The organism is Sphingobium sp. ZW T5_29 (genome assembly GCF_044987515.1).
In the GTDB taxonomy this organism is placed as follows: Bacteria; Pseudomonadota; Alphaproteobacteria; order Sphingomonadales; family Sphingomonadaceae; genus Sphingobium.
Map to the genome: position 1 here is coordinate 172,405 of NZ_JBJDRM010000002.1, position 55,143 is coordinate 227,547.

A 55,143-nucleotide genomic window follows, 5' to 3' on the forward strand; every position below is an offset into this window, starting at 1 on the left:
CTGTCGGCATAGTGGGTGAAATATTCAAGGTCGCTGTCGATATAGCGAGCCTTCAGGCTTAACCTGACATTGTCCGAGAAGGCGTGGGTGATGGAACCGCCACCCTGAAGCGACCGCCCATTATAGCGGTCCCAGCCCGGCTTTCCGACGAAAGTGTAACGGTCGAGCTGCTCGCCTGCGACGGTATTGGGCCGGAACGTGCCGACGATCGGCAGGAACTGGGAGGTCGAACCGGTGTCGTCCTCCTGATAGAGGCCGGTCAGCACGATGTCCGTATCGGGCGTGGGCTGCCAGCGGATCGACGGCGCGAACATGACGCGGTCATCGGGGACATGGTCGACAAAGGTGTCGGCATCGCGGACGCGGGCGACGGCGCGGATCGCGAGATTGTCCGCCAGCGCGATGTTGACGTCGCCCATCGCTTCCTTGCGATCAAAGCTGCCATAGACGAGCTTCAGTTCGCCGCCCGTTTTGAATTCAGGCGTCTTTGAAACGAGGTTGACGAGGCCGCCAATCGAACCCTGTCCGTAGAGCACGGATGCGGGGCCGCGCACGATTTCCACGCGGGAAAAATTATAAGGGTCGGACGTGATGCTGGCATAATAGCTGAATATGTCGCGCATCCCGTCGCGGAACTGCAGCGCGTCGATGCCGCGAATGTTGAAGCCGTCCACGCGCGTGTCGCGACCGTAGGGATTGGCAAGGACACTGGCGCCATATTTGACCGTGTCGCTGATGCTGATCGCGCCCTGCGAGATGAACTGGTCGGACGTGATGACCGTGATCGGCTGGGGCGTTTCGATCAGCGGGGTTTCGGTCTTCGTGCCCGCATATTGGGACGCGGTGACCACGATGGCGTCGCTGGATTCAGATGCCGGCGCCGAATCGGCGGCGCCGTCATTGGCGAGGGCAGGCTGGATCGACAACAGTCCAGCCACGCTGGCCAGAGCGAAATTCTTCATCTTGATCCCCTTTGTGCAATCCGCGGGGCCGATACATGGATTGCAAGATATTCTCAATAGCAATGTTCTTGCCCGGTGCGTGTTTGGGCGTTAACGGTGGCGCATGTGCAGGAAGCCGGGCGGAGAAGGGCGTGTCTGAAGGGTTGCGTAAAGGGATTCGCGTGTTCCTGGCTGGGCCGGGCGGGATCATCGTATCGCTCGTCGTCGTGGGTGGAATGCCGCTCTGGCTGCCGCGTGGAGCTGCGGGGGTCGACAATCTGGTGTTGCCGCTGGTCCTCATTCCGCTGATATGGGCGGCGCTGTTCTTCCATGCCTGCCTTGACCGCAGGCTCGCGCGCGTGGCGGTCGTCGCTGTCACGCTGTTTCTCGCTCATGGGGGGCTGATGGCGCAAAAGCTGCTGGAAACTCAACCCGCCGCAACGGAGAGTGGACGATGATCCATTTGAAAAAGGACCAGACCAAGCTGATGGTCGCTGTCCATGGATGGGCGGGCATCGTGCTGGGCCTGCTCCTCTATGCGGTGGTGTTTACCGGAATGGCCGCGGTCTTCGCCGAGGAAATCGGGATATGGTCCGCCGGCCATGTCGAAAGCCGGTCAGCATTCGAACGGCCGATCGACGACAGCGTCCGACGCCTGGCCGCCCAGACGCCCGCCAAATATTATGAGGGGGTCGATCTGTTCGAGATCGGCGATCATAATCTGGGCGCTTTCTTTCACCGGCACGAGACCGATCCCGACGGGACATTCGTCAGCCGCGGCGTCTATTATCAGCTCAACGACAAGGGTGAGATTGCCAACAAGCAGTTCGGGACGGGCGAAGAAGTATTTGGCCCCAGAAATGACGACGCGCTCAGCCATTTTCTGGTCGACACCCATGTGCGCCTTCACGTGCCTGATCCCTGGGGCTTGCTGCTGACCGGGATCGTCGGCCTCGCCATGCTGGTCGCGGCCATTTCCGGCCTGCTGATCCACCGGCATCTGCTCAAGGACATTTTCACCTTGCGTCGGAACGCCCACCCCGTTCTGGCGGATCGCGACCGGCATAGCGTCGCGGGTTCATGGAGCCTGCCATTCGCGTTCATCCTGGCGTTCACGGGCAGCTTCTTTTCCTTCTTTGGCACGATCGGCGTGCCACTTGTCGCGATGGCGGCCTTTGGCGGCGATGTGCAGGCGCTCAACGACACGGTGTTCGGCAATCCCGGTCGCCCTGACCCCCGCCCGGCGGTCATCGGCAATCTCGACCGGATTACCGCCGACGCCATCGCCCGTAGCAGGCAAGTTCCAACCTTCGTTTCGATCGAGAATTTCGGGCGCGCCGATGCAAAGGTAACGAGCTTCCATCCAGCGCGAGAGGGCGACATCGAACCTGCGACCTTGCTCTATGACGGAACAAAGGCGCAATTCATCCAGACCAAGCCGTCGATCGGAACGCAACCGTCCACCGGCGGCACGCTGGCGGCGATCATGGCGCCGCTGCATTTCGGTAATTTCGCAGGCATGGTGTCAAAGGCGGTCTGGTTCGCGCTGGGTTTTGCCATGTGCTACGTCACGATCACCGGCATGCGGCTGTGGCTGGCGCGGCGTAACGAAAGCGTCCGATCGCTCGAATGGCTGAGCCGGACCGTGACCATCGTTGCATTCGGCCTGCCACTCGCACTGTGCGCGGCGGCGGCTGCATTTTTCATGACCATGCCGATGGGTTCAGCCGCATATTGGACGCCTGCGACCTTCCTGATGGCGTCGGCTGTCGTGATCGTCGCCGGGTTTTCGCTTCGATCCACCATGCTCACGCCCCTGCTCGAACTGACCACAGGACTAATCATGGTGGCGCTTCCAGCCTTGCGATTGCTCATGGGTGGGCCTGGCTGGCCTGGCGTGATCGAAGCGGGCCAGCCAATCATCGCGGCTGTTGACCTTGCCTTTCTGGTCGGAGGGATCTGCATGATCCGACAGGGCGCCAAAGCCCGTCCGGTCGGTACTGCTGCGGCGTCATCCCCGGTCGTGGCAACCGCATGATCGCCTGGACATTGATCGCCACGGGCCTGTCCCTGTTCTGCATCCTTGCGCTTTGCGTCGGCGATCCCAAGCGGGTTCGCTCAGGCGGCCTGGGGGGACAGACCGCATCTGTGCGCAAGCGCCGCGCCCTCACTCTTGTCGCATTGCTTCCGGGCATAGCGCTGGCCTGGTCGGGCGACGCACCGGCGTTCCTGGTCTGGCTAGGGGCCTGCGCGGTCACTGGCTGGTTCAGCACCATGTGGCTCAGCAGACCTAGAGCATGATCCGATCATACTGAATCGGACATGCTCTATTTGCCTTTGATTTTCCACATTTTCCGAGTCAGCAGATGATGCCATCTGCTTAGAAATGCTTTAGAGCGCGCTGCGTTCAATCGGACGCAGGTCGCGCGCTCTAGTTTTTTGTTATTGCATCGTTTTTAAGCGCAAAACGGTGCCCAATTTTGCGTACGATGCTCTGGCCCGAAGCATCGGTAAGCCCTGGTCGCTGTGCGGCTGCGCTGCCTTTTTTGAAGGGTGAACAATGGGGAGCCGGCAAAGCTGCTCCCCATTCTTCCTTAACGGCCGTAGTTCACAGACAGCGTCACACCATAATAGCGAGGACGCGTGTAGATGCTTTCCAGGAAGCCCAAAGAGGAGACATCGAGCGCGTAGGTGCGATATTTCTCACCCGTGATATTCTTGGCGAACGCCGTCAGGGTGAAATCGCTGAACTTGTAGCTCAGGCTTCCGTCCAGCGTCTGATAGGCTTTTTCCCGTTCGACCGGGGCGCAGACGACGCTGAAGCAAAAGCCGCTCGTGAATGTGCCATCCAGTCGCGCCGTCAAATCGCCGCCTGCCACCGGCAGCGTGTAACTGATGCTGGCGTTGCCCGACCATCTCGGCGCCTGCGGCAAGCGGCTGTCGGTGGTCGTTCCGTCCGGCAGACCGATATCCTTGACCTTGCTCTTCAGATAGGAAACGCCGCCGGAGATGTTGAGGCCCTCGACCGGCACCGCGGTGATTTCCAGTTCGCCGCCATATACCCAGGCATCATGATTGCTGATCGTCTGGACCAGGTCGATCAGTGAAAAGGCCTGATAATTCTGGTAGTCATAATAGAAGGCCGAGGCGTTGATCCGCAGGCGGTTGTCCAGGAACTTGGACTTGATGCCCGCTTCATAATCCCACAATACTTCCGGCCCGTGCGGCAGGCGGCTGACCACCACCGGCGCGGATACCGGGGCCGAGAAATTGCCCGACTTCGTGCCGCGCGTCACACCGGCGAACAGCATGAAATTTTCCGAAGGCGAGTAATCGAACTGCACTTTGCCGGAATAAAGATTGTAGCGCTTGCGGGCTTCGCTGGGATTGGTGGAGGGATTGAACGTAACCAGCTGGTTGTCCACCACGCCGCCGCTGACCGATGTGAAGTCAAGCCGATAATCGTCCGTCTTCTTGTCGCGGGTATAACGTGCGCCGACCGTGAACTTCAGCTTGTCGGTCAAATCATAGGTGCCCTGAGCGAAGATGGACGGCGATTTGGTGCGGATATGATAGTCGGAATCGCCGGTGGAGAAATAATCGAGGGCAATCAGATTATATTCGGCGTGCGATTGGTAGTGGCCATCGATGTCGATATAGTTGACGCCAGCGACCCAGCGGAGGTCGCCGCTGTTACCCTCGGCGCGTAGTTCCTGCGAAAACTGGCGCAGTTTCGTCCGGGGTGCGAAGACGCAGCCATTAAGCGGCGTACCGTCGCAATCTTCCTGATAGAATTTGCTCATCCGCTGATAGTCGGTGATGGAAATGATCGTCACATCTCCGACGGACCAGTCGATCCGTCCGGTATAAGCCTGAATCGTCCGATTGAATATCGAGGGAACATTGTTGTTATTTTCATACAGGCCGTAGCTTGCGGGCTTTACATAGCCATTCGGATCTACGCCGGGACCGGTGCCCCAGAAATCGTTAGTTGGATCCTGCGCAACGCCACGACCGTGATCCGCCGGAACGGCGGGCGTGTAGGTGTATGTGCCGCCGGCGATCGAATTATCGTCCTTCGATCGCATGGCGCGCAGCTGGATTTTCAGATCCGGTGTCGGCTTCCAGAGCAGTTGGACGCGACCGGCGAACTGATTGGTTTCACCGGCATCGCCGATGGCAGGATTGTTGCTTTTGACAAATCCGTCCCGCTGGACCCGATCTATCGCGAAACGAACCGCAAGGGTGTCGGTGACCGGCCCGCCAGCGCCGACCTCGATCGAATAGCCGCCGTCGCTGAACCAGGTGGTCGATGCGTCCAGCGAGAAGCTGTTGGTGGGCTTGCGCGAGATAAACTGGATGGCGCCGCCCGTGGCGTTGCGACCGAACAGCGTGCCCTGCGGGCCGCGCAGCACTTCGACCCGTTCAATATCGAACAATGGGAAGCCCGCGGTCGCCATGGAGCTGAGATAGGAATCGTCCTGATAGACCGCGACCGGCGGCTCCAGTTGATCGGAATAGTCGTTCTGCGAAACGCCGCGAAGATTGTAGACCGTCGTTGACGGGCTGTAGGCGTTATATTTGAGCGCGGGCACCAGCTTGGCGATGTCCGTGCTGTCGACGATGGCCCGTGCCGCCAGATCAGCGCCGGAGAGCGCCGTGACCGAAACTGGCACCTTCTGCAGATTTTCCTCACGCCGCTGGGCCGTGACCACGATTTCCTGAATGCCCTGGGGCGGAGCAGATTCTGCCGACGGCCCGTTGGCATCCTGGCTCGCGGCGATGGCCGGCATTGCCGTCAAGGCCGCAAGCACTCCCAGACTGGCCCCGCCATGTCTGATTAAACGGATTCTGAACTGTGACATACCCCGTCTCCCTTTCTGTTGATTGGTCAAAAATCACCGGACGCTGCGCGACTCTTCTGCATTTAATATGAATGCATGTTTGTATTTAATTCCAATTTTGTCAATATGTGATTGTTGGTATCCCGCTTTCGATCTTCTCCTACGGTTGCAGGTGACGGGGGAGAACGGCTAAATGTTTGACAATGTCGCTCGAATCGGATTAACACGAACACACATTCATGCTAAAGGCTTTAGCCATGTTCGGACAACATGTCGTCCCGGACGGCGGCAGAGAAGGTGAGGCGCACTTGCCCTGTGTCGGCGTTGAGTGGGTGCGACCCATGTGCCGCTGATGGAATTTGGCGTCGTGGGTTTCATGAGGTGGCCGTAAATTTGCGGCGCTTTCTATCCGGGCGTGACCGTGTCGTTCTGAACTGATCGAGAGGACTGAACTGATGTCGCTGAATTTCTTCTCAACTATAGCGAACCGGGAGTGGCGCGAGGGCAAGGTCGAGGCCGTTATCGAGCCTGCGACCGGCGAGCAGATCGCAGAGATGGTCGATGTGGGCGAGCAGGGGGTGGAAGCAGCTGTCGGCGCGGCCAAGGACGCGCGGCGGGGCTGGGCTGCGACGACGCCGAAGGATCGTGCGGCGATGCTGCTGCGGCTTGCCGACGCGCTGGAGGCCAATGCCGACAAATTTGCCGAACTGGAGTCCCGCGACGTCGGAAAGCCGTTGGCGGACGCGCGGGCGGAAATGTTTTCGGCCGCTGACAAATATCGCTTCTTCGCTGGTGCGGGCCGTGCGCTTACCGCGCCTGTATGTGACGAGTACAAGCCAGGCATCACCAGCATGGTGCGCCGTGAGCCGCTGGGCATTGTCGCGGCTATCGCGCCGTGGAACTATCCCATGGGCCTTACCAGCTGGAAACTGGGTCCAGCGCTGATGGCAGGCAACACTGTCGTGCTGAAGCCAACCAACGAAACGCCGCTGACCTCGCTTCTCCTTGGCCAGATCGCTGCGGAGATATTTCCCGCAGGCGTCCTCAACGTTGTCACGGGCGGCGGCAGCACTGTGGGCCGGGCTTTGGTGCGGCATCCCGACGTCGCAATGGTGTCGCTGACCGGCGGCACCAGCACCGGCAAGACGATCATGCGCGACGCCGCCGACATGGTGAAGAAGGTGCATCTGGAACTGGGCGGGAAAGCGCCGGTCCTGGTTTTTGACGACGCCGATCTCGACAAGCTGGTTGCGACGATGCGCGGTGCCGCCTTCCGCAACTCCGGTCAGGACTGCACCGCGGCGACCCGCCTCTATGTATCAAAGAAGCTCGTCGGCGAAGTGACCGAGCGGCTGGTGCAGATGGCTCAAGGCCTGGTGGTCGGCAATGGCTTCCTCGACCCTTCCGTGCAAATGGGACCCGTCGTGTCTCTTCGCCATCGCGACGGCATTGCAAGGCAGGTGGAAAAGGCGGTTGGAGAGGGCGCCCGCATCGCCACGGGGGGTGAAGGCAGCGGCGCTTTCTATACGCCCACCATCATCACCGGCGCTGACCAGCGGTCGGCTATCATTCAGGAAGAACTATTTGGTCCAGTGCTGGTCATCGGCACTTTCGAGGACGAGGATGACGCCATCGCCAAGGCCAATGACGTCGCCTATGGTCTGGCCGCCTCCGTCTGGACGCGGGACATCAATCGCGCCGTGCGGTGCGCGGCGTTGATCGAAGCCGGGTCGGTGTGGATCAACGACCACGGCCCGACGGCGGCGGAAATGCCCTTTGGCGGGTTCAAGCTGTCGGGGATCGGCCGTGATCTTTCGATACACGCGATTGAGGAGCATACTGCGCTCAAGCATGTGGCCATCAGCCATGGGTATCAGCTGTGAACACGCTGACTGGCATGAAGCTGAGCTTCGCGCCGGAGATCGGGGCGACGCTTCAGGAACAGGTCGCTGGCATCCTGTCGGGTTGGACGCTTCCCGATCTGGCTGACGACTATCTGGTCAGCGCGATGAGCGGTGGCGGCAGTAATGTGAACCTGATGCTGGAGGGTTCGCGCCATACGCTTGCCCTGCGTGTCTGCGCGCCCGATCCGGGCCGCTGGGGTGTCGACCGGGCGGCGTCCATCCAGGCACAGAGCGATGCGGCGCGGGCGGATCTCGCGCCGAAGATCTTCGCTTCGACTTTGCCGGAGGGTCATTTCCTCTGCCCGTTCCTGCCCGGGGGCGTCATGACGCCGACGCGGATGCGGGAAGAAGGATTGCTGCCCGCCGTGGTGGAAACGCTTCGCAAATTGCATGCCCAGCCCACCTCTGGCCGTGACTTCTCTCCGTTCGAGGATGCGGCGCATTTCGTAAAGCTGGGCGATGCGGAAGGCGCGGTTCGGCCCGGCGAATTTCCCGGCATGTATGAGCGGGTCAGGGAGATCGCGCAGCTTTTTGCCGAGATTGATGCGCCGCGCGCATTCTGTCACAGCGACCTGGTGCCGCAGAATTTCATTGTCGGCGACCGGCTGCGTCTGATCGACTGGGATTATGCCGGGGTCGGCTGGATCGCGTTTGAAATGGCCAGCTTCGCTTGCCAGGCCGGGCTGACCGACGATGAAACCGAAACGATGCTGCGGCTGTATGACCCGGAGGTCGACGACAGTCAGCGCGCCCGTGTCGCCCTGATGCGGGCGGTCGCCGGCGTCCGGGAAGCGGCCTGGGCCACCATGGCCGAGCCGATCCTGTCTGCGCATACGACACCGCTCGATGGCTGGACCTATCAGGGCTATGCCAGCACCAACCTGTCCGAAGCCCGCAAGGTCTGGGCCGGGGCGGGCTTTGCCGAGATGCTGCAGGCTGCGGCACATGTGCGAGAGGGGGCGCTCTTTTGATGCCTCCGTTCGACACGCTCTGGCACGCCCTGCGCCACTGGGCTGGCAAGACGCCGGATCGTATCGCCCTGCGCGAGGGCGACGGGGCGCTTAGCTATCAGCATCTCGCCGCACAGGCCGAAGGCTATGCCCGTTTCCTCCGCTCAACGGGCGTGGACAGCGGGGATCGGGTGATCATCGTCGGCCTCAATGTCATCGAATGGGTCGTCGCCTATCTCGCTGTCATGCGTCTGGGCGCCATCGTCGTGCCCGCGAACAACCGCATCAGCGCGATCCAGATGGCGGAACTGGCCCGGTTGCTCGACGCGCGGCTGGCTATTTCCGATGAGCGGCATCAGCCTCTGTTTGCGCAGGCGGGCGTGAAACTGCTCTCACTGGAGGCAGTAGCATCCCTGTCGGCACAAGAAGAACTTCCCGATTTCGCATCGCCCCAAGCACCGGCACTCATCAGCTTCACGTCGGGAACCACGGGGGAGCCCAAGGGGGCTTTGTTGAGCACGGCTGCCCTGTGCAAGGCGTCGGAAGTATTCCGCAAATTCTTCCGCGCGACCAGCGCCGACACGACTGTCGTGATTGCGCCGATGTTTCACAATACCGGTTTCATCGACCAGTTCGGGCAGATGTTGCTGGCGGGGGGCGAAACCATGCTGGTGAAGGAATTTCACCGGAAAGAGGCCATCGCCGCCTTCAAGGCCGCCCCTGCAACTTTCGTGACCGCCGTGCCCAGCGTGTTGCGCATGCTGATGATACTTGATGATGCCGATGCCGTGTTCGGCCCGGCCCGCACAGTTCTGTTCGGTGGTTCGCCGATGCCCGCCGCATGGTCGCGGGAGATGCTGGAACGATGGCCGCATCTGGAACTGGTTCATGGCTATGGGCTGACGGAGTTTGGCTGCGCATGCAGCTTCCTGCCGCCCGAAATGATCGTCGATTTCGGGGAATCCGTTGGTTTCCCCGCCCCGGACGCAGAACTGCGCCTTGTCGGCGAAGACGGTCAGGATGTTCCCCAGGGCGAGATTGGAGAGGTCTGGGTCGCTGGCCCAACCCGCATGACCGAATATTGGGGGCGTCCCGAAGCAACGGCGCAGAAGCTGTCAGGCAAATGGTTGCGGACGGGCGATTATGGCCGGATGGACGCAGCCGGGCGATTGTTCCTGGACGGACGCCGTGACGACATCATCAATCGCGGCGGAGAAAAGATCCTTCCTTCTCATCTGGAGTCGCTGCTCGCCGAACGTCCAGAGATTGGATATTCCGTGGTGATCGGCGTGCCCGATCCCATTTTGCAGCAGGTCCCCGTCGCGGCGCTGGAGATCAGGCCGGGTCATGAATTTGACGAAGGCGCCGCACGGACTTTTCTGGCTTCGCGATTGCCCGCTTATGCCATGCCCGCCCATTTCATCCTTTTCGATCCTTTCCCCCGCATTGCGTCGGGAAAGGTGGACCGCCGGAATGTGCGCGAGGCTGTCATTCGAATGCTGAACGACCGAAGCCCAAATTTGGGAGATACTCATGAAACGTGAATTTGATGTGGTCGTGATCGGGGCAGGCGGCCGTCAGGCGCAGGCCATGCTTGCGGCTGCCGCGCGCGGCGCCGATGTCACGCGCTGGCTGGCGCTTGACCGCGCCTGGCGTCCCGAAGCGCGGGCGGCGACCGAAGCGCTGGGCATGCAGACGTGCGAGCAGGACCCGCTGACCGATGCAGCCACGCTGGATGCCCTGATGCGTTCGACGGCGATCGTGGCAAATCTGGCGGGCCCCTATTACCGCACCGGTTTTACCGTCCTTGACGCAGCGATCGCAGCCGGAACCGATTATCTCGACATATGCGACGATGCCGACATCACCGTACCCATCCTGTCGCGCAACGAAGCGGCGAAGGCGGCGGGCGTCACGGCCATTATCGGCCTGGGTTCGACGCCGGGTGTGTCGAACATCCTCATTCGCCTGGCGGTGGATCATCTGGGCGACGCGGACGATGTCGAAATAGCCTGGGTGGTCGATGCCAAGGACATGACGGAAGCGGCGACCAAGCATTTCTGGCATTGCTTCAACCTTGTCGACTTCGACGGCACTGTTCATCCCGTTTCCCTGCCCGGAGAGCTTCATTCGCGGGTCGTCGATTTTCCCGGCACCGTCGGGCGCCAGACGGTGGTGAAGCTGGCGCATCCTGAACCGCTTACCATACCCCGTTTTCTGCCGGTCAAGCGGGCGGTCAACTATGGGGCGATTGCGCCGGTCGATGCTCAGGGTGTGGCTGCGGCGCTTGCCGCCGTGGCGGACGAGCAGCAGCCCGGCAGCACGGGCGAACGCACCGACATGCTGGTCAAGGCGTTCCAGCAGTTCCTGGTCCGATTCAAGGACGGCGAGAGGATCGGCAGCGGGTTGCAGATCGACGTTCATACGAACGGCAATGGCCTGCGCTACGCGTCGGGCGCGGATACAAGCATGGAGGACGCAACCGGCGTCCCCGCAGCAGCCGGGGTGCTGATGCTGGCGGAAGGCGATACGCCGCGTGGCGGCGTGTTCGCGCCCGAGGTGCTGTCTCCCGAAAAATTCTTCGCCGCTCTTCGCCGTGTCAGCCTGGGCGGCGGCGGGCTGGGCGTATTTCGTCTCGAAAATGGTCGGCAGGGTGAAAGGCTGCGTATTCGCGATCTCCTCGCCGGAAAACGGGAGGCCGCATGAGCGACGATATGACAGGCAAGGTCGCGCTGGTCACGGGCGCAGGCCGGGGACTGGGTCAGGGTATCGCCGAAACCCTTACCAAACGCGGCGCCGCAGTCGCGTTGAGCGGACGCAACCTGGGCGATCTTCAAGCCACCGCCGTGAAGATCGAAAGTCTGGGCGGCAAGGCGAGCATCCATACGGGTGACGTTTCGTCGACCGGCGATGTCGAAAATGTGGTGTCGGGTGTCATGAGGACGCATGGCCGGATCGACATCCTGGTCAATAATGCGGGCATCGCCGATGAAGCGGCCTTTCTTGATATTGACGAAGCGGGATGGCGCCGGGTGATCGACGTCAACCTGAATGGCGTTTTCTTCATGACCCAAAGGGTTGCGCGGCGGATGCGCGGACAGGGCTCAGGCGGATCGATCGTCAACATCGGGTCGATCGAAGCCCATGCGGCGGACGGCCCCTTCGCCAGCTATGTGGCGGCCAAGTTCGGCCTGCGCGGCATGACGATGAGCGCGGCCATCGAACTCGCCGAATATGGCATTCGCGTCAATTCGGTCAGCCCCGGCTGGGTGCACACGAAAATGGTGGAAGAAGCGCTCCGCCCCGCAATGCTTCAACATATGCTGAAGGATTTCAAACGCGTGCCGATGAAGCGGATGGTGACGGTCGATGAAGTGGCGGGCGCCGTGGCGTTCCTTGCCAGCGATTCCGCGTCGGGCATAACCGGGACCGACCTGGTGGTCGATGGCGGCACGCTCGCCGATATTCATGTCCACCGTTCGCTTCCCAATGATGAGGATAGCCAGTGACCCGTCCCAGAATCGCCATTATCGGAGCCGGGACCGCCGGCTGCGGAGCCGCCCTTCGTGCCGCAGAGCTTGGCGCGGACGTCATCGTTCTGGAGCGGGACGCACCTGCCAGCGGGTCTTCCGGTCGTTCTGCGGGTGTTTATAATTATCAGACGCTCAATCCGCTCGACATCGAAATCCGCATCCGCGCCAAGGAACTGTTCCTGCGGCTGGAGCGGGAACGCGACCTGCCGCTTGCCAAGATCGGCAATGTGCGCGTCGCTTATAATGACGAGCAGATGGATCGGCTGGCCGCGGCGTTGAAGGTCCAGCGCGAACTGGGCGGCATGGATTCCCGGCTGATCGATCGCGCGGGGCTTCAGGAACTGGTCCCCGACATGCGTGTCGACGACCTTGCTGGCGGACTGTTCGGTCCCACCGATGGGCATCTGGATGGCTATCTTCTCTGCACCACGCTTCTTGAGGAGGCGAAGGAGAAAGGCGCGCGTGTCAGCGTGCAGACGGACGTTCTTTCTCATTCGAAATCGGGCGGCGTACATCGGCTGGAAACCAGCAAGGGCCTGATAGAGGCCGACATCGTCATCAATGCGGCGGGGGCCTGGGCTGGCAATGTGGGCAGGATTTTGGGCCATGCAGTGCCGATAAAGCCGCAGGTGCACGAAGTATTTCTGGTCAAATTGAACCGCGATCTGGGTTATACGGTTCCGATGGTCAATCTCTACATGCCCGGACAGGAAGGGGAGGGGCTTTATTTCCGGCAGGATGGCCCTGACAGCCTTATCGCGGGGCTTCACACCTATGAAGCCATTGATGGGCTGGACGTCGATCCCGACAGTTTCAGTCCCCCGTCAGGTGATGATCATCTGATTACTGTGGCAACATTGCTGACTGAACGCATGGGCATGGACGATTTCGGTTTTTCCAACGGCTGGTTCGGCCTGTATCCCATCAGCATGGATGACCGTTTTCAGGTCGGGCCGTTCGAAGCCGACCCCTCCGTCCTGGTCGTCGGCGGGCTGGGCGGGGTCGGCGTGACGTCCGGTTCGATACTGGGCATGTGCGCAGCCGAATGGGCGCTTTCCGGCAAGCCAACCACCGTTCCCGGCGTCGAGGCGCTTCGGCCCGATCGCCCCAGTCTCAGCAGCTTTCGATGAGTGAGGATATTATGGACGTTCTGTTGACGAACGACGACGGATATCAGTCGGCCGGCATGGCGGCCATGCGGGACGCGATGATCGAAGCTGGCCTGAACGTGTTGTCGGTCGCGCCCGATGGCCCGCGCAGCGGCACGTCGCGATCCGCATCCTTCCGCAAGCCGGTCGTGATGACGCGCGATGGGGGGGATGAACGCAATCCGATCTATCGCGTGGATGGCACGCCCGTCGATTGCGTCCGGGCCGCTATCCTGTCCGGTCTCGCCCGCGATGTCCGTCTGGTGGTGTCCGGCATCAACGAAGGCGCCAACCTTGGCGACGATGCGACCTATTCTTCCACCTTCGGTTCTGCTGCGGAGGGAGCGCTGCTTGGCCTGCCCGCGTTGTCGATCTCACAACAGTCGCGCGACGGGCGGTTCCGGCTGGTCGATCTCACCGATTATGACTATCGCTGGTGCAGCGAAGTGGGCGCCGAACTGGCCGCGTGGATGATCGCCAGCCCGCCGCCGCCGCGCAGCATCCTGAACGTCAACGCGCCGGGCGTTCTGAAGGACCGCCGCCTGAAGATAACGGCGCTCGACCATCGTGTCTGGGACCCCGTTCATTATGAAGCGGTCGAGACGGAATCCGGCCATGGCTGGTACACCTTCCTGACGAATGTGGATCGCGATCCTGTTTTCACGATGCGACCCGGTTCCGACGCCAGCGCCGTCGCGGCGGGTCATGTTTCGGTTACGCCAGTCAGCTTCGATTTCGGCGACGTCCGCGCGGCGGGCCGTCTGCGCCGGTGGATCAGGCAGTCGGTAGAGACGATCAACCCCCGGCTGGGCGCCAGCGATGGCGAATGCGGGAGCGGATGCTGTGGATGAACGGCCCGTCGCGCTGGTCACCGGTGGCGGTGGTGAACTGGGCAAGGCGATCTGCCTCCGCTTGCTAAAGGCGGGCTATCAGCTCGCCCTGTTCGAGCGGGACGAGGCAATAGCTGAGACACTGCGGCAGGAAATGCCGGACGACTTCCTCGTCCTCGCGGCGGATCAGACCGATCGTTCCGCAATAGACCAGGCGATGGAGAATGTGCGCGCGCATTTTGGCCGTCTGGACGTGGCGGTCGCCAATGCGGGCTATGCCAAGTTCACCGGATTTCTGGAGATGGATCCCCAAATCTGGGACCGGCACGTCGCCATCAATCTGAGCGGCACCTTTCATGTCTGTCAGTCGGCGGCACGTCTGATTGCAGAAGGTCGGCGGGGCGGATCGATCACCGTCATATCTTCCTCGCTCGGGCTTCGCCACGCGGACCAGATCGGCGCTTATTGCGTGACCAAATCGGCTTTGCTGATGCTGGTCCAGACCATGGCGGCTGAACTGGGCATTCACCGTATCAGGGCAAATGCCATCCTGCCGGGCGTCATTGAGACGGCCATGACCCAATGGATGGTCGAAAAACCGGGCGTCCGCCGCGATCTGTTGCAGAATACGCCGATCGGTCGGCTTGGCATGACGGATGATGTTGCGGAGGCCGTCGCATTCCTCTGTTCCGATCAGGCGGGGTTCATCACGGGCGCCAATCTGTCGGTGGATGGCGGACAGTCCATATATGGACAACCCGCCTGGACCCGCCAGGATCGTTCGACGCCGTTCGAACCGGTCTGGACCGCTGGCCTGGGCGACGAAGCGTAAGCGACGAGTGCCCGGACGTGCGCGCTACACGGTTGGCTGACGGTCGCGCCAATCGACCGGAGCGATCGCCATGAAGACGGTCGCCTCTTCTCCCTCATAATGTAGTTCGGTGCCGCTGCCGACCCATAGCATGTCGCCCGGTCCAAGCTCATGGATCGCGTCAGCGGTGCGCAGGCGGAACTTGCCCGATATGCACAGGATGATTTCGTCATAGCGGACGGTCCATGGGACCGATCGCCCATCGAACCGGGCGAAATACGCGCCCATCGTCCGACTGGAATCCGGTCCGATCAGCCGCGCGATTTCGGCGGAACCGGGGCCTTCGCCATAATCGGACATGGGTGTTTCATGCAGGCGGAAAAGGCGGATGTCGGCGGTCATGGAAGCGCCCCTTCAAGTGCGTGCAGCTTCGTATCCGATGCGGCTGTCGCGGCCTCCGCCGCAGCCCTGTCTTCCTCCTCGAAGCGTAGGGCGCGGGGCACCGATAGCCACCGCGCGACAAGGATGCCGCAAATTGCGCCAACCAGCTTGCCAAACATCAGCGGCACGATAAGCGAGGGCTGGAAATTCGCGATGAAGGCCAGGGAGTCGCCCAATATCCACGATCCGCACACGGCATAGGCGATCGTCATCACCTTGTTGCGAGCGTCCATTTCGGGGATCAGCCTGAACAGCGTGAGTGGATTGGCGGTCGTCGCGATCAGGCCGCCGCTTCCCACTTCGCTGAAGCCGGTCAGCCTTCCCAGCCTTTCAATGGCCCTGCCACAATAGCGGCGCAGCGCATAAACCATCGGGAATGCGCCAGCCAGCATGATGCCGATATAACCGGCGATCTCCAGCCCCCGGATGGGATTGGCGGCGTCGGCCAGCAACGGATCGAAGGGCCACTTGCCGAACAGATAGCTGAAGACACCCGTGAAATACTGGATGACGCACGCGCAGAATACCAGCTTGATGGCGGCGTCGGCCAGCCGTCCGAACCCCATGAAGCCTCGCACCATGATGTCAGGAATGAAGCGAAGGCCAGCCACTATGGCGCCGACGATGATGGTCAATGGAAACAGGTCATGCAGGATCTGGCCAAAGGTCATGGCCAGCCGGAATGTCGCGGCGCCCTCTGTCGAAACCGTCGGCCTGATGAAGGGCTGGGTGAAAGCGACGATGCTCAGTCCGACGAACAGCGCGATCGGGATGGTGATGAGCCCGGCCATCATGCCCAGCGCCAGATATCGATGGTCCCTTTTGGGCAGCATCGCCAGCGCGACCGGGATCGTGAACACCACATGCGGACCCAACAGGAAGCCATTGAATGACGCGATGATCCAGTTCTCCCGGCTTGAAGCCAGGGCATCGGCCATTTGATAGCCGCCCATGTCCACCGAAACCAGCGTCGTCGCGGCCATCGCCCTGTCCGCGCCCATGAAGGAAAAGAGGGGAACGATCGCGTGGGTGATGGCTGCGGACAATATGGGAGCGGCGGCGAGGACCGCACCTACGGGCAGGAACAGCACGCCGGTCGTGCGGATGCCCTCCATGAACTCCCACCCGATCCCGCTGCTGTCATCGCGGACGGCAGCGATGGCGCCCCACGCCGCGAACAGCATCACGACGCCGATTACATATTGCCCCAACCCGACCATATCGAGTGCCCTTGCACGCTTTAGAACGAACGATCATTCATACTAAGCTATGGGGTGCATCCGTCAAGCGCTCTCTGGCCAGCCAATCTTCAGCATGTTTCGCGCCAGTTCGGACATGCGCCGGGCGACCTTTTCAGGACTGTCGGAACCGCTGGGGCGATACCAAAGCAAGACGTTGTCGCACATCGTCCCGATGCCCAGAGCACAGATGCGCGCATCCAGCCCGGTATCTGACCGTTCCGCCAGAATATCGCGCACGATTTCTGTCAGTATGTCAAGATAGCGGCGCATATGCGACCTGATTTCCTGTTTCGCGCCAGGGCTGCCGATCCTGTCCAGAATCGCGGAATCTATCAGCCTGTCATTGGCCTTGGCGAAAGCGGCGTTGGAAATCTGGTAAAGCACATGGCGGCGGATGAGTTCGTTAAGCCGCTCCACTGGCCCCAGATGCTCTTCATCCTTATCGACGACTTCCGTGTTGAACATGTCGAGCGCCGCGAGCACCGCGGAAATCAGCAATTCATCCTTGGATTTGAAGTGGTTGTAAAAGGCCGGTGGCTTCAGCCCTACTTCTGCGGTCACATCGCGCAGGGATACGGCTTCATAGCCGCGTGAGCCGAACAATTCGACGGCAGCTTTGAGCAGTTCTTCCCGCTTCCCCGATTTTCGGCGAGTCCGCTTGGGTCGCGGGCGGCGCGCGGGATGTGCTGCGCCGTCCGTCTCAAGGGGTGTTTCGCCAAGCTCATGCCCTGATTGTCCGACCTCAAATTGGCTCACTGATTGTCCCTGATGCTCGGATCCAAATGGGCCCATATACTAAACACAAACGACCTTTCATATTATTCCATATCCCATGATGGACCCCTTCGTTCAAATGAAAAGATATTTTCCAAGGGTCTCACATGATGCCCTCTGGATCTAGGAGGCAGAAATCAACGGCGGACAGGACGGATCAGTCCTCCTCTATGGCGTCCATCATCATCTTCAGAGCGATCCTGAGTGTGGCGATCCTGACTGGACCCCGACCGATGTCGCCGAAATGCATTTCACGATGTTCGATCGCGCCGTCGCCGCGGGCGCAGGCCAGATGCACCAACCCCGCTTCCCCGCCTTCGGGCGCCGTCCCCGCATAGCCCGTCACGGCCAGCGCCACGTCGGCATGGGACCCATGCAGGGCTCCTTGCGCCATGGCGATGGCAACTTCGCGGCTCACGGCGCCGCAGGCGTCGATCTGTTTGCGGGCGATGCCCAGAAGCTCGCATTTGGCTTCTTCACTATAAACGACAAAGCCCCGCTCGAAGGCGTGGCTGGCGCCTTCAACATCGGTGAGGAGCGATGCCAGCAATCCGCCGGTACAGCTCTCCGCAGTCGCCAGTTTCAGATTCCGCGCACAGCAGGCCTTGAGTAGTTGTTCGGCAACCTGCTCGACATCATTGGGCAGCGCGGGAGACAGGGTTTGGGCGGGACCTGCCATGTCGATCAGCGTCGCGCGCCCTTGTCGGGCCGCGCCTTGTCGCCGCGCATTTCCGGTCGGCGGCTGCGCCTGTCCCGGCGCTCGAAAAACATATGAGAATGCGCAGCCATGACGGTTCTCCGATGAACGCAGGTTGTCAACGAGGCTGGCTCGCGAGTGTTCCGAACGGGCATGTCGTCCGTGAGCGCCATTCATGTTGGTCGCCCCTTGCTGTGATCGGTCGCAAAATCCGTCCATTTCACGGCTTCGATGGAACGGTCGGGCCCGCCGTTATTTCTGCCCATGAGCCGTGACAGGAGAATATCCATGGGCGACGTGCGTGACAGCATGGGGCGCGACGATGCGCCTCTGACGACAGCGAAAACGGAAGCAGCGGCGGGAGAAAGCATCCCCGGCGCGAAGGGGCGCAGCCTCAGCGGCAAGACGGTGACGATCAACCGACCGCGCCAGCAGCTCTATGATTATTGGCGGGACTTCACGAAGCTGCCAGCCTTCATGGATAATGTAGTAGCGATCGATTGCCTGGACGCGCAGCGCTCCCGATGGACGGTGAGGGCGCCCGGCGGCGGGACTGTCGAGTGGACATCGTTCATCACTGAAGATGTGCCGGGCAGGACCATCGCCTGGACATCGGAAGAGGGCGCGGACGTGCCCAACAGTGGCCGCGTGGATTTCAGCGATGCGCCCGGAGGCCGGGGCAGCTGGGTCACGGCGACGATCCTCTATGATCCGCCAGCCGGGGTCATCGGCAAGGTCATCGCCAAGATGTTCCAGCGCGAGCCGGCCATTCAGGCGCGTCGGGACCTGCGACGTTTCAAGCAGTTGATGGAAACGGGAGAGATCGCGACAGGCGCATACACGCGCCAGCAGCATGACGAGGAGACAGACTGATGCGTGCGCTGACCTGGCACGGCAAGCATGATGTCCGCGTGGAGACGGTGGACGACCCGGAGATCATCAATCCGCGTGACGCCATCATCCGCATCACGTCGACGGCGATCTGCGGGTCCGACCTGCATCTTTACGATGGCTTCATCCCCACGATGAAGGCGGGGGACATATTGGGCCATGAATTCATGGGCGAGGTGGTCGAAACCGGGCCGGGATCAACGCTGAAGAAAGGGCAGCGCGTGGTCGTGCCCTTCACAATTGCGTGCGGGGCATGTTTCCATTGTTCGAAACATCAATATTCGGCCTGCGACAACGGCCTTCCGGCGGATAATCAGGACATCGCGCAAACGCTTTATGGTCATCCCATGTCGGGGCTGTTCGGCTATAGCCACATGACCGGCGGCTATGCTGGCGGCCAGGCGGAATTTGTGCGCGTCCCCTTTTCCGACATAGGCCCGATCGTCGTTCCCGACGGCGTGGACGATGACAAGGTGCTGTTCCTGTCCGACATATTGCCGACGGGCTGGCAGGCTGCCGAATATGCCGGGATCGAGCCGGGTGACACGGTCGCCGTCTGGGGCTGTGGCCCGGTAGGTCTGTTCTGCGTTCAATCCGCATTCCTGATGGGTGCGGACCGGGTCATCGCGATCGATCACTTCCCCCACCGCCTGGACCTGGCGAAAAGATTTGGTGCCGAAACTATCAATTATGAGGAAAGCAAAACCTATGAGGCGCTGATGGAAATGACGGGCGGCGTTGGGCCTGACGCCTGTATCGACGCGGTGGGGCTGGAAGCGCATGGCCTTTTCGCCGACAATGTGTGGGACCAGATCAAGGTATCGACTTTCCTGGGCACCGACAGGGCCCATTCGATCCGCCAGGCCATCCTTGCGTGCCGCAAGGGCGGGCGCGTTTCCATGCCAGCGGTCTATGGCGGCTTTGTCGACAAATTTCCGCTGGGCGCGTTCATGGAGAAGGGGCTGACGCTCAGGACGGGTCAGACCCATGTGCAGCATTATATGCCTGCGCTTCTGAATGCGATCATGGAAGGCAAGATCGACACGACCTTCCTCATCAGCCACCGCCTGCCGCTGGAGCAGGCGGCAGATGGTTACAAGATGTTTCACGACAAGCAGAATGAAGTGACCAAGGTGGTGCTGAAGCCCGGCATGGCCGCGGCGTCGGCTGCCTGAGGAGCGAAGTATGGCGGACAAGTTTGCAATCATTGCGGGCGCAGCGCGCGGTCGGACTGGCGTTCGCAGACCAGATCGGAGGAAAAACCATGACTGACAAGACTGATCCTCGCGAGGATTCGAAAACACCGCGCGGGCCGCTGGGCGATACGCTGCCTGGCCACGAAAAGGCCGATCCCCGGACCGGCGGCGCCCAGCCCCAGGAAGAGGTCGAGGACAGGCCGAATGTCGGGACGGTGAAGCCGGAAGACTATCCGCAAAAGGATCGGGACGCTTCTCGACCGTGAGCTGTCGGTGCTGCTTTACCGCGTTACAGCAGTTTCAACCGAATGTTCCGATATTCAACCTTCATCGGCGGACCAACATGCACCTGAATCCCTATTTCGCCATTGCGCCGACGGCCCTTTGATTCATCAATGGCCGCCGCCATCAGTTGGCCGTTCAACAGATGATAAAGGGACGGGCCCTTGGCGATAATGTGAGCTTCATTCCAGTCAGCTTTGATCGTCCTTGACGATCCTGGCTCCCCAATCGCTCCGATAACCTGCGAAGGCGGTGTGGTTGTTCGCGAAAATTGCCCGCGGCGGGCGATAAAGCTGCGCCCGCGTTCTTCGTAAACCATGGCCGTAAAGAGATTGCGCCCATCGATGTCGAACTGCAGCCCCGATAGCGCAAAGCGGTTGGCTGGGGTGACCTCGTCTTTGACAACCGCGCTGCGGTAATTCACCCCGCTATTGCCGCCAGGCGTGATCCTGTAATCGAACTTCAACTCGAAATCTTCAGGTTTACCGCCGTTCCATATCAGAAATGTATTGCTGCGGAGGAGAGTGTCCGGCGTAACCTCGCCGATCATCGCGCCGTCCTCCACACGCCAATATCTGGGATCTCCCCGCCAGCCGGAAAGGGTTCGGCCATCAAATAACGGCCTGAATCCGGGGCCGTCGCCGTCGATTGGCCGGGGCATCGGCGGCATGGCGTGCCGCCCACGGCCGTCTGACGGCTGCGCCGCTGCAGCAGGGCGCGGGAAAACCGCCAAAGCGCCCATGCCCACAATGAAAGTGCGCCGCCCCGTCATGTAATCCATGGCCATCTCCATCATGCCAGCGTGCCGGCTTTGCTCACAACATCGTTGCCGAAAGTCCTGCTGAGCGCAAGCAGAGCACCTCCGCGCGTTGACATCTTTCGCGATGTTGATGAACGGGCAATGGGCGAAGCGATAGGGCGCGAAGGCCCAGTGCCATGCCAATCAGGCATATCTTGCAAGGGCCGTTATATGAACACTGGCTTGTGTTGCCGCCTATTCAGATTGTCGAGAGGCTGGGCATGAAGAATAATCTGGACAAGCATAGAAGCAGGCGCGCGGAAATCGATCGCAACATGGCGTTGATCGGCGCTAACGGGCTTGATCATTTCGACCGCGAATATCTCTCCAGCCAAGCCGGAACCGAAGCATGACCTCAGCCGCCCAGCCCCGTCCGTGCCCCGCACCCCCCGCCCGGCAAGGACCGCCTACCAGCTTTCGCATGCCCGCGGGCGCGGTCGACACGCATTGCCATGTCATCGGCGCGCCGCCGTCCCACCCAATGGTGGCGGAGCGATCCTACACGCCGCCGCCCGCTCCGCCCGCAGCCTATATGGCGATGCTGGATGCGGTGGGCTTTGCGCGGGGCGTCCTGATCCAGGTCAGCGTACATGGCACCGACAATCGCCTCCTGCTCGAAACGCTCGCCGCCGAGCCGGATCGCCTGCGCGGCGTCGCGGTCATGGAGGCGGATCGGCCCAGTCATGAATATCGGACGGCGCATGAAGCGGGCGTAAGGGGCCTGCGCCTCAACAATCTGTACGGTGGCGGCGTCGGCTTCGATCAGCTTGAACGGTTCGATGCGCTTGCCTGCGAAATGGGCTGGCACCTTCAGCTCCTGCTCGATGCTCGTGACCTTCCCGACCTGGCCCCGCGCATAGCCAAGCTGCGTTGCCCGTGGGTGGTCGATCATATGGGGCACATGCCCTACACAGCAGGCATCGACCATCCGGGCTTCCAGATGCTTGTACAGCTTGTTGCGGACGGCGGGTGGGTGAAGATTTCCGATGCATTTCGCATGTCGGAACTGCCCGACTATCGTGATTCGACGCCTTTCGCGCAGGCTCTGGTGGCGGCCGCGCCCGATCGCTGCCTGTGGGGGTCCGACTGGCCACATGTCGCGCAATGGCGACCGATGCCGACCGTGTCCGGCCTGCTCGACCTGCTCGCGCAATGGGTGCCGGACGAGGCCGTGCGCGACCGCATACTCGTCGATAACCCGACACGCTTCTACGGTTTCTGAGGGGACGGACGGTGCCAAGGCTCGCAGCCAAGACCGCGATGGTCACCGGAGCCGCCATCGCCGAATCCTGCGTCGAACACCGCCGGGCCGGATCGGCCTGAATTACACAGGGTCCGTGATCGAACGGGCAAGGGAGGAGCACGCATGACAATGACGGTCGGCTTCATAGGCCTGGGCCAGAAAAGGCCGGAAACCGACCTCAACGGCAAAAATATTCTGTTTAATATCAGACATTTGAACTGAATTGGCGGAGCGGGAGGGATTCGAACCCTCGATACGCTTTTGACGTATACTCACTTTCCAGGCGAGCGCCTTCGACCACTCGGCCACCGCTCCGCATTCGCTGGAAGGCGGCTCCCTATCCTGTGGCGGGGCGCTAGGCAAGGGGATGCTTGTGTTTCTTTGGCTGCGTTGTCGCCGCCGAAGTCGGCTGGTCGTCATCGCTGGTTGACGATGCCGGGCGGGGCGGCGATCTTGCCTGCGAGGACGAAAGGATCGCCATGATCGTAGGAACCGTCAAAGAGATCAAGAATCACGAATATCGCGTGGGTCTGACGCCGGAAAGCGTGTTTGAGCTGACGGCTCACGGCCATCGCGTGTTGGTGGAGAGCGGGGCGGGCGACGGGATCGGCGCGCATGATGCCCTGTATGCCGACGCGGGGGGAGAGATTGTCCCGACGGCGCGGGATGTGTTCGCCACCGCAGAGATGATCGTCAAGGTGAAGGAGCCTCAGGCCGATGAGCGCGCGATGCTGCGGCCTGGGCAGATACTCTATACCTATCTTCACCTCGCGCCCGACCCGGACCAGACGCGCGACCTGTTGGCGTCGGGCGCGATCTGCATCGCCTATGAAACAGTGACCGACGGCAGTGGCGGCTTGCCGTTGTTGAAACCCATGAGCCAGGTGGCGGGGCGCATGGCGATCCAGGCGGGCGCGACCGCGCTGGAAAAGGCGAATGGCGGTCGCGGCGTCCTGCTGGGCGGCGTGCCCGGCGTGCTGCCCGCGAAAGTATGTGTGATCGGCGGTGGCGTGGTTGGTTTCAATGCGGCGCAGATGGCGGCGGGACTGGGGGCGGACGTCACCATCCTGGATCGCAGTCCTGAAGTGCTGGAGCGGCTGGGCATTTATTTCGAGGCGCGGGCCAAGACCCGCTTTTCCAATCGCGCCAACCTGGCGGAATGCGTCGCTGACGCGGATTTGGTCATCGGCGCGGTGCTGATACCGGGGGCTGCGGCGCCCAAGCTGGTGTCTGCGGATATGCTCAAGACGATGAAGAAGGGGGCGGTGCTGGTCGATGTGGCGATCGACCAGGGCGGTTGTTTCGAAACCAGCCATCCCACGACCCACGCTGATCCAACTTATGTGGTGGACGGCATTGTCCATTATTGCGTCGCCAACATGCCGGGCGGAGTGGCACGCACCAGCACCTATGCGCTGAACAATGTGACCTTGCCCCATGCATTGCGCATCGCCGACCTTGGATGGAAGGAAGCGTTGCGTTCGGACCCGCATCTGATGAATGGTTTGAATGTGTGGGAGGGGCAAATCACCTATCGCGCCGTCGCAGAAGCGCTGGGCTTGGCCTATACGCCTGCTGAACAGTCGGTTGCCTGACCGTCAATCCGCGTCGGGATCGCGGAAATTCAGGCGGCGCGTGACGGTATAGTCGAGGAAGCCAACGAGAAAATAGCTGATCCACTGCTTGACCAGGGTAAGCGGGCCACGTTGCGCCTTGTGGCTTTCCAGTGTGACCTGTCGGCTTTCCGCGGCGCGACGGTCGATGAATTTTCGCATCTCTGCCGCAAAAGCCGCGTCTTCGATGCGCAGCATGATTTCCAGGTTCAGGAACAGGCTGCGCATGTCGAAATTGGCCGATCCAATGAAGACCACGTCGTCGATGACGATCAGCTTCATGTGCAGCTTGCAGGATTGATATTCCCAGATCTCGACGCCGCGCTTCAACAGGGGGCCGTAGAGCAGGCGCGCCGCCGCGACGGTCGCACGATTGTCCGAGCGTGAGGGCAGAATGAGCCGGGCGCCTTCGCGCCGCGCTGCCCTGGCGATGCGCTTCAACATGCCGCGACCGGGCGAAAAATAGGCCTCTACCATGTCCAGCCGCCGGGCATGTTCAAGGTCGTTCTTGACCACCTGCGCCCAGGGGCTGAGCCGACGCGTGGGTCCGCCCACCAGCCAGCGCATCGGGTCGCGCGGATCATGATGCCAGTGCCGGACCATCCTTCGCAGGGTTCGGAAACTTTGCCCCCTGGTCGATACCCAGCGCCACAATTGCCCGTACCAGCGCACCATGGCCTCAACCTGCGGCCCGTCGATCAGCAGCCCCAGATCGGCCCAGGCGTCATCGGTGGGCAGGCCGAAATAGGCGTCCTCGACATTGAAGCCGCCCAGCATCAGTCGCCGGTCGTCGGCAATTGCCATCTTTTGATGGTTGCGGATCAGGTAGCGGGTGGACCGGCGCGCGCCGAAGCGGCCGAAATGACCGCCGACCGCGATCAGGGGATCGAAGAATGACAGGGGCGTATCGGCCGATCCGAAGGCGTCGATCATCAGGGTCACGGCGACCCCGCGCTGCCGCGCGGCGACCAGCCGATCGAGCACCATCCGCCCGCTTTCGTCATTGGCGAAGATGTAATAATAGAGTTTCAGGCTCTGCGTAGCACCGTCGATCAGGTCGATCAGCGCGTGGCGAAGGGCGGGACCCGTTTCCACGACAGTGAGGCGATTACCCTGAACCGACAGGCTGATGGCGGTTTCGTCCCGCCCGGTTTCGATCCGCCTGTTCGTCGACATCCCCTGTTCATGCCCTTAATCGGCGCAGCATGCCAAAGCTTTATGGCCTTTTCATTGACTCAGCCGATTGCCCCTGTTAGGCGCGCATTTCACGATTTCCATGTTCAGGAGGGCACTTTTGGCCCGCGTTACCGTCGAAGATTGCGTCGATAAGGTTACCAACCGCTTTGATCTCGTCCTGCTCGCCGCCCAGCGCGCGCGGGAGATTTCTGGCGGTGCCGAGCTGACACTGGACCGCGACCGCGACAAGAATCCGGTCGTCGCCCTGCGCGAAATTGCTGAAGAAACCATCCTGCCGGTGGATCTTAATGATTCGCTCGTCGCATCTCTGCAAAAGGTGCAGATTGATGATGACGATACCCCGGACGAAATCGGATCGATCGCCCAGTCGGCGGAGGCTTTGCGCCTGACCGCCGCTGCGCCGCCGCGCAACCAGAATATTGGTGGCGACTACGACGGCTGATCGCCTGACGGTTTGGAGAGGGAAAGAGGCCCGGCCTGCGCAAGCAGGACCGGGCTTCGACCTTTTTGGGCGGCATGAGTCCCGCGCCTTGTGTACCGAAGCATGTTTGGATCGGATTGGTCCGGGCTTTGCTCAATTTCATCCTTATTCCAGGCATTTTCCCAGAGCGGGAGGCGATGCCATCTGCCTTGAAAATCCTTTAGGAGGGCGGGCATGACGAAAATGACCTGCCATTGCGGCCAGATTGAGGTGCGAATCTTCAAGCAGCCGGACCATATCAATGAGTGCAACTGCACGCTTTGCAACAAGACCGGCGCACGCTGGTCCTATTTCCACCCGTCGGATGTGCGCGTTGACGGCGTGACGACGGGATATTGCCGGCAGGACAAGGATGATCCGGGTGCGGAAGTGCATTTTTGCCCTGGTTGCGGTTCGACCACCCACTTCAACCTGACCGCCAGCGCCATATCCAGGTTCGGCAACAGTCTGATGGGCGTCAACATGTGGCTGGCGGATGAAGCCTACCTTGCGGGCATGGAACTGCGCTATCCTGACGGGCGGGCCTGGTCAGGCGAGGGTGAGTTCGGCCATGTCCGGGGAGCGCGAGTCATCGGGCGGACGGACGTTTTGGGTTAGCGGATGGCGCCGATCGTCGTCGGGCCATGTCCGACCCGGCGTTTTTGGCGCGTGGCGCTGGCGTCTCAATTGTTCAGGCAGAAATCCCGCAGCGCCCGTGCGTCATGCAGGGCGTTGTGGGGTATGCGGCTGTTGGCCGCCGCGCTGAATCCCGCCGCGTTGACGAGTTGCAGTTTCAATCCGTTGAGGTCGACCATCTGCCCCGGCCCCGTCACCAACAGGGCGCAAAAATGCGCGAGATCCTCTGGCCAGTCGGCGACGATCACCGGTTCGGCGTCGCCCGCCAGATAGTCGGCCAGATGATGCGCCGCCTCTACCCGGTCCAGTTCCATGTCGATGCCGGGCGGGACATGGCGAAGATAGGGGATGACATTGCGTTCGACCCAGCCATGGGCCTGTTCCTGCAGCGGAAGCGATACGTAGAATTCATCGTCGCCAAATTCGGGGACCAGCGCCACGCTGATCAGCGCGCCGGCAAATCCGTTGAATTCGGTGTCGAGGAAATAACGCATCGGGACAATCTGCCTGTTGGGAGTAAGGGGCGGGGACCTGGTCCGGCAGATAGGGGGCGATTGGCGTTAGCGCCAGTGCCGCGAAAATTTGCGCCGCGCGGGCCAAGCTGGCATGCGCGCCGTGACAGGAAGGAAATCCATGCAGCCTCGCGAATTGATCGACACAGCGCCCATCCCCGGCGGCCAGGAACTGAAGCTCTACCGGCGCGGTGGCGACCATATGATCGTGCTCGACCGCAATGAGTTGATGAGCAGCCGCATGAGCGGTTCGGAAAAGGCGCTGGCGGTACTGACGCTGGACCGGCTGAAAAATGTCGGCAATCCCCATCTGTTGATCGGGGGCTATGGCATGGGCTTTACCCTGCGCGCGGCGCTGGCCCAGATGGGGCCGGGCGGGCGGATCACGCTGGCTGAACTGGTGCCGCAGATCATCGCCTGGGCGCGCGGCCCGATGGTGGAACTGGCGGCGGGATGCCTGGACGATCCGCGCGTGCGATTGGTGGAAGGCGATGTCGCGGCGCTGATTGCGTCGGCGCCCGGCAGCTATGACGCGATCCTGCTGGATGTCGACAATGGGCCGGACGGCCTGACGACGCCCGGCAACGACCGGCTCTATTCGGCGGCCGGGCTTGCCACGGCCAAGGCTGCGCTGAAACCCGGCGGGATATTGGCGATATGGTCCGCCGCGCCGGATGTCGCCTTCACCCGCCGCCTGCGCGATGCGGGCTTCCTGGTCGAAGAAGTCGCTGTGAAAGCGCGCGACAATGGCAAGGGGCCACGCCACGTCATCTGGTTCGCAACGAAGCGTTAGGCCGGGTTTTCGGGCAGCGCCCAATCGATCGCGCCGCGTCCTTTCGCATCCAGAAACATGTTGGCCTGGGAAAAATGGCGGCAGCCCAGAAAGCCATTATGTGCGGACAGGGGGGATGGGTGCGCGGCTTTTAGAACCAGGTGCCGTGATTGATCGACAAACGCCGCTTTGCGCTGTGCATGCGCGCCCCACAGCAGGAACACAACGGGTTCTTCCTTGTCGTTGACCAGCCGCACGATGGCGTCGGTAAACTGTTCCCAGCCCTGTTTTTGATGAGACGCGGCACGGCCCATTTCCACCGTCAGCACGCTGTTGAGCAGTAGCACGCCCTGCCGCGCCCAATGTTCCAGAAAGCCGTGGCGCGGGGCGGCAATGCCCAGGTCGCTCTTCAATTCCTTGTAGATGTTGCCCAAGGAGGGCGGCGTTCGCACCCCTGGCTGCACGCTGAAGCAAAGCCCATGCGCCTGGCCTTCGCCATGATAGGGGTCCTGCCCCAGGATGACGACCTTCACCGCGTCGAGCGGGGTCAGGTCGAGCGCGCGGAAATATTGGGCGTCATCGGGAAAGACGCGCTTGCCCTGGGCTTTCTCGTCCTCAAGAAAGCGCTTCAGTCCTTCCATATAGGGTTGCTGAAACTCCTGGCTCAGCGGGGCACGCCAGCTTTCTTCGAGCATGTTCAAGGTGGTCATCGCGTGCTGATGAACCGTGCGATGAAGCCGTGTCAACAGCGCTGGGGCCTTGCCCCGGCACCGTGAATCGGAGAAGGATAATCTATGCGACGCCTTTTTTCCTTCACTGCCCTGTTGGCGGGCCTTGGCCTGTTCCTTGCTCCGCTGCCTGCTGCCGACGCTTTCGGGCCGACGCCCAATGTCGTGCAGAGGACGGCCGAATCGCGGCTGCTGGGGGAGTTTGCACGGTTCGCGACGTTGACGGACGGCACGGTCGGCATCGCCGTGCGCGACCTGCACAGCGGCCAGTCGATCGGCATCAACAATGACACGCTGTTCCCCATGGCCAGCACCTACAAGGTCGCGGTGGCGGGCAAGATATTCTCGCTAGCCGACGCGGGAGCGCTTAGCCTGGACGAGCGGCTGCCGCGTTTTGGCGCGCCGCTGTCGGTGACGACGCTGCTGGAGCTGATGCTCACCCGTAGCGACAATGAAGCGACCGACCTGCTGGTGGCGCGGGCGGGCGGGCCGCAGGCGGTGAACCGCTGGCTCCAGTCGGTCGGCATTCGCGGCCAGCGGGTCGACAGCAATACCGCTCAACTGCTGGCGCGCGCAAAGGTCGTCACGGCGAACGGCGACGAACCCGCGATGGAAGCGGCGCTTTCCGCCCGGCAGCGCGATGCGCGCGACTTGCCCAACATGGCCTTTGCCGCTGACCCGCGCGACACATCCACGCCGCGCGCGATGAATGACCTGCTGTACGCGATCCACCAGGCCAAGGCGCTCAAGCCCGGCAGCAGCGCGGCGCTGATCGCCATCATGGCCCGGTGCAAGACAGGCAAGGCGCGGCTGGCCGGCATGCTGCCCCCTGGCACGATGATCGCGCACAAGACGGGGACCCTGAATGGCCTGGGCAACGACGCGGGCATCATATCGCTGCCTGACGGGCGGATGTTCGCCATATCGGTTTTCGTGATGAAAGATCGGCGGGGGCATGTGCTGCGCGACCGGATCATGGCGGAAGTCGCGCGCGCGGCCTACGACTATTTCCTCTTCGCCCCCGAAAGCCGCACGGCCTGACGTATCTGGCCTATACGTCTGGGTGATAGCCACTAAGCTGGCTTCCGCACCGGAGGTGAGGAAAGATGCACGCGCAGGATTTCAGCGACTTCTGGCCCTATTATTTGCAGGAACATGCGCAGCCCGGCACCAGGGCGCTGCATTATGTGGGGACCAGCATGGCGGTCGGTTTGGCGGCCGTGCTTCCGCTTGCCGGTCGCTGGTGGATGATCCCCGCCGTGCCGTTGGCAGGATATGGCTTCGCCTGGCTCAGTCACAGCCTGATCGAGCGTAATCGACCCGCAACCTTCCGCCATCCGGTCTGGTCGCTGCGCGCGGATTTTCGCATGTGGTATCGGTTCGTCACCTGCCGAATGGGTCGCGAACTTGCCAAAGCGGGCGTGCGGCCCGACGGGTCGGTTGATCCCGCCAAGCGGCGAGAGTTGTAATCGACGCTGCGGTTTCAGGCGTCCGATAGCATTTCCACACCGACCATCGGCTTGACCGGCTGTGCGGCGCTGCCCACAAGAGCGCGATGGTCCTGACCGCCCGATTTTCATCCTTGCCGGATATGTCCAACCTCGCGACCCGCTGGCGCGCGCTGGAGGCGTCGTCCGGTGCGTCATTTTTTCTGGGCTGGACCTGGACCGGCAGTTGGCTGGAAAGCTATGGCGTTCGCCCGGAACTGCTGACGGTGGCGGATCAGGAGGGCAGGGACATCGCCCTTGGGCTGGTTGGTCATGCCATGTCGCCGCGCCTGCTGGGCCGATGCGCGACGCTGTCGCTCAACCAGTCGGGCGATGCTGTCGCGGACCGTCCCTTTGTCGAATATAATGGCTTGCTTGCTGCTGCCGGATACGAGGTGGCGGCGGCAAAGGCATTCCATGCGGCGATTGCCAAGCGGCCGGATTGGCGGGCGTTGCGCCTGAGTGGCGTGGTCCCCGCTTCGCCTCTGCTCGATATCAAGGCGCACCGTTCCGTCCGGCTGGATCGCTCGCCGGTCTATCAGGTCGATCTGGAGGCTGTGCGCGCGGCCTCGGACGATTATCTGTCGCTGCTGAGCGCCAATACACGCAGCCAGATCCGCCGCGCGATCAAGGATCATGGCGGGTCGCTGCCGTCGATCAGGGTCGCATCGACTGCCGGTGAAGCCGCCGCGTGGATCGAGGAAATGCGCGTCCTGAATGAAGGGCGCCACGCCGACAATGCCTGGGCCGACCCGGCCTTTTGCCGGTTCGTCACGCTGCTTGCCGATCGGGGCCGGGACAGTGGTGAGGTCGAATTGTTGCGCTTTGCCGATGGGACCGGCGTGGTCGGGCTCCTTGTCAATTTCGTCTATCGCGGGCAGGCGATGAACTATCAGTCCGCATTCGCCGCGCCGCTGTCGCCCAAGGATAAGCCGGGCCTGCTGTGCCATGCTGCGGCGGTTGGGCACTATCAGGCGCGCGGCCTGGCGCTCTATTCCCTGTTGGCGGGCAAGGACCGTTACAAGCAAAGCCTGGCCACGCGCGAAGAGGCGCTGGAATGGTGGGTGGTCGAACGGTTTTCGCCCCGGTTGGAGGCCGAAGTGGTGTTGCGCCGTCTGCTCAGGCGTCCAGCTTCCGCATGAGGCGGTAGGCGATCCGGCTAGCTCTCTGCTTCTCTGGCCGTGCCCCGATCCGCGCCGTGGGCAGTCCCCGCCGCCGTAGCAGCGCGTTCAGGCCATGTAGCTCCCCCTCCGCCACGCTGCGTTCGGAGCGCCAGGTGACGGACAGGCTGATCGAAACAGCCGGGCCATTTTCGACGAAATGCGGCGCTTTCACCGGGACATGGATGGCATCACCGGGCAGCAGGCGGAATGCTGTTCCCCGGTCCCGGAAATGATCGTGCCAGTCCAGATTGCGATGCCCACCGTCGTGGAAGGATTCGCTCTTCGTCGCGGGCACCAGTTCATCGTCCCCGGCGGGGAAGACGGTCATGACCTTTTCGCCCATGATCTGAAGCAGGATATTATGTTCCGGGTCCATGTGGAACGGGGTGACGCTGCCCGGCGATGACAGGAACAGGAATGCCTCCCGGTGCAGCATCGGGCCGGTTGCCCGCGCGACCAGCGGGGCCAGCTCCTCCAACGCTTCGTCCAGAAGCGCGCCATAGGCAGGGTCGCGCTCGACATTCTTCAGCACCGCCCAGCTGCCGTTGGTTTCAATCGACCGGATCGTTTCGCCCAGCGTCAGCCCGTTGGCGGGCGTGTCTTCGGGACGGACGCCCAGCGGCAGCTTGCCCAGATTATATTCGACGCTGGCAGCGGGCATCCGCTCCGCCAGATGCGCCAGCGCGTCGAGTGTCAGCAGGTCGTGGCCCGTCAGTTCATGGCGAAGCTTCACCGGCTGGTCGGGATAGGCGCGTGCGAAATCCGCCCGTGCGGCATCGGGGAATGTCTGGGCGGCGGTGACGGGTTTGTAGGCGGTCATGATTGTCCCTTCAGGCGCGCGGCCAGGGCTTCAGCGGCATTGGCCAGCGCGAAGGCTGTGGTGCGACCGATCCGGGCAAGGCCGCGTCCGTGAAGCGCTATGCGATATTGAACGATGGTCCGGCGCTCCGCCCACAGGCTGTCGATCATGGGGTGATCAGCAGCAGCGCAACTGTCCATCCAGTCGATGGCTGGGTCCGCCTGCACCGCGTGCAGATTGGCCAATTCTATGAGAACGCCCGGCGAAAACCGGCCCAGCTCTTCATCAAAGGCGATCTTGAAGGAAAAGGCGCCACCGGCATGGCGGAAATTTGCGAGCATGGCGATGGCCCGGCCATCCAGATCGATGCGCAGCATGTGGAGACGCCCGCCATTGAAGGCGGCAGCGCAGGCCGATCGGAAGAAGGCGGCTTCGCCTGGTTGGCAAGCGAGTGCGGTCCCTTCGCGTCCCTTCCATCCCGACGCTTCCAGCGCCAGGAAATCGGCACACCAATGGGGCAGGTCGGCGCGGCTGGTCAGCAGGCGTCGTTCCACCACACCCATTTCCGCCAGGCGCTTTTGCAGGCGGCGGATTTCCTTGCGCTTTTTTGCGCGGACGTGGGTTTCCCAATATTGATCCGCGTCCAGGCCAGATCGCAACATGGCGCGGTCGTAGCGATGCACTTCGCGCCGCCCGCGCCGCTGTTCGACGCACAAGGCTTCCAAAGCGGCGGCGTTGGCCCCGGCTGCGTCCAGGCCCTGCAGATGCAGGAATCCGGGCGCCCAATGCGCGGCATCCAATTGAGCGAGAAAGCTCCGCCAGGCTGCTATTTCACGCCCTTTTCGGATCAGCGGCGCCCCGAAAAAACAATGTTCGTGCATCCAGTTGCTGACGCAGGGGATGGGCAGGCGGCCATGCCGGGACGCGACTGCAACCGGAAGCAGACCGATTAGTTCGCCGTTATCAAAGGATTCGATCAGGCGTATGTTCGGCTGGCCGGTCAGATGGTCCAATGCCGCGCACAGCATGTCGGGCGCGTAGAAGGCGTTGGCCTCCGCCGGGTCCTGCGCCAGCGACGCCCAGCGCACACGTTGCGCCGGTCCATGGGCGCGGCTGTTGATCGGGGCCGGGTGCGAAGCCATATCCATGGCTCCTGTCCTTAAGCGGCAATGCTTAGGGAAGACTAAACAGTTCTAAATCGGTCAGTTCGACGGCGCTTTTGGGGAAAGCCCTTTACATCGGGCGCGCGATTGGCTGTGAACGGCCATAACACCTGATGAAAAGGGGATTTTGACGGTGAAGAATTCCAATCTGGCCCGCATGTTGCCTGCCGCATGACCATCCTTGTCACCGGGGCCGCCGGGTTCATTGGCATGGCAGTCGCAGATCGGCTGCTTGCGTCGGGGCGGGCGGTGATCGGCATTGACAATATGAACGATTATTACCCGGTTTCGCTGAAGCGCGACCGGATCGCCGCGTTGCAGGACCGTCACGGCAAGCTGTTCACCTTTGCCGAGGTCGATTTTGCCGACATGGATGCGTTGCATGCGGTGCTGGAAGGCCACAGCGTGGAGGCCATCATCCATCTGGGCGCGCAGGCGGGCGTGCGATATTCGCTGATCAATCCCCACGCCTATGTGCGTTCGAACCTGGCGGGCCATGTCAACATGCTGGAACTGGCGCGGGAACGGCGGGTGCGCCATCTGGTCTATGCGTCTTCATCGTCGGTTTATGGTGGCAATGACAGCCTGCCTTTCCGGGTGGAAGACCGGGCCGACCACCCGGTGTCGCTTTACGCCGCCACCAAGCGGGCCGACGAACTGATGAGCGAGACCTACGCCCATCTTTTCCGCATTCCCATGACCGGCCTGCGCTTCTTCACCGTCTATGGCCCCTGGGGCCGCCCGGACATGGCGATGTGGATCTTCACGAAAAAGATATTCGCGGGCCAGCCCATTCCGGTGTTCAACCATGGTCGGATGCAGCGCGACTTCACTTATATCGATGATATTGTCAGCGGCGTGATCGGCTGTCTCGATCATCCCCCCGCCGACGATGGAGCGGCAAAGGCGGGCGGAAGCCGATCACCCCATCGGCTGTACAATATCGGCAATAATCGTCCTGAGGAGTTGATGCACCTGATATCGGTGCTGGAGGAGGCCTGCGGACGCAAGGCGGAAATCGATTTCCAGCCGATGCAGCCGGGCGACGTGCCCGCCACCTTTGCCGACATTAGCGCCATCGTCCGGGATATCGGCTTTTCACCCAAGACGGCGATTGAAGTCGGGGTGCCGCAGTTCGTATCCTGGTATCGGGCTTATCACGGCGAATAGCAGATAAGGGCCGCCTATGACGCATTGCGGGCGGAAAAGTTCCGGCGATTTTTTGTCGATCGTTGATTATTTGCCGGTGTGACGATCGAGCCGCGCATTTTTGCACGCCGTTAACAAATTGAATTGCCATCACTGTCCGAACGGTCCTATTCCCCCTTCGGGTGTCGGCTTATGCCGAAATGGTTGCGATATTTCAGTTAAGGGCGGTGCGCTTTGATGCAACCGCCGCCACGCTCGCCAGTCAGGGTCAACCGGCGGTGAAGCCTGGAAAAAAGGGCGTTTACGTGTCTACAGTATCGAAGATCGTGCCTTTCGGCTCCGGCAGCCGGATCGTTGAAACCGCCCGCCGGACCTTGTTGACCGCATCCCAGGGGATCGACGCGCTGGAAACGCAGTTTTCCGACCGGGATTTTGCTGCGATATTCCTGCGCCTTGTCGGCGTGATCATGAATGTCCGAGGCCGCGTCATCGTCACAGGCATGGGCAAGAGCGGCATCGTCGCCCGCAAGCTGACCGCCACCCTGACATCGACCGGCACGCCCGCCATCTTCATGCATCCCGCCGATGCCGGTCATGGTGACCTGGGCATGGTGACCCCCGACGATGTCGTGTTGATGCTGTCCTATTCGGGCGAATCGAATGAACTTGGCCCGATCATCCAATATTGCAAGCGGTTCGGTATTCCGCTGCTGGGCCTGACGGCCCGATCCGAAAGCACGGTGGCGACGGCTTCCGATGTTTGCGTGCTGTTGCCCGCCGTGCGCGAAGCGTGCCCCAATGAACTGGCGCCGACCACATCGACCACGGTGCAGATGGCTTTTGGCGACGCTCTGGCCATCGCACTTATGGAAATGCGCGGTTTTTCGGCGGATGATTTCTACAAATTCCATCCCAATGGCAGCCTGGGCGCGCAGTTGCTGAAGGTTCGCGAACTGATGGCGAAGGGTGACGCGGTTCCCCGCGTGCGCGAAGATTCGTCATTGCTGGACGCGACCATGGAAATGACGCGGGGGCGGCTGGGCGGTACTGCTGTGCTCAACCAGGATGGGGAACTGATCGGCGCCTTTACGGATGGCGATTTGCGCCGCACTGTCACCGACACGCAGCATCTGAACGAAGCGGTTGGCCGGTATATGACGCCGACGCCGCTGACGGTGGGTTCAGATGACCTCGCCTCCGAAGCGCTGCGCCTGATGCATCTGCATAATGTCACCCTGTTGTTTGTATGCGATGGCGGCCAACTGGTCGGCGCGATCCACATGCACGACTTGCTGAACGCCGGGGTCGCCTGAACATTATCGTCGTCATACCGGCACGAGCGGGATCGTCCCGCCTGCCGCGCAAACCCCTGCGCATGATCGCGGGGCGGACGTTGTTGCATCGCACGATCGCCATGGCGCGCGCTGCGATTGGCGATCTGGCCGACGCGGAACTGGTCGTTGCGACCGACGATCGCGAGATTGCGGACCACGCCCGTGCCGCCGGTTGCGAAGCGGCGATGACCGACAGCGACATTGCAACCGGGTCGGGCCGGGCGCTGGCGGCAGCGCTGCAACGGCCCGCGCTGCCACAATTCGTGGTCAATCTGCAGGGCGATTCCCCTTTCCAGCCGGAAGGCGCGCTGCGGTCGGTCATCGCGGCGCTACGATCCGGCGCGCAGGTGGCGACCCCGGTGATCGCTCTCGATTGGGCGGCGCTTGACGCATTGCGCGAACACAAGATCCGGTCGCCCTTCAGCGGAACGACATGCGCCCGCGCGGCCGATGGGCGGGCCTTGTGGTTTTCCAAAGCCATTATTCCCGCGATCCGGGGCGAAGAGGGGCTGCGCGCCAATGCGCCGAAGTCGCCGGTGTGGCGGCATGTCGGGCTATATGGCTACACGCTCGAAGCGCTCAGGCGATTTGAGAATGCCCCGCCGTCGGCACTGGAAATGATGGAGGGGCTGGAGCAACTGCGCCTGCTGGAACTGGGCATCCCCGTCATGACCGTGCCTGTCGAGCCGCCATTGTTCGACAGTTCCGGCATCGATACGCTGGCTGACATTGATCGGGTAGAGGCGCTTATCGCCACCCATGGTGACCCGACGCCCGAGCTACCATGACCCGGCGCGTCTTCATCATTCGCCATGGCAATACGTTCGGCAGCAGCGCCGACGCCCGCCGCATCGGCGCGGCGACCGACATTCCACTGGTCGCCAGCGGAGTTGCGCAGGCCGACCGGCTGGGTAGCTGGTTCGCCGCCAGTGACCTGCCGATTCGTTGCATTCACAGCAGCCCGCTACAACGGGCGCGGGAGACGGCGGCGCGGATCGCGGCGGCGACGGGGCATGCGTTTACGGGCACTTTGCCCTGGCTCAGCGAGATCGACCATGGCCCTGACGAGGGTCGCCCGGAGGCCGAAGTGCTGGCCCGGATCGGAGCGGGGGCCTTGGCTGACTGGGATGAACAGGGAATCGCGCCCGACGGCTGGATCGTGGACGCCCCGGCACGCATTGCCGCCTGGAAAAAATGGTTCGGCATCGCGGGGGAGGGGGCTGAACTGCTGGTTACCAGCAACGGCGCGGCGCGATTCGCGCTGATCGCATCGGGGCTGAATTCCACATCGCTCAAGCTGCGCACTGGCGCATTTGGCGAGCTGGCCGTGGAGAATAATGGCGAGGTGCGACTGATCCGCTGGGACGAGCGTCCCCAGGACGGTTAGAGCAAGCAGCGCGATATGTGAATTGCGCAGCTTGCTTGATATCTTCGTGGTCGCATCGCTTTTCGCGGAAAACTGGTTCCCGCTGTTCCGCGCGATGCTAGTTGTTTCGCTGGGGAACCGAGAAAGTCCCTGACACGCGCCCGCCAGATCCGCCCGACACGCCTGGAGCGCCACCGGATGAACGCCCGTCCACGGTCGATCGACCGCTGGTCAGGTCTATCACCAGTCGTCCGCCCGTCAGTCGGCTCGCACCCTGCGTCAGGCTGACATTGCCGATCATGGTGATCAGCCGTTTGTTGAGGTCGTAGATGGCGACATTTCCGCGCGCGGTTTCATTGCCTTTGGTGACGACGACATTGCCGGTCGCGTCAATCCGATCGACTTCCACCCCGCCGCCGTTGGACCCGCCGTTGCGATAGGCCACTGTCATGCGCGCGGCGTTGAGCCGCATGCCCGCCTGCGTCACTTCGACATTGCCGGACACCACGACACGATCCGCGCGATCCTGCACCTCTATCCGGTCGGCATTGAAGTTGACGGGCGCGTTGCTGTCATGATTTTTCAGCACCTGCGCCTGCGCGCCGGGATAGAAAGCGACCGCGCCGAGTGCGCCAGCCGACAGCAGGATCAGCGATTTCTTCATCTCTACCGCCCTTTGAGGCCATTTTGTTCGATGCGCAAGCTTGCCCTGCCCTGCAGCGTAACGGTGCGCGCATTGAGGTCTGCTTCCAGATGATCGCCGCTGAACGTACCGATCGGGATGCGGCCATCGACTCGTCCAGTGCTGCGCATCGTCCGTGTCTTGAGGTCGATGCCCACGTCCCGTGTCGTCAGCCGATATCCGCCCGCCGCCTGGAACTGCACCGGGCCGTCGACCGCCACTCGTTCGCTGTCCATGTCATACCGGCCCTTGCGCGCGTTCAGCAAAGCAGGGCCTTCGGACAGCAGGACGCGCGCGGACATGTCATTGAGGTCGACCACGGGTTCGCGCGAGCTTTTCTGCACCGCCGATCCCGCCCGCAGCGAAAAGGGCTGACCCTTGCTGTCTTCGCCGCGATAGAGTGCTTCGGTGACGCGCATCCGTTCCTGCGCCACTTCCACCTTGTTCTTGTCGAGTACGAAGCTCACCTTGTCTCCGCCCACAAAGGGTGCGGTGGCCAACAACGCAGCCAATACGCCCGCCGCGACCGGGAGCCAGTTTTTGAGCGTGCCGACCAGCCGGTCGTGACTCCCCCTCGGCCGTGCCCAATGCCGTCGTGCGTTGCGTTGCTGTTCCGCCTGAATTGACATGGAGCGCCTGCGTCCTGCCCTTTACATATGGGCGAAGATGTCGATCTCCGGCCAGCCCGCCAGGTCCAGTTCGGCCCGGTGAGGGAGGAAATCGAAACAGGCCTGCGCCAGTTCCATCCGGCCTTCGCGCACCAGCCGTTTGTCCAGTTCGGCCTTCAGCGCGTGCAGGTAGCGCACGTCCGATGCTGCATAATCCTTTTGCGCGTCGGACAGGGTGGGCGCGCCCCAGTCGCTCGACTGCTGCTGCTTGCTGATTTCCTGTCCCAGCAATTCGCGGACAAGTTCCTTCAAACCGTGGCGATCGGTATAGGTGCGGATCAGGCGCGACGCGATCTTGGTGCAATAGACCGGGGCTGCCACCACGCCCAGATAATGTTTGATCGCCGCAATGTCGAAACGCCCGAAATGATAGAGCTTCAGCCGCGCGGGGTCGGCAAGGACGGCGCGCAGATTGGGCGCGGCATAATCACTGCCCGGCATGAACCGGACCAGATGCTCATCGCCCTGGCCATCGCTGATCTGAACGACGCACAGCCGGTCACGGGGGGTGATGAGGCCCATGGTTTCAGTGTCGACGGCGACGGGGCCGGGGGCGAGGACGCCGGCGGGCAGGTCCCCTTCATGAAAATATACGGTCATCCCACCCCTCTATGGTGAAAGCCGCCGCAACTCAATCGGCGCTTTTGCAGGGTGCCCAGAATGCCTCATCGGCGGCTCTCATCATGAATGCGGCGGCAATCGGGCTAAAATCATTCGCGCTGCCCTGAAAAATTGATATAGTGATTCCCTAAAGCCGCATCCTTGCGGTGGATTCTGCATGTCATTTCGCCCGGCATGTTTGTCCGATTTAGTCTTGGGCGAAGCGAAAGTGACCAACAGGGCATGAGTTTTGATAGAGGTCGCCGCGGCGGGCGCGGCAAGGACAAGCGCGACGGTTTCGGCGACGACAATTTTTACGGCGGCGGCGATCGTGGCGGCTTCGGCGGTGGTTTTGGAGATCGTGGTGGTTTCGGCGGTGGTGATCGCGGCGGCTTCGGCGGCGGCGGTGATCGCTTCGGCGGCGGTGGCGGCGGCGGTGGTTTCCGCAGCGGCGGCGGTGGCGGCTTTGGCAGCGGCGGCGGTGGCGGCTTCGGCGGCGGCCGTGGCGGCGGCGGCGGCATGCCAGCCCAGGTTGTTGGCGAAGGCACTGGCGTCGTAAAGTTCTTCAACGGCCAGAAGGGCTTTGGCTTCATCGTCCGTGACGATGGCGCGGAAGACGTGTTCGTCCACATCAGCGCCGTTGAGCAGGCAGGCCTGACCGGCCTGGCCGAAGGTCAGCAGCTTGGTTTCACCCTGGTCGATCGCGGCGGCAAGATTTCCGCCACTGATCTGAAGATCGAAGGTGAGCCCCTTCCAGTCGTGGATCGTCCGCGTGAACCTCGCGAACCCCGCGCTGGCGGCTTCGGTGGTGATCGTGGCGGCTTTGGCGGCGACCGTGGTGGTGATCGCGGTGGTCCGCAGCGCCAACTGACCGGCGAACGCGCTAGCGGCACGGTGAAGTTCTTCAACGCCATGAAGGGCTTTGGCTTCATCCAGCGTGACGATGGTCAGCCTGACGCATTCGTGCATATCAGCGCTGTTGAGCGTGCAGGCATGCCTGCCCTTAACGAAGGCGACCGCCTGGACTTTGAACTGGAAGTCGATCGTCGCGGCAAGCACGCGGCTGTCAATCTTCAGCCCAAGGGCGACTAAAACAAGTTTCCGCTTTCGCGGAGAGGATAAGAGGGGTCGCCTGCCCGGCGGCCCCTTTTCTTGTGGGCGCCATCTTTGGTGGCGCGGGACCGGGACGGGGTGTGATCGATCGTGTCGGCGCCCAGCGGGCGCTGCGCGGTGTCGCTCCCCAGCCGGGGCAGGCTAGCGCGCGGGGAGGTCCCCCTGCGTCACTGCAGGCGCTGGCGGCACGATCTTGACCGTTTCGAACCGTTCCTTGCGTCGCACGCCGCCGAGTATTGGCGCGACCACGCTGGCAGTGGGATCGGGGGCAGAAACGGGCGCGGGGTTGCGCTGACGCATGCATTCGCCCGCGCTGGCTCGCGGCGATTGGGTGCAATTCCAAAGTGATCTTTGCAGGCCGGTCGCGGCATTGTGGATATAGGCGAACGTCATGCTTTCCATCTGATCGCCGGTCAGGGGGAGTCGCGACGGAGCGTTCCCCGCGCGCCACGCCATGATCCGGCATTCGGGCCGCCCTGCGCAAAATGTCTGTGCCATCGTCGGCCAATTGTCGGGCTGGCTATCGCGGCTCAATTCCACCAGAAAGCTTTTCGCGCCCGGCGCAATCGTGATCAGCCGTGCCCCCGCCATCATCCGTCCGACGGCATCCGCGCCGATGCTTTGTTGGGGCTGGGCCACCAATGCCGCCACGCCACCGCCGGGCAGCAGCATCGAGGGCAGGCCAGCGATCAGGGGGCCGTCGGCCTGATGCGCTGCTGACAGGCGCGCGATGCGGGGTATCAACGGCTCTCCTGACGCCCTGCTGAAGCGGAAAGCCGGGGGCGTACCCCACCACCCGCGCCATCGGAAGAAGAGATGCGTGTCGACGGCCGCGATTTTGTCCAGGCTGCCGCTCCAATAGGGCACGACCCAGTCAGTATGATAATGGGTGGCATAGCCGACCGGCTTGAACACCTGGCCAGTGAGCGCCGCCCGCGCGATGTCCCGCGCCCGGTTCCACGCCGCCTGTGAGGGGGATCGGGCGAGGGCGCCATCGCAAGTGAAGGTGAACTGGCACCCGGTCGATCGTTCCTGCCCCTGAAACACCACGCCGCAGACAGTCTTGGGGAAGGCGGGGTGGCGAACGCGGTTCAACACCACCTGGGCGACAGCGCGCTCTCCAACGGCGTCGTCGCCTGCTTCATACAATTGCGCCGCAGCCAGGCAGTCGATTGCACGCGCCTGATCAATCGGCGCGCCCGAAAAGATGAAGGGCCGCGCCGCCGGGCTGGGCAGGCGCGAAAAGGGGGTGGCGGAATTGAGAGCGCGCGCCTGATCCCGGTCCAGTTCATAAAGCTCCACCGGCTGCACGGCGGGCGGCGGCGTCGCAGGCCGGACGCGGGCCGTGGGGGCAAGCGTCGTGCGCGATGTGAGGGCAAGTGGACCGCGCGCTTCCCAATAAGCAATCGTCGCGGGCAGGCCGACGAACAACATGAACCAGACCGGCCACATCAGGGGATGCGGCCGGTTGATGGGTGCGGCGTCGATCATGCCCGATCCGGTGCGGTCTTATTCGGGCAGGAAATCGGGCACCGACAAATAGCGTTCGCCGGTATCATAGTTGAAGCCCAGAACGCGGCTACCGGCAGGCAGTTCCTTCAGCTTCTGGGCGATGGCGGCAAGCGTCCCGCCGGACGATATGCCCACCAGCACGCCTTCCTCGCGCGCGGCGCGGCGCGCATATTCCTTGGCATCCGCCGGATCGACCTGAATGACCCCGTCCAGCAGCTGGGTGTGCAGGTTGGCCGGGATGAAGCCCGCGCCGATGCCCTGAATGGGATGCGGCCCTGGCTGCCCGCCGCTGATCACGGGCGAAAGCGTCGGTTCCACCGCATAGACCTTGAGATCCGGCCACAGCTTCTTCAGCACTTCCGCGACGCCGGTGATATGGCCGCCGGTGCCGACGCCAGTGATCAGAACGTCGATCGGGCTATCGGCAAAGTCGGTCGCGATTTCCTGCGCGGTCGTGCGGATATGCACATCGATGTTGGCCGCATTTTCAAACTGCTGCGGCATCCAGGAACCCGGTGTCTGTTCGACCAGTTCCAGCGCCCGTTCGATCGCGCCCTTCATCCCCTTTTCACGGGGCGTCAGGTCGAAGGTCGCGCCATAGGCCAACATCAGGCGGCGACGCTCCACGGACATGCTTTCGGGCATGACGAGGATGAGCTTGTAGCCTTTGACCGCCGCCACCATCGCCAGCCCAACCCCGGTATTGCCGGACGTCGGTTCTATGATGGTGCCGCCAGGCGTCAGGTCGCCCGATTCTTCGGCTGCTTCTATCATGGACAGCGCAATGCGGTCCTTGATCGACCCGCCCGGATTGGATCGTTCCGATTTGATCCAGACTTCCGTGCCCGCCGGCGCATCGCCGAACAGGCGGTTCACGCGGATGTGCGGCGTGTTGCCGATGGTTTCGAGAATATTGGCAGCTTTCATGTGGCCTTCTCCTGGCTGAAATCGGCCTCCCTCATGTCGGGTGGGTCGAAGGTACGTGCAAGGCGCAGCTCAGGGAAGAGGCGCGCCCAAAATAGCGTGATGATAATCGCGCCGATCCCGCCGCCGATCACGGCCACGACCGGCCCGACCAGCGCGGCGAGGAAACCCGATTCGGCTTCCCCCAGTTCATTGGATGCGGAAATGGTGAGTTGCGACAGGCTGGACACGCGACCCCGCATGGCGTCGGGCGTGTGAAGCTGAATCAGCGACTGGCGCACATAAACCGATACCATGTCAGCCGCACCCAGCGTGACCAGCGCGCCAATCGCCACTTCCATCGCGATATTCGTCGGCAGGAACGCGGTGCAGCCAAACGCTATGGTCGCCAGGCCGAATATGACGACCGCCGCCAGCATCTTCATGCCGACATTGTTTTTCATCGGGCGAATGGAAAAGAACAGCGCGATCAAGCCTGCGCCGATCGCGGGCGCAGCGGCGAGATGTCCCAGCCCCTTTGACCCCACATATAATATGTCACGCGCGTAGACGGGTAGCAGTGCCGTCGCCCCGGCCAGCAACACTGCGAACAGGTCCAGCGTTATGCTGGCAAGCACCAGCCGGTTGGACCGCACATAGGTGAGGCCATCCATCATTTGCCGGATGGGATGGCGGGTCGTGTCGCGGGGCGGTTGCGGGACCGGGCCGATCAGCATCATGCCGACCCAGGCAAGCGCGAAAAGCCCAGACGCCACCGCATAGGCGCCCCAAGGCTGGATGGCATAAGCATATCCGCCCAGCGCGGGGCCTGCGATCATGCCGGTTTGCCATGCCACGCTGGAAATCGCGATAGCGTTGGGCAGCACGTCGCGCGGGATCAAATTGGGGGCGAGCGCCGAATAGGCCGGTCCGTTGAAGGCCCGTGTAATGCCGACGACGGCGGCAATGCCAAAGATCAGCGGCAGGCTGACCCACCCTTCATATGTCGCGAGCGCCAACAGGCCTGACGCGCCGATCAGGATAAACAGGGTGATGCGGGAAATATATCGCCGGTCGAAATGATCCGCGACCCATCCGGTCAGTGGTGTGAGGAAGAAGAGCGGGAGGAACTGGGCAAGGCCGATCAAGCCCAGCTGCGCGGCGGCCCCGGACGTGCTCATCGTGCCGCGTGCGATATTATAGGCCTGCCACCCCAATATCGTCATCATGGCATATTGCGCGAGAACGGCGGCGAACCGGCTCCACAGATAGGCCCGGAAATTGCCGAAGCGAAGCGGATGGCGCAAAGGGGCGAGGGCCGTCATCCGCTTTCCTTAGCCCTTGCTCAGAGCGATAAGCAATGTCGGCGGTAGAGAAAGGGAACAGGCTTTCTTTTCAAGGGAAAGGCGCTGCTTTGCGTCCGTTTTCGATCATCTGTCCGGGTCGATCAGAATGCCGCTGACCGATCCATTGCGGACAGAACATACGAACGGCACGGATTGAAGGTCGCGATAAGGGCCGACTTCGCCTTCGACTTCCCATCCTGTCGACATGGAACTGGTGCGTGACCTGCCAATGATGGCTGCGCCTGGCCCGGCTTCCTGGCGCGCCTTGGCTGCGCAAGCCGCGCCTGCTGCCTTGGCCGAACTGATGTTGCCGTAACCCGGAGAAACATAGGGCTGTCGGTTCGCGTCGCGTTCCGCCTGGCGGTCCTTCGAAATGTCGCTGATGATTGCGGCATTCGCAGCGCGTCGCAATTCGCGGTTCGACTGGGCGGCGGCAGGAATTGCCAGGCCGAGCATTACCACGGAGCTGGTCATCATTACCATGCGCATCGATCTTCTCCCCGTTGAAACGGACAAATACCCTATTTGAAAAGACTGCCCAATATGCCCCGCACCAGCTTTCCGGCCAGGCCGCCCGATGATCGCCGGGTAGACCCGCCGAATACGGCACGCCCCAGTTCATTGGCCACCTGTCGTCCTACCGAAGATGCGGCGGAGCGGGTGGCGGATTGAACGGCCCGGTCCAATGACGAAGGTCTGGCCGCTTCACGCGCGGCGGCGGCGTCGCGGCGTGCCTGCTCCTTCAGTTCCGCCTCGCGCTGCTTCGCCTCCACCTTGGCCTGAGCGGCGGCGGCTTTTTCGCTTTCCACCTGCGCCTTGGCGGCTTGCACGGCTGCGACCGCCGCTTCGCCGCGTGCCGCCAATATTTCTTCAGCCGATTCGCGATCGACTGCCGTGTCATATTTATCGGCACAGGGAGAGATTGACTGGATGATCGCGCGCTCCTTGGCATCGACCGGTCCCAGGCGTGATCGGGGTGGAGCGATCAGCGTGCGCTGGACGATGCTGGGCGAACCGTCGTCCTGAAGCAGCGAAACCAGCGCTTCGCCGACCCTGAGTTCCGTGATGGCCGTTTCGACGTTGAGGTCGGGATTGATCCGAAAGGTCTCCGCCGCGGCCTTGATTGCCCGCTGGTCGCGCGGGGTGAAGGCGCGCAGGGCATGCTGAACGCGGTTGCCCAACTGTCCGGCCACCTCTTCGGGAATATCGATCGGATTCTGAGTCACGAAATAGACGCCCACGCCCTTCGACCGGATCAGCCGCACGACCTGTTCGATCTTGTCGGTCAGCGCCTTGGGCGCATCGTCGAACAGCAGATGGGCTTCATCGAAGAAGAAGACGAGCACCGGCTTGTCCGGGTCACCCACTTCAGGCAGCGTTTCGAACAATTCGGAAAGCAGCCAGAGAAGGAATGTGGCGTAGAGCCTGGGGCTTTGCATCAGCTTGTCGGCGGCCAGTACATTGACATAGCCGCGGCCCTGGTCGTCCACCTTCAGGAAGTCATGGATGTCGAGCGCCGGTTCGCCAAAGAAATGGCCGCCGCCCTGGCTGTCCAGTTGCAGCAATTGCCGTTGTATCGCGCCCACGCTCGCCTTTGTCACATTGCCGTAGCGGGACGACAGCGTATCGGCATTTTCCGCGCAGTGGGCGAGCATGGCCTGAAGGTCGCCCAGGTCGAGCAGGAGCAGGCCCTGATCGTCAGCATATTTGAAGGCGATCGACAACACGCCTTCCTGCGTTTCGTTAAGGCCCATCAGCCGGGACAGCAGCAGCGGTCCCATTTCACTGACGGTGGTGCGGATCGGATGGCCCTGCTGTCCATAAAGGTCCCAGAAGATGGCTGGATTGTCAGCATAGCTGTAATTATCGACGCCGATCTCCTGCGCGCGGGCGATCAGCTTGTCCGCGTTTTTCGCGGTCGGTGATCCCGCCATCGCGATGCCGGAAAGGTCCCCCTTCACGTCGGCAAGGAATATGGGGACGCCGCGCGCGGAAAAGCTTTCCGCTATGCCCTGCAGGGTGACGGTTTTACCCGTGCCGGTTGCGCCCGTGATCAGCCCATGCCGGTTGGCGCGCCGCAGGTTCAATATCTGCGGGATGCCGCCATTTCTTTCCGGTGCGCCAAGACCGATGAAAATGCCGTCGCTCATGTGCCCCTTGCTCCATCAAACGGTTCGAGCCGCGCCTGTCGGTGACGGCTTCCACAGTATAGGGAAGCCGATCATCCCGGCAAGCGCGGCTCGCACACGATCCGCTGCGTATCAAGCGGCCTTATTTGTCGCGCAGGCGCACCGGCAGGAATACGGCGGGCTGACCACGGCGCAGCACCTGCAGCAGGATGGCGGTGCGTCCCTGCGCCGCGACCTGCTTCACCTGGGCGTCCAGATCGGCCTGGCTGGCGACCGGGCGGTTGTTCGCGGTGATGACCACGTCGCCCCGGCGCAGGCCCTTGGCCCCCGCATCGGTGGAACTGTCCACCGCCGTTATCACGATGCCGCGCGTTTCGGCGGCAAGGCCGAGCTGGCGGGTGATGCTGGGCGTTAGCGGGATGGCCGAAATGCCGAGCGACTGCTGGCTAGCCTGTGGACCGGACGAGGGCGGCTGTTGCTGGTTGAAATCATCGCCCTGCTGCTGGGCAAAGCTGTTCAGTTCATCTTCCGACGGGCGTTCGCCGACGATGGCGGTGACGGTCTGGCGCTGACCATTGCGGATCAACACGATCGGCACGCGCGTTCCGATGGGCTGATTCGCGACGATGGAGGACAGATTCTGGTCCGGTGTCACTTCCTGACCAGACACGCTGACGATCACGTCGCCCGGCTTGATACCGGCACGGTCGGCGCCCTTGCCCGGCTCCACGCCCTGCACGAATTCGCCACGATTTTTCGCCAAGCCGAGCGAATCGGCCATGTCTTCGCCCAGCGGGCTGATCTGGATGCCCAGATAGCCGCGCTTGACGCTCTGCCCCTTGCGCAGGGTCGCGACGATCGGCGCAGCCTGTTCGGAAGGTATGGCGAAGCCGATGCCGACATTGCCGCCCGACGGAGACAATATCTGGCTGTTTATGCCGATCACATTGCCGCGCATGTCGAACATCGGGCCGCCGCTATTGCCCTGGTTGATCGATGCGTCGGTCTGGATGAACTTGTCGTAAGTGCCGCCGGTGCCACGATGGACCGCCGAAATGATCCCGGCCGTGACCGTGCCCGACAGGGCGAAGGGATTGCCGATGGCAACGACCCAATCACCCACGCGCGCCTTCGTACTGTCGCCGAATTTGACGAAGGGCATGGGCTTCTTCGCATCGATCTTCAGCACGGCGATGTCGGTCGCGGGGTCGCGACCGATCAGGCGGGCCGTATATTCTTCGCGATTGGTGAGCGTCACCGTGATGGAATCGACCGAGGCGCTTTCGGCCCCGGCGGACACAACGTGATTGTTGGTCACGATGTAACCATCGGCGGAAATCAGGAAGCCCGACCCCAGCGACTGCGCCTGGCGGGTCTGCGGCTGTCCGCCAGGGGAGCCGAACAATTCGCCAAAGGGTGTGCCCGCGAACGGGTTCTGCACCTGCACGCGCTGCTTGGTCGAAATATTGACCACGGCAGGCTGCAATTTTTCCACCATGTCGGCCAGGCTGGCAGGCGCGCCCGCTGGAGCTGCGGCCTGCATGCCTTCATTCTGGGCAGTCTGGGCGCCGACATTGGGGCTGGATGTTACGGCGATGGCGGTGCCGCCAAGCAGCAGGGCGCCGGTGATGGCATAAGCGTAACGCACTCGTGACAGTCCTCTCATGAACTTGCGGAAAGGATGGCGGGACTCCGCGAGAGTGGGAATGCGCCGTCCTGCCTTAACCCTCATTGAATGACGCTGGTTCCGTAATGATTCTAACGGCCCTGAAACTGTTTCAGGAACTCATTGTCGCGCGACAGGACCATGTTGGTCGACCCCGACCGATCCGTCGCGAAGGTGTAGCGATAGGCCTGCATCGCCCGATAGAAATCATAAAATTGCGCGTCCTTGCCAAAGCTGTCCGAATAAATGCGCGCAGCGTTGGCGTCTGCTTCCGCCCGGATGATCTGAGCCTGCTTGGCCCCTTGCGCGCGGATGGTCAGCGCCTCCTGCTCGCGGGCGGTGCGCATCCGGGTGAAGGCGCTTTCCAGCGGTGCGCCGTCGGGCAGGTCGGCGCGTTTGATACGCACATCGACAATCTGAGCGCCATATTGCCGCGCGACCCGGTTCAGCCCCGCTTCGATATTGTCCATCACCTGCCCGCGTTCCGGCGACAGCAGCGCGGCGAATGGCCGTTTGCCCAGTTCATTGCGCAGCGCCGACCCAAGGATGGGTCGCAACGCTTCGGAAACGCGTTCTTCGTTGCCCGCCGCGATATACATGCGCAGCGGATCGACGATACGGTAACGAGCGAAGGCATCTACCTGTAATCGCAGCTGATCGGTGGACAGCACCTGTTGCCGTTCCATTTCAACCGACAGCACGCGTTTGTCGATCCATACGATCTGATCGATGAACGGCCAGCGCAGGATGATGCCAGCGCCCGTCTTGCCGAAATCTTCGTTCGGACGGTAACGGTTGATGATCTTCTTGGGATCGCCGAAGCGGACGACGACGCCCTGCTTGGTTTCGGGTACGATGGCGATGGTGCTGCCGATCAGCATCAGCAGGACGATGACCGACAGCGCGAGCGCGACGGGGTGGCGCAGCAGGTTGGGCATCACCGGTTCCCCTCCGCAGGTGCGGCAGGGGCGGTCGCCGCCTGTGCCCTGCGCTTGAGTTCGGGAAGCGGCAGGAACGGCGTGACGTTGCCGCTTTCGACGATCGTCTTGTCGACGTTGGACAGGACGCCCTCCATGGTTTCGTAATACATGCGGCGACGCGTGACATCGGGTGAGAGCCGGTATTGTTCATAGACCTTGTCAAAGGCGGCGGCTTCGCCCTGCGCCTTTGCCGTCACCTGCTGCGCGGCGGCGCGCGCTTCGTTCAGATAGGTCTGGGCGGTCTGCTGCGCAGCGGACACGGCCTTGAACGCGTCGTTGACGGCGGTCGGCGGGTCGGCCTGCTTGATGGCGACGCCCTGCACGCGAATGCCCGACCGATAGCCGTCGAGTATGTCCTGCATACGTTGTTCGACCTGCTGTTCGATCTCGGTCCGGCCCGCGCCCAGCGCATCGTCCAGGCTGACGCTGGCGACGACGGACCGCATGGCGCTTTCAGCCACTTCGCGGACGGTGTCATCGGGGTCGGACAGCTGGAAAAGATAGAGTTCCGGGCTGCGGATATTCCAGCGTACCGAATAAGCCAGGTCGATGATGTTCTGATCGCCGGTCAGCACCAGATTTTCGCTTTCGGCGCTGGCCGAACCGATATCGATGGCGCGGATTTCCTCCACATCGACGGTGGTTACATTTTCCAGCGGGCTGGGTAGCGTCAGGCTGATGCCCGGAGAAATCGTCCGGCTATATTTGCCGAGCAGGGTCACGACGCCGCGTTCTTGCGGGCCGACGCGGTGAACGCAGGTCAGCACCAGCCATAACAGGATGAAGACGCCAATCGCAGCAGGCCACAGCGCCTTGCCATTGGGGCGTGGCGGCAGATTGCCAAAGCCCCCGCCGCCCTGGCCAAAGCTGTCGCGGCTGCGGCGCAGCAGTTCCTCGATTGCCGAAGGTCCCTTCGATCCGGCAGGGCGACCCGGCTGCGTCCAGGGATTGCGAGGGCCATCATTGCCCTTGCCCGGCCCATCGCCTCCTTCGGAACCATCGCCTTTATTGCCCCAGGGGCCTTGGACCATGGCGCTTTTGATGCCGGGCATCCACCCGAGAATTCTTTTCATACCGTCTCTATAGGAAGGGTGGCGCTTGAAAAACAGTGCCCTTCGCAACGATTATTGCCTAGAGGCCGCTGTCATGACCGATCTTGAGAGTTTCGCTGCCCGCCTGAAGACGCTGACGGAGGGGCGCGCCAGCACCCCGCGCGTCAAGGATGGGGTGATGGCCCTGGCGCTGGACGTGGGCGGACTTTCCGCCGCGCGACGGGACGCCGTGGCCGACGCTATCCGCGAAGGCGCGCTGCTGGTTCCGGGCGTGAAAGATGTGCGCATAGCGATGACCACCGAGCGCAAGAGCATCAGGATCATCGCTGTTGCATCGGGAAAGGGGGGGGTGGGCAAATCCACTCTGTCGGCAAACCTGGCCGTTGCCCTGAAGCGGTTGGGGTTTTCGGTCGGTATCGTGGACGCGGATATCTACGGCCCGTCCCAAGCCAGGCTGATGAACAGCGAGGACAAGAAGCCGCAGGCGCAGGACAAGCGCCTGATCCCGGTGGACAGTCCGGCTGGCATTCCCATGCTGTCGATGGCGCATCTGGTGGAACCGGGGAAGGCGCTGGCGTGGCGCGGACCCATGGCTGGCAACGCCCTGTCGCAACTGATCGACGCCGATTGGGGTGAAACGGAAATACTGATCGTCGATATGCCACCCGGCACTGGCGACGTTCAATTGTCGATGGTGCAAAAGCATAAGCCTGCGGGCGCGGTTATTGTATCGACGCCGCAGGACCTGGCGCTGATCGACGCTCGCCGGGCCATCAGCCTGTTTGAACAAACACAGGTGCCCATCATCGGCCTGGTGGAAAATATGGCGGGCTATAGCTGCCCGCATTGCGGTGAAATATCCGACCCATTCGGCACTGGCGGCGCGGAATCCGCCGCCGGGGAGCTGGGGATGGCCTTTCTGGGCCGCATTCCCCTGGCGATTGACATCCGGTTGAAATCCGACGCTGGCGACCCGCCCGCAGCGGGCGAAGATGAATCGGGCAAGGCGTTTCACGCTGTCGCGGCCAAGGTGGCGCAATGGTTGCGCGGCTGACGCGTGCAGGCCGAGGGAACGGATTGAGCCTGTGCCGCGTCTTTCCGGCAACGCGTTGAAAGGAACAAGCGCATGCCCCTGAACGAGCCTCAGCAGATCGCCGACCTTTTGAGCGGGACGCGCACCATCGCGATGATCGGCCTGTCCGATCGGCCCGATCGCCCCAGCTATGGGGTGATGAAGGTGCTTCAGGACCATGGCTATCGCGTGTTGCCGGTCAATCCGCAGATTGCGGGCGAACATGTACATGGGGAATTTGTCTGGGCGCGGCTGGCCGATATTGGTGTGCCCATCGACATGGTCGACATCTTCCGCCGTAGCGAGGCGGCGGGGGATGCGGTGGACGAAGCCATCGCAGCGGGCGCGAAGTCGGTGTGGATGCAATTGGGCGTGGTCAATGAAGCCGCTGCTGCCCGCGCGGAAGCCGCAGGCCTGAAGGTCGTGATGGACCGGTGTCCGGCTATTGAGATACCCCGCCTCAATATTGCTCCGATCAACGCAGATTAGAGCTTTTCAGCCGTTCGAAGCCTCTCTATCACCATGGTCATGGGGCGCGCACCGCTGAAGCATGCACAGCGTAAAGACCAGGAGAGGGGCATCAATAGACGCGCGCTGCTGGTAGGGGCGGGTGCATCGGCGGGGGTGATGCTGGCATGGGCGATATGGCCCCGCCGCTACCGGCCGAACCTGAATGCCGCAGCGGGCGAGGCGGTTTTCAATGCGTTCCTTAAAATCGATCGGGCAGGGCAGATCGTCGTCATCGTTCCCCAGACGGAAATGGGCCAGGGCATAACGACGTTGCTGCCGCAGATATTGGCCGATGAACTGGGTGCTGACTGGCGGACGGTGGGGGTGCAGAGCGCGCCGGTCAGCCCGCTTTACGCCAATGATCTGCTGGCGCGGCAATGGCTGTCGAGTGACTGGACGCGGCTGGCGGGATCAGCGGGTGAATGGGCGATCGACCAATATGCGACCCGCCGGGCCTTGATGCTGACCGGCGCTGGCACATCAGTGCCGATGTTCCAGCAAAGCTATCGTGAGGCGGGCGCCGCTGCCCGCGTGCTGCTGTGCCAGGCGGCGGCCGCGCGCTGGGACGTTCCCTGGGAAAATTGCGACATCCAGAATGGCATCATCTCCGACGGCGGGCAAAAGCGGTTGAAGATCGGCGAGGTGGTGGAAGAGGCCGCCGCGTTCGACCTGCCGGAAATCCTACCCTTTCGGCAAAGGGAGACCGATCGGCTGGCCGGGCAGGACCTGCCACGGCTGGATACGCCGTCCAAGATCGACGGCAGTCATAATTTCGCCGCTGACATCCGCTTGCCCGACATGGTTTTCGCTTCGATCCGGCAGGGGCCGATCGGCGATGCACTGTTGAAAAGCGTCAATGAAAATGCCGCGCATAGTGTCACGGGTTTTCTGAAACTGGTGCGCACGGATCGATGGGTCGCGGCGGTCGCGACCAACTGGTGGGCGGCGAACAAGGCGCTGGACCTGGCTGATCCCATATTCGAACTGGCGGGCAATCCGGTCAGTAGCGAAGGGGTCGAGGCGGCGCTGGAGCAGGCTTTTGCCGGGTCATCCGGGCAACGCCTCTATTCACGCGGCGATCTGGCGCCCTTGTTCGACAACGCCACTATCCTGGCCAGCGAGTTCAGCGTTGATCCGGGCCTGCATCTCGCGCTGGAGCCGATGTGCGCGACGGCGCGCGTGACCGATGATGCGGCGGAAGTGTGGACCGCGACGCAAGCGCCCGGATTGGCCCGTGCGGCGGTTGCCGATGCGCTGGGCATGGCGGACGGTTCCGTCACTCTTTATCCCCTGCACGCGGGTGGCTCCTTTGGGCGGCGGATGGATGTGGAGGCGGGCGTGCAGGCTGCGCTGATCGCGAGGGATGTCGGTCGGCCAGTACAACTGCAGTGGTCGCGGCTGGAAGATGTCATCCAGGATCGTCCGAGCGCCCCGGCCCATGCCCGCATGGCCGCCAAGTTGGGCCGCAATGGCGTGATCGAAGGCTGGCTGGCCAAGGTTTCCGCCCCCTGCGGCATGACCCAGACCTGGGACCGGGTGGCGCATCGCAAACTGCCGCATGCAGCGGCTCGCGATGCAGCGGACCTGTCCACCCGACTTGCGGTTGCGGGCATGGAATTGCCCTATGCGCTTCCCAACTGGGCAGTGGATCATTTTCCCGCCGACCCCGGCCTTCCCATCGGCTTCGCACCGGGGAATGCCCGATTGCATGGCGCCTTCTTCACTGAAAGCTTTATCGATGAACTGGCCCATCAGGCGCGGATCGAACCCATATCCTTTCGCATTCAGATGCTGGGCGGCAATCCCCGGCTGGCGCACTGCCTGACCACGGTCGGCGCGATGGGCGGCTGGCAGGGCGGCATCGAAGGGAGTGGGCAGGGGTTGGCCGCGCATCAGATGGACGGGGCCTATGCCGCCGTGATGGTGGAAGCGGCGATCAATGCCGGAAAGCTGAGTGTTGGACGCATTATCGCGGCGGTCGATGGCGGGGACCAGGTCAATCCCGACATCGCCCGTCAGCAGGTCGAAAATGGACTGATTTATGGGTTGGCGCTCGCCATGGGCGCATCGGTTCCCTACGCCAGGGGCATGCCTCAGCGCGCGATCATGGGGCGAATGGGCCTGCCCCGCCTTGCCGACATAGGTGAAGTTTCGGTCGAGTTGGTGCGCAGCAGCGCGCCGTCGGCCGAACTTACCGACATCGGCGCTCCGTTGATCGCGCCTGCGGTCGCCAATGCGCTTTTCACAGTCACCGGGCAGCGTTTTCGCAAGCTCCCACTCTTGCCAAGGACTTGACGTCGTTCGTGGATAAAATCGGCCTTCTCCTCATCAATCTGGGCACGCCCGACGCGCCCGATGCTGCATCCGTACGGCGTTATCTGGGTGAGTTCCTGTCGGACCGGCGCGTTGTGGAGATCCCCAAACTGTTGTGGCAGCCTATATTGCGCGGTCCAATCCTGCTGACCCGGCCCCGCAAATCGGCGCGCGCCTATCAGGAAGTCTGGATGGAGGGAGGCTCTCCGCTCGCCGTTTATACCCGTGACACCGCCCAGAAGCTGCAGGAATTGATGGGCGCGGAGGTAGTGGTCGACTGGGCGATGCGCTATGGCAACCCTTCGATTGCGACGCGGCTCACAGCGATGATCGATGCGGGTTGTGGCCGCATTCTGCTCGCGCCGCTTTATCCCCAATATTGCGCCGCGACGACCGCGACGGCGCTGGACGCTGCCTATGCTGCGCTGGCGGATTTGCGGTCGCAGCCCGCGATCCGCACATTGCCGCCCTATTATGCCGATCCCGCTTATATCGAGGCGCTACGCGCCTCTGCCGAGCGGCAACTGGCGGAACTGGATTTTGCACCGGACCTGTTGCTCGCCAGCTTTCACGGCATGCCGCAACGCACCCGGCAGCTGGGCGATCCCTATCATGATCAGTGCCTGGCGACGGCAGGACTGCTTGCCCAAGCGATGGGGCGCGAGGTGCGGGTCACCTTCCAATCCCGCTTTGGTCCCGCCAAATGGCTGGGCCCCGCGACCGACGACGTTCTGCGCAGCCTGCCGGGCGAAGGCGTGCGTAAGGTGGCGGTGCTGACCCCCGGATTTTCCGCCGACTGTCTGGAAACGCTCGAAGAAATCGCGATGCGGGGAAAAGAGGATTTCTTGTCATCAGGCGGTAGTCAATTCGCGCATTTAAGCTGTTTGAACGCTTCACCCGAAGCCATGGTCCTGTATCGCCATCTTGCCGATCGCGAACTTGCAGGCTGGGTGGAGGGGTAGATTTCTGTCCGAATTTAACAAGGAGAGGCTGTTATGACCAAAGTTGCCATCGTCACGGGCGGAACACGCGGCATTGGTGAAGCGATCAGTTTGGCCTTGAAAAAAATGGGCTATGTCGTGGCCGCCAACTATGCCGGTAACGACGAAAAAGCGCGCGCCTTTAGCGAGCGGACTGGCATCGATACGTTCAAGTGGGATGTGGGCGATCATCAGGCGTGCCTGGACGGCTGCGCGGCGGTGGCCGACCGTCTGGGGTCGGTGGACATAGTGGTGAACAATGCGGGCATCACCCGTGACGGCGTGCTCGCAAAGATGAGCTTCGACGACTGGAATGAGGTGATGCGCATCAATCTGGGCGGTTGCTTCAACATGGCCAAGGCGACATTCGATGGCATGCGGCAGCGTGGCTGGGGCCGCTTTGTCAATATCGGATCGGTCAACGGTCAGGCGGGGCAATATGGCCAGGTCAACTATGCCGCCGCCAAGTCGGGCATTCACGGCTTTACCAAGGCGCTGGCGCAGGAGGGCGCGAAATACGGCATCACCGTCAATGCCATCGCGCCCGGCTATGTCGACACCGACATGGTGGCCGCAGTACCGGCGCAGGTCCTGGAAAAGATCGTCGCCAAGATTCCGGTCGGTCGGCTGGGCCATGCCGGAGAGATCGCAAGGGGCGTCGCTTTCCTGTGCAGCGAGGAAGCGGGGTTCGTGACCGGCAGCACCATGTCGAT

The 55,143-nt window shown here is 62.4% G+C and carries 56 protein-coding genes and 1 tRNA gene (2 of these 57 cut by a window edge); 33 read left to right on the top strand and 24 right to left on the bottom strand.

All coding sequences use genetic code 11. The features are described 5' to 3' along the window. On the bottom strand, window positions 1-962 hold the beginning of the coding sequence (locus ACI3KQ_RS02150) for a TonB-dependent siderophore receptor (RefSeq protein ID WP_404954344.1). Its footprint begins 1,108 nt before the window's first position; only the first 962 of its 2,070 coding nucleotides appear in the window; its start codon is at window positions 960-962; its stop codon lies off the left edge, out of view. A gap of 131 nt (window positions 963-1,093) precedes the next feature. On the opposite strand from ACI3KQ_RS02150, the gene ACI3KQ_RS02155 reads away from it, so the two are divergent. Genes ACI3KQ_RS02155 through ACI3KQ_RS02165 form a run of 3 tightly spaced genes read left to right on the top strand, consistent with a single transcriptional unit; the run spans window position 1,094 to window position 3,242 of the window. After that, complete coding sequence (locus ACI3KQ_RS02155; RefSeq protein ID WP_404954345.1) at window positions 1,094-1,399, top strand: hypothetical protein; 306 nt, start codon at window positions 1,094-1,096, stop codon at window positions 1,397-1,399. Beyond that, window positions 1,396-2,979 (top strand): PepSY-associated TM helix domain-containing protein, encoded by a 1,584-nt coding sequence (locus ACI3KQ_RS02160; protein ID WP_404954347.1) that lies wholly within the window; start codon window positions 1,396-1,398, stop codon window positions 2,977-2,979. Before ACI3KQ_RS02155 ends, ACI3KQ_RS02160 begins: the two co-directional genes overlap by 4 nt. Continuing rightward, complete coding sequence (locus ACI3KQ_RS02165; protein WP_404954349.1) at window positions 2,976-3,242, top strand: hypothetical protein; 267 nt, start codon at window positions 2,976-2,978, stop codon at window positions 3,240-3,242. Before ACI3KQ_RS02160 ends, ACI3KQ_RS02165 begins: the two co-directional genes overlap by 4 nt. Before the next feature lie 293 nt (window positions 3,243-3,535). Here ACI3KQ_RS02165 and ACI3KQ_RS02170 read toward each other — a convergent pair whose 3' ends face one another. Continuing rightward, window positions 3,536-5,734: a TonB-dependent receptor gene (locus tag ACI3KQ_RS02170; protein ID WP_404954518.1), complete on the bottom strand. Its 2,199-nt coding sequence runs from the start codon at window positions 5,732-5,734 to the stop codon at window positions 3,536-3,538. A gap of 506 nt (window positions 5,735-6,240) precedes the next feature. On the opposite strand from ACI3KQ_RS02170, the gene ACI3KQ_RS02175 reads away from it, so the two are divergent. Genes ACI3KQ_RS02175 through ACI3KQ_RS02210 form a run of 8 tightly spaced genes read left to right on the top strand, consistent with a single transcriptional unit; the run spans window position 6,241 to window position 14,982 of the window. Beyond that, window positions 6,241-7,668: an aldehyde dehydrogenase family protein gene (locus tag ACI3KQ_RS02175; protein WP_404954351.1), complete on the top strand. Its 1,428-nt coding sequence runs from the start codon at window positions 6,241-6,243 to the stop codon at window positions 7,666-7,668. After that, complete coding sequence (locus ACI3KQ_RS02180; protein WP_404954353.1) at window positions 7,665-8,660, top strand: phosphotransferase; 996 nt, start codon at window positions 7,665-7,667, stop codon at window positions 8,658-8,660. Before ACI3KQ_RS02175 ends, ACI3KQ_RS02180 begins: the two co-directional genes overlap by 4 nt. Next, window positions 8,660-10,183, top strand: coding sequence for a class I adenylate-forming enzyme family protein (locus ACI3KQ_RS02185; RefSeq protein WP_404954520.1), 1,524 nt, complete (start codon window positions 8,660-8,662; stop codon window positions 10,181-10,183). The genes ACI3KQ_RS02180 and ACI3KQ_RS02185 overlap by 1 nt, the downstream gene beginning before the upstream one ends. Continuing rightward, the gene (locus ACI3KQ_RS02190) at window positions 10,173-11,345 is read left to right on the top strand and encodes a saccharopine dehydrogenase family protein (RefSeq protein ID WP_404954355.1); all 1,173 of its coding nucleotides are present in this window, start codon (window positions 10,173-10,175) and stop codon (window positions 11,343-11,345) included. The genes ACI3KQ_RS02185 and ACI3KQ_RS02190 overlap by 11 nt, the downstream gene beginning before the upstream one ends. Next, window positions 11,342-12,148, top strand: coding sequence for an SDR family NAD(P)-dependent oxidoreductase (locus tag ACI3KQ_RS02195; protein WP_404954357.1), 807 nt, complete (start codon window positions 11,342-11,344; stop codon window positions 12,146-12,148). The genes ACI3KQ_RS02190 and ACI3KQ_RS02195 overlap by 4 nt, the downstream gene beginning before the upstream one ends. Continuing rightward, a complete protein-coding gene (locus tag ACI3KQ_RS02200) occupies window positions 12,145-13,302 on the top strand; it encodes an NAD(P)/FAD-dependent oxidoreductase (RefSeq protein WP_404954359.1) in 1,158 nt (385 codons plus the stop codon). The genes ACI3KQ_RS02195 and ACI3KQ_RS02200 overlap by 4 nt, the downstream gene beginning before the upstream one ends. Further along, window positions 13,299-14,171 (top strand): 5'/3'-nucleotidase SurE, encoded by an 873-nt coding sequence (gene surE, locus ACI3KQ_RS02205; protein WP_404954361.1) that lies wholly within the window; start codon window positions 13,299-13,301, stop codon window positions 14,169-14,171. Before ACI3KQ_RS02200 ends, surE begins: the two co-directional genes overlap by 4 nt. Then, entirely contained in the window at window positions 14,140-14,982 is an 843-nt protein-coding gene (locus ACI3KQ_RS02210; protein ID WP_404954363.1) for an SDR family NAD(P)-dependent oxidoreductase, read from the top strand. Before surE ends, ACI3KQ_RS02210 begins: the two co-directional genes overlap by 32 nt. Before the next feature lie 24 nt (window positions 14,983-15,006). Here ACI3KQ_RS02210 and ACI3KQ_RS02215 read toward each other — a convergent pair whose 3' ends face one another. From ACI3KQ_RS02215 to ACI3KQ_RS02230, 4 genes are all read right to left on the bottom strand, one after another. Further along, window positions 15,007-15,363, bottom strand: a complete 357-nt coding sequence (locus ACI3KQ_RS02215; protein ID WP_404954365.1) for a hypothetical protein — start codon at window positions 15,361-15,363, stop codon at window positions 15,007-15,009. Continuing rightward, the gene (locus ACI3KQ_RS02220; RefSeq protein ID WP_404954367.1) at window positions 15,360-16,622 is read right to left on the bottom strand and encodes an ethanolamine utilization protein EutH; all 1,263 of its coding nucleotides are present in this window, start codon (window positions 16,620-16,622) and stop codon (window positions 15,360-15,362) included. Before ACI3KQ_RS02220 ends, ACI3KQ_RS02215 begins: the two co-directional genes overlap by 4 nt. A gap of 63 nt (window positions 16,623-16,685) precedes the next feature. After that, window positions 16,686-17,399 carry a TetR/AcrR family transcriptional regulator gene (locus tag ACI3KQ_RS02225; RefSeq protein WP_404954369.1) on the bottom strand — a complete coding sequence of 238 codons (714 nt, stop codon included), beginning with the start codon at window positions 17,397-17,399 and terminating at the stop codon, window positions 16,686-16,688. A gap of 175 nt (window positions 17,400-17,574) precedes the next feature. After that, window positions 17,575-18,096 (bottom strand): CinA family protein, encoded by a 522-nt coding sequence (locus ACI3KQ_RS02230; protein ID WP_404954370.1) that lies wholly within the window; start codon window positions 18,094-18,096, stop codon window positions 17,575-17,577. Between the two features lie 306 nt (window positions 18,097-18,402). On the opposite strand from ACI3KQ_RS02230, the gene ACI3KQ_RS02235 reads away from it, so the two are divergent. The 3 genes from ACI3KQ_RS02235 to ACI3KQ_RS02245 all read left to right on the top strand — a co-directional run bounded on the left by ACI3KQ_RS02235 (window position 18,403) and on the right by ACI3KQ_RS02245 (window position 20,467). After that, the gene (locus ACI3KQ_RS02235; protein WP_404954372.1) at window positions 18,403-18,987 is read left to right on the top strand and encodes an SRPBCC family protein; all 585 of its coding nucleotides are present in this window, start codon (window positions 18,403-18,405) and stop codon (window positions 18,985-18,987) included. Then, window positions 18,987-20,180 carry a zinc-dependent alcohol dehydrogenase gene (locus ACI3KQ_RS02240; protein ID WP_404954374.1) on the top strand — a complete coding sequence of 398 codons (1,194 nt, stop codon included), beginning with the start codon at window positions 18,987-18,989 and terminating at the stop codon, window positions 20,178-20,180. Before ACI3KQ_RS02235 ends, ACI3KQ_RS02240 begins: the two co-directional genes overlap by 1 nt. A gap of 89 nt (window positions 20,181-20,269) precedes the next feature. Beyond that, window positions 20,270-20,467, top strand: a complete 198-nt coding sequence (locus ACI3KQ_RS02245; RefSeq protein ID WP_404954376.1) for a hypothetical protein — start codon at window positions 20,270-20,272, stop codon at window positions 20,465-20,467. 23 nt (window positions 20,468-20,490) lie between these two features. On the opposite strand, the gene ACI3KQ_RS02250 is transcribed toward ACI3KQ_RS02245, so the two are convergent. Further along, window positions 20,491-21,279 (bottom strand): DUF1080 domain-containing protein, encoded by a 789-nt coding sequence (locus ACI3KQ_RS02250; RefSeq protein WP_404954378.1) that lies wholly within the window; start codon window positions 21,277-21,279, stop codon window positions 20,491-20,493. 224 nt (window positions 21,280-21,503) lie between these two features. Here ACI3KQ_RS02250 and ACI3KQ_RS02255 point away from each other — a divergent pair, with 224 nt between their 5' ends. Then, on the top strand, window positions 21,504-21,635 hold the full coding sequence (locus ACI3KQ_RS02255; protein ID WP_404954380.1) for a hypothetical protein: 132 nt from the start codon (window positions 21,504-21,506) through the stop codon (window positions 21,633-21,635). Continuing rightward, a complete protein-coding gene (locus ACI3KQ_RS02260; protein ID WP_404954382.1) occupies window positions 21,632-22,504 on the top strand; it encodes an amidohydrolase family protein in 873 nt (290 codons plus the stop codon). Before ACI3KQ_RS02255 ends, ACI3KQ_RS02260 begins: the two co-directional genes overlap by 4 nt. Before the next feature lie 245 nt (window positions 22,505-22,749). Here ACI3KQ_RS02260 and ACI3KQ_RS02265 read toward each other — a convergent pair. Then, window positions 22,750-22,840 (bottom strand) — tRNA-Ser (locus ACI3KQ_RS02265). A gap of 164 nt (window positions 22,841-23,004) precedes the next feature. On the opposite strand from ACI3KQ_RS02265, the gene ald reads away from it, so the two are divergent. Beyond that, the gene (gene ald / locus ACI3KQ_RS02270; RefSeq protein ID WP_404954522.1) at window positions 23,005-24,120 is read left to right on the top strand and encodes an alanine dehydrogenase; all 1,116 of its coding nucleotides are present in this window, start codon (window positions 23,005-23,007) and stop codon (window positions 24,118-24,120) included. A 3-nt stretch (window positions 24,121-24,123) separates the two neighbouring features. Here ald and ACI3KQ_RS02275 read toward each other — a convergent pair whose 3' ends face one another. Beyond that, complete coding sequence (locus ACI3KQ_RS02275) at window positions 24,124-25,314, bottom strand: phospholipase D-like domain-containing protein (protein ID WP_404954384.1); 1,191 nt, start codon at window positions 25,312-25,314, stop codon at window positions 24,124-24,126. A gap of 118 nt (window positions 25,315-25,432) precedes the next feature. On the opposite strand from ACI3KQ_RS02275, the gene rpoZ reads away from it, so the two are divergent. Further along, window positions 25,433-25,777, top strand: coding sequence for a DNA-directed RNA polymerase subunit omega (rpoZ, locus tag ACI3KQ_RS02280; protein WP_167302256.1), 345 nt, complete (start codon window positions 25,433-25,435; stop codon window positions 25,775-25,777). A 213-nt stretch (window positions 25,778-25,990) separates the two neighbouring features. Then, window positions 25,991-26,413 (top strand): GFA family protein, encoded by a 423-nt coding sequence (locus tag ACI3KQ_RS02285; RefSeq protein WP_404954386.1) that lies wholly within the window; start codon window positions 25,991-25,993, stop codon window positions 26,411-26,413. Window positions 26,414-26,478: 65 nt separating this feature from the next. Here the strand turns inward: ACI3KQ_RS02285 and ACI3KQ_RS02290 are convergent, their stop codons facing one another. After that, entirely contained in the window at window positions 26,479-26,925 is a 447-nt protein-coding gene (locus ACI3KQ_RS02290; RefSeq protein ID WP_167302676.1) for a hypothetical protein, read from the bottom strand. A 139-nt stretch (window positions 26,926-27,064) separates the two neighbouring features. On the opposite strand from ACI3KQ_RS02290, the gene ACI3KQ_RS02295 reads away from it, so the two are divergent. Next, on the top strand, window positions 27,065-27,736 hold the full coding sequence (locus ACI3KQ_RS02295; protein ID WP_404954388.1) for a spermidine synthase: 672 nt from the start codon (window positions 27,065-27,067) through the stop codon (window positions 27,734-27,736). Here the strand turns inward: ACI3KQ_RS02295 and ung are convergent. Then, the gene (ung, locus tag ACI3KQ_RS02300; protein WP_404954390.1) at window positions 27,733-28,425 is read right to left on the bottom strand and encodes a uracil-DNA glycosylase; all 693 of its coding nucleotides are present in this window, start codon (window positions 28,423-28,425) and stop codon (window positions 27,733-27,735) included. The genes ACI3KQ_RS02295 and ung overlap by 4 nt on opposite strands. An 84-nt stretch (window positions 28,426-28,509) precedes the next feature. Between ung and ACI3KQ_RS02305 the strand changes: the two genes are divergently transcribed. The 3 genes from ACI3KQ_RS02305 to ACI3KQ_RS02315 all read left to right on the top strand — a co-directional run bounded on the left by ACI3KQ_RS02305 (window position 28,510) and on the right by ACI3KQ_RS02315 (window position 31,072). Further along, complete coding sequence (locus tag ACI3KQ_RS02305) at window positions 28,510-29,484, top strand: serine hydrolase (RefSeq protein ID WP_404954392.1); 975 nt, start codon at window positions 28,510-28,512, stop codon at window positions 29,482-29,484. Window positions 29,485-29,549: 65 nt separating this feature from the next. Continuing rightward, window positions 29,550-29,912 carry an Mpo1-like protein gene (locus ACI3KQ_RS02310; RefSeq protein WP_404954394.1) on the top strand — a complete coding sequence of 121 codons (363 nt, stop codon included), beginning with the start codon at window positions 29,550-29,552 and terminating at the stop codon, window positions 29,910-29,912. 86 nt (window positions 29,913-29,998) lie between these two features. Beyond that, entirely contained in the window at window positions 29,999-31,072 is a 1,074-nt protein-coding gene (locus ACI3KQ_RS02315) for a GNAT family N-acetyltransferase (protein ID WP_404954396.1), read from the top strand. Here the strand turns inward: ACI3KQ_RS02315 and ACI3KQ_RS02320 are convergent. Together ACI3KQ_RS02320 and ACI3KQ_RS02325 are read right to left on the bottom strand one after the other, a co-directional pair. Then, the gene (locus ACI3KQ_RS02320; protein WP_404954398.1) at window positions 31,050-31,913 is read right to left on the bottom strand and encodes a cupin-like domain-containing protein; all 864 of its coding nucleotides are present in this window, start codon (window positions 31,911-31,913) and stop codon (window positions 31,050-31,052) included. The genes ACI3KQ_RS02315 and ACI3KQ_RS02320 overlap by 23 nt on opposite strands. Beyond that, window positions 31,910-33,040: a GNAT family N-acetyltransferase gene (locus ACI3KQ_RS02325; RefSeq protein ID WP_404954400.1), complete on the bottom strand. Its 1,131-nt coding sequence runs from the start codon at window positions 33,038-33,040 to the stop codon at window positions 31,910-31,912. The genes ACI3KQ_RS02320 and ACI3KQ_RS02325 overlap by 4 nt, the downstream gene beginning before the upstream one ends. Before the next feature lie 186 nt (window positions 33,041-33,226). Here ACI3KQ_RS02325 and ACI3KQ_RS02330 point away from each other — a divergent pair, with 186 nt between their 5' ends. From ACI3KQ_RS02330 to ACI3KQ_RS02345, 4 genes are all read left to right on the top strand, one after another. Beyond that, a complete protein-coding gene (locus ACI3KQ_RS02330) occupies window positions 33,227-34,225 on the top strand; it encodes an NAD-dependent epimerase/dehydratase family protein (protein WP_404954402.1) in 999 nt (332 codons plus the stop codon). A 284-nt stretch (window positions 34,226-34,509) separates the two neighbouring features. Further along, window positions 34,510-35,517 (top strand): SIS domain-containing protein, encoded by a 1,008-nt coding sequence (locus tag ACI3KQ_RS02335; protein WP_404954404.1) that lies wholly within the window; start codon window positions 34,510-34,512, stop codon window positions 35,515-35,517. A 5-nt stretch (window positions 35,518-35,522) separates the two neighbouring features. After that, on the top strand, window positions 35,523-36,326 hold the full coding sequence (locus ACI3KQ_RS02340; protein ID WP_404954524.1) for a 3-deoxy-manno-octulosonate cytidylyltransferase: 804 nt from the start codon (window positions 35,523-35,525) through the stop codon (window positions 36,324-36,326). Further along, window positions 36,323-36,925, top strand: coding sequence for a histidine phosphatase family protein (locus tag ACI3KQ_RS02345; RefSeq protein WP_404954406.1), 603 nt, complete (start codon window positions 36,323-36,325; stop codon window positions 36,923-36,925). The genes ACI3KQ_RS02340 and ACI3KQ_RS02345 overlap by 4 nt, the downstream gene beginning before the upstream one ends. Window positions 36,926-37,022: 97 nt before the next feature. Here ACI3KQ_RS02345 and ACI3KQ_RS02350 read toward each other — a convergent pair whose 3' ends face one another. The 3 genes from ACI3KQ_RS02350 to ACI3KQ_RS02360 are packed head-to-tail and all read right to left on the bottom strand — an operon-like array spanning window position 37,023 to window position 38,854. Next, on the bottom strand, window positions 37,023-37,568 hold the full coding sequence (locus tag ACI3KQ_RS02350) for an LptA/OstA family protein (protein WP_404954408.1): 546 nt from the start codon (window positions 37,566-37,568) through the stop codon (window positions 37,023-37,025). Between the two features lie 2 nt (window positions 37,569-37,570). Next, on the bottom strand, window positions 37,571-38,215 hold the full coding sequence (locus ACI3KQ_RS02355; RefSeq protein WP_404954410.1) for an LPS export ABC transporter periplasmic protein LptC: 645 nt from the start codon (window positions 38,213-38,215) through the stop codon (window positions 37,571-37,573). Window positions 38,216-38,236: 21 nt separating this feature from the next. Continuing rightward, window positions 38,237-38,854 carry a ribonuclease D gene (locus tag ACI3KQ_RS02360; RefSeq protein WP_404954412.1) on the bottom strand — a complete coding sequence of 206 codons (618 nt, stop codon included), beginning with the start codon at window positions 38,852-38,854 and terminating at the stop codon, window positions 38,237-38,239. A gap of 243 nt (window positions 38,855-39,097) precedes the next feature. Between ACI3KQ_RS02360 and ACI3KQ_RS02365 the strand changes: the two genes are divergently transcribed. Then, complete coding sequence (locus ACI3KQ_RS02365) at window positions 39,098-39,946, top strand: cold-shock protein (RefSeq protein ID WP_404954414.1); 849 nt, start codon at window positions 39,098-39,100, stop codon at window positions 39,944-39,946. A gap of 162 nt (window positions 39,947-40,108) precedes the next feature. On the opposite strand, the gene ACI3KQ_RS02370 is transcribed toward ACI3KQ_RS02365, so the two are convergent. The 8 genes from ACI3KQ_RS02370 to hflK all read right to left on the bottom strand — a co-directional run bounded on the left by ACI3KQ_RS02370 (window position 40,109) and on the right by hflK (window position 49,576). After that, window positions 40,109-41,458 carry a cell wall hydrolase gene (locus tag ACI3KQ_RS02370; protein WP_404954416.1) on the bottom strand — a complete coding sequence of 450 codons (1,350 nt, stop codon included), beginning with the start codon at window positions 41,456-41,458 and terminating at the stop codon, window positions 40,109-40,111. 18 nt (window positions 41,459-41,476) lie between these two features. After that, on the bottom strand, window positions 41,477-42,406 hold the full coding sequence (gene cysK / locus ACI3KQ_RS02375) for a cysteine synthase A (RefSeq protein ID WP_404954418.1): 930 nt from the start codon (window positions 42,404-42,406) through the stop codon (window positions 41,477-41,479). Next, on the bottom strand, window positions 42,403-43,707 hold the full coding sequence (locus ACI3KQ_RS02380) for an MFS transporter (RefSeq protein WP_404954420.1): 1,305 nt from the start codon (window positions 43,705-43,707) through the stop codon (window positions 42,403-42,405). The genes cysK and ACI3KQ_RS02380 overlap by 4 nt, the downstream gene beginning before the upstream one ends. Before the next feature lie 105 nt (window positions 43,708-43,812). Beyond that, window positions 43,813-44,205 (bottom strand): hypothetical protein, encoded by a 393-nt coding sequence (locus tag ACI3KQ_RS02385; RefSeq protein WP_404954422.1) that lies wholly within the window; start codon window positions 44,203-44,205, stop codon window positions 43,813-43,815. Window positions 44,206-44,249: 44 nt separating this feature from the next. Beyond that, the gene (locus tag ACI3KQ_RS02390; RefSeq protein ID WP_404954424.1) at window positions 44,250-45,878 is read right to left on the bottom strand and encodes a helicase HerA-like domain-containing protein; all 1,629 of its coding nucleotides are present in this window, start codon (window positions 45,876-45,878) and stop codon (window positions 44,250-44,252) included. Window positions 45,879-45,999: 121 nt separating this feature from the next. Next, on the bottom strand, window positions 46,000-47,505 hold the full coding sequence (locus tag ACI3KQ_RS02395) for a Do family serine endopeptidase (protein WP_404954426.1): 1,506 nt from the start codon (window positions 47,503-47,505) through the stop codon (window positions 46,000-46,002). A gap of 110 nt (window positions 47,506-47,615) precedes the next feature. After that, window positions 47,616-48,461, bottom strand: coding sequence for a protease modulator HflC (hflC, locus tag ACI3KQ_RS02400; RefSeq protein WP_404954526.1), 846 nt, complete (start codon window positions 48,459-48,461; stop codon window positions 47,616-47,618). Next, a complete protein-coding gene (gene hflK / locus ACI3KQ_RS02405) occupies window positions 48,461-49,576 on the bottom strand; it encodes an FtsH protease activity modulator HflK (protein ID WP_404954428.1) in 1,116 nt (371 codons plus the stop codon). The genes hflC and hflK overlap by 1 nt, the downstream gene beginning before the upstream one ends. Before the next feature lie 73 nt (window positions 49,577-49,649). On the opposite strand from hflK, the gene ACI3KQ_RS02410 reads away from it, so the two are divergent. From ACI3KQ_RS02410 to phbB, 5 genes are all read left to right on the top strand, one after another. Then, the gene (locus ACI3KQ_RS02410) at window positions 49,650-50,609 is read left to right on the top strand and encodes an Mrp/NBP35 family ATP-binding protein (protein ID WP_404954430.1); all 960 of its coding nucleotides are present in this window, start codon (window positions 49,650-49,652) and stop codon (window positions 50,607-50,609) included. A 72-nt stretch (window positions 50,610-50,681) separates the two neighbouring features. Next, on the top strand, window positions 50,682-51,116 hold the full coding sequence (locus tag ACI3KQ_RS02415) for a CoA-binding protein (protein ID WP_404954432.1): 435 nt from the start codon (window positions 50,682-50,684) through the stop codon (window positions 51,114-51,116). Window positions 51,117-51,155: 39 nt separating this feature from the next. After that, on the top strand, window positions 51,156-53,432 hold the full coding sequence (locus ACI3KQ_RS02420; RefSeq protein WP_404954528.1) for a molybdopterin cofactor-binding domain-containing protein: 2,277 nt from the start codon (window positions 51,156-51,158) through the stop codon (window positions 53,430-53,432). Between the two features lie 8 nt (window positions 53,433-53,440). Next, window positions 53,441-54,412, top strand: coding sequence for a ferrochelatase (gene hemH, locus ACI3KQ_RS02425; RefSeq protein WP_404954434.1), 972 nt, complete (start codon window positions 53,441-53,443; stop codon window positions 54,410-54,412). A 33-nt stretch (window positions 54,413-54,445) separates the two neighbouring features. Further along, window positions 54,446-55,143, top strand: partial view of an acetoacetyl-CoA reductase gene (gene phbB, locus ACI3KQ_RS02430; RefSeq protein WP_404954436.1) — the 5' portion only. Its footprint extends 25 nt past the window's final position; the window shows 698 of its 723 coding nt (coding positions 1-698); its start codon is at window positions 54,446-54,448; the stop codon falls past the right edge of the window.

Bases quoted from the DNA above. Each gene is read 5' to 3' on its own strand.
- ACI3KQ_RS02160 (WP_404954347.1), top strand. From the start codon at position 1,396: ATGATCCATTTGAAAAAGGACCAGACCAAGCTGATGGTCGCTGTCCAT.
- ACI3KQ_RS02165 (WP_404954349.1), top strand. From the start codon at position 2,976: ATGATCGCCTGGACATTGATCGCCACGGGCCTGTCCCTGTTCTGCATC.
- ACI3KQ_RS02170 (WP_404954518.1), bottom strand. From the start codon at position 5,734: ATGCCGGCCATCGCCGCGAGCCAGGATGCCAACGGGCCGTCGGCAGAA.
- ACI3KQ_RS02175 (WP_404954351.1), top strand. From the start codon at position 6,241: ATGTCGCTGAATTTCTTCTCAACTATAGCGAACCGGGAGTGGCGCGAG.
- ACI3KQ_RS02185 (WP_404954520.1), top strand. From the start codon at position 8,660: ATGCCTCCGTTCGACACGCTCTGGCACGCCCTGCGCCACTGGGCTGGC.
- ACI3KQ_RS02190 (WP_404954355.1), top strand. From the start codon at position 10,173: ATGAAACGTGAATTTGATGTGGTCGTGATCGGGGCAGGCGGCCGTCAG.
- ACI3KQ_RS02195 (WP_404954357.1), top strand. From the start codon at position 11,342: ATGAGCGACGATATGACAGGCAAGGTCGCGCTGGTCACGGGCGCAGGC.
- surE (WP_404954361.1), top strand. From the start codon at position 13,299: ATGAGTGAGGATATTATGGACGTTCTGTTGACGAACGACGACGGATAT.
- ACI3KQ_RS02210 (WP_404954363.1), top strand. From the start codon at position 14,140: ATGGCGAATGCGGGAGCGGATGCTGTGGATGAACGGCCCGTCGCGCTG.
- ACI3KQ_RS02215 (WP_404954365.1), bottom strand. From the start codon at position 15,363: ATGACCGCCGACATCCGCCTTTTCCGCCTGCATGAAACACCCATGTCC.
- ACI3KQ_RS02220 (WP_404954367.1), bottom strand. From the start codon at position 16,622: ATGGTCGGGTTGGGGCAATATGTAATCGGCGTCGTGATGCTGTTCGCG.
- ACI3KQ_RS02230 (WP_404954370.1), bottom strand. From the start codon at position 18,096: ATGGCAGGTCCCGCCCAAACCCTGTCTCCCGCGCTGCCCAATGATGTC.
- ACI3KQ_RS02235 (WP_404954372.1), top strand. From the start codon at position 18,403: ATGGGCGACGTGCGTGACAGCATGGGGCGCGACGATGCGCCTCTGACG.
- ACI3KQ_RS02240 (WP_404954374.1), top strand. From the start codon at position 18,987: ATGCGTGCGCTGACCTGGCACGGCAAGCATGATGTCCGCGTGGAGACG.
- ACI3KQ_RS02245 (WP_404954376.1), top strand. From the start codon at position 20,270: ATGACTGACAAGACTGATCCTCGCGAGGATTCGAAAACACCGCGCGGG.
- ACI3KQ_RS02250 (WP_404954378.1), bottom strand. From the start codon at position 21,279: ATGATGGAGATGGCCATGGATTACATGACGGGGCGGCGCACTTTCATT.
- ACI3KQ_RS02255 (WP_404954380.1), top strand. From the start codon at position 21,504: ATGAAGAATAATCTGGACAAGCATAGAAGCAGGCGCGCGGAAATCGAT.
- ACI3KQ_RS02260 (WP_404954382.1), top strand. From the start codon at position 21,632: ATGACCTCAGCCGCCCAGCCCCGTCCGTGCCCCGCACCCCCCGCCCGG.
- ald (WP_404954522.1), top strand. From the start codon at position 23,005: ATGATCGTAGGAACCGTCAAAGAGATCAAGAATCACGAATATCGCGTG.
- ACI3KQ_RS02275 (WP_404954384.1), bottom strand. From the start codon at position 25,314: ATGTCGACGAACAGGCGGATCGAAACCGGGCGGGACGAAACCGCCATC.
- ACI3KQ_RS02285 (WP_404954386.1), top strand. From the start codon at position 25,991: ATGACGAAAATGACCTGCCATTGCGGCCAGATTGAGGTGCGAATCTTC.
- ACI3KQ_RS02290 (WP_167302676.1), bottom strand. From the start codon at position 26,925: ATGCGTTATTTCCTCGACACCGAATTCAACGGATTTGCCGGCGCGCTG.
- ACI3KQ_RS02295 (WP_404954388.1), top strand. From the start codon at position 27,065: ATGCAGCCTCGCGAATTGATCGACACAGCGCCCATCCCCGGCGGCCAG.
- ung (WP_404954390.1), bottom strand. From the start codon at position 28,425: ATGACCACCTTGAACATGCTCGAAGAAAGCTGGCGTGCCCCGCTGAGC.
- ACI3KQ_RS02305 (WP_404954392.1), top strand. From the start codon at position 28,510: ATGCGACGCCTTTTTTCCTTCACTGCCCTGTTGGCGGGCCTTGGCCTG.
- ACI3KQ_RS02310 (WP_404954394.1), top strand. From the start codon at position 29,550: ATGCACGCGCAGGATTTCAGCGACTTCTGGCCCTATTATTTGCAGGAA.
- ACI3KQ_RS02315 (WP_404954396.1), top strand. From the start codon at position 29,999: ATGGTCCTGACCGCCCGATTTTCATCCTTGCCGGATATGTCCAACCTC.
- ACI3KQ_RS02320 (WP_404954398.1), bottom strand. From the start codon at position 31,913: ATGACCGCCTACAAACCCGTCACCGCCGCCCAGACATTCCCCGATGCC.
- ACI3KQ_RS02325 (WP_404954400.1), bottom strand. From the start codon at position 33,040: ATGGATATGGCTTCGCACCCGGCCCCGATCAACAGCCGCGCCCATGGA.
- ACI3KQ_RS02330 (WP_404954402.1), top strand. From the start codon at position 33,227: ATGACCATCCTTGTCACCGGGGCCGCCGGGTTCATTGGCATGGCAGTC.
- ACI3KQ_RS02345 (WP_404954406.1), top strand. From the start codon at position 36,323: ATGACCCGGCGCGTCTTCATCATTCGCCATGGCAATACGTTCGGCAGC.
- ACI3KQ_RS02350 (WP_404954408.1), bottom strand. From the start codon at position 37,568: ATGAAGAAATCGCTGATCCTGCTGTCGGCTGGCGCACTCGGCGCGGTC.
- ACI3KQ_RS02355 (WP_404954410.1), bottom strand. From the start codon at position 38,215: ATGTCAATTCAGGCGGAACAGCAACGCAACGCACGACGGCATTGGGCA.
- ACI3KQ_RS02360 (WP_404954412.1), bottom strand. From the start codon at position 38,854: ATGACCGTATATTTTCATGAAGGGGACCTGCCCGCCGGCGTCCTCGCC.
- ACI3KQ_RS02365 (WP_404954414.1), top strand. From the start codon at position 39,098: ATGAGTTTTGATAGAGGTCGCCGCGGCGGGCGCGGCAAGGACAAGCGC.
- ACI3KQ_RS02370 (WP_404954416.1), bottom strand. From the start codon at position 41,458: ATGATCGACGCCGCACCCATCAACCGGCCGCATCCCCTGATGTGGCCG.
- cysK (WP_404954418.1), bottom strand. From the start codon at position 42,406: ATGAAAGCTGCCAATATTCTCGAAACCATCGGCAACACGCCGCACATC.
- ACI3KQ_RS02380 (WP_404954420.1), bottom strand. From the start codon at position 43,707: ATGACGGCCCTCGCCCCTTTGCGCCATCCGCTTCGCTTCGGCAATTTC.
- ACI3KQ_RS02385 (WP_404954422.1), bottom strand. From the start codon at position 44,205: ATGATGACCAGCTCCGTGGTAATGCTCGGCCTGGCAATTCCTGCCGCC.
- ACI3KQ_RS02390 (WP_404954424.1), bottom strand. From the start codon at position 45,878: ATGAGCGACGGCATTTTCATCGGTCTTGGCGCACCGGAAAGAAATGGC.
- hflC (WP_404954526.1), bottom strand. From the start codon at position 48,461: ATGCCCAACCTGCTGCGCCACCCCGTCGCGCTCGCGCTGTCGGTCATC.
- hflK (WP_404954428.1), bottom strand. From the start codon at position 49,576: ATGAAAAGAATTCTCGGGTGGATGCCCGGCATCAAAAGCGCCATGGTC.
- ACI3KQ_RS02410 (WP_404954430.1), top strand. From the start codon at position 49,650: ATGACCGATCTTGAGAGTTTCGCTGCCCGCCTGAAGACGCTGACGGAG.
- ACI3KQ_RS02415 (WP_404954432.1), top strand. From the start codon at position 50,682: ATGCCCCTGAACGAGCCTCAGCAGATCGCCGACCTTTTGAGCGGGACG.
- ACI3KQ_RS02420 (WP_404954528.1), top strand. From the start codon at position 51,156: ATGGGGCGCGCACCGCTGAAGCATGCACAGCGTAAAGACCAGGAGAGG.